Annotated in this window: 43 protein-coding genes and 1 tRNA gene (1 of these 44 cut by a window edge); 12 read left to right on the forward strand and 32 right to left on the reverse strand. The window is 42.1% G+C overall.

Annotated features, from left to right (window positions below; all coding sequences use genetic code 11):
- Positions 1 to 1,124: the 3' portion of an Rne/Rng family ribonuclease gene (locus EL210_RS08445; RefSeq protein WP_018919133.1), read on the forward strand. Its footprint begins 451 nt before the window's first position; 1,124 of the gene's 1,575 nt are visible here — the last part of the coding sequence; its start codon lies off the left edge, out of view; it ends in the stop codon at positions 1,122 to 1,124.
- A 101-nt stretch (positions 1,125 to 1,225) separates the two neighbouring features.
- Here the strand turns inward: EL210_RS08445 and EL210_RS08450 are convergent, their stop codons facing one another.
- The 8 genes from EL210_RS08450 to EL210_RS08490 form a co-directional block, all read right to left on the reverse strand.
- Positions 1,226 to 2,470 (reverse strand): HU family DNA-binding protein, encoded by a 1,245-nt coding sequence (locus EL210_RS08450; protein WP_018919134.1) that lies wholly within the window; start codon positions 2,468 to 2,470, stop codon positions 1,226 to 1,228.
- Positions 2,448 to 2,741: an HU family DNA-binding protein gene (locus EL210_RS08455; RefSeq protein WP_004374875.1), complete on the reverse strand. Its 294-nt coding sequence runs from the start codon at positions 2,739 to 2,741 to the stop codon at positions 2,448 to 2,450. Before EL210_RS08455 ends, EL210_RS08450 begins: the two co-directional genes overlap by 23 nt.
- A gap of 11 nt (positions 2,742 to 2,752) precedes the next feature.
- Entirely contained in the window at positions 2,753 to 4,054 is a 1,302-nt protein-coding gene (rimO, locus tag EL210_RS08460) for a 30S ribosomal protein S12 methylthiotransferase RimO (protein WP_018919135.1), read from the reverse strand.
- A gap of 21 nt (positions 4,055 to 4,075) precedes the next feature.
- Positions 4,076 to 5,026, reverse strand: coding sequence for a signal recognition particle-docking protein FtsY (ftsY, locus tag EL210_RS08465; protein ID WP_004374871.1), 951 nt, complete (start codon positions 5,024 to 5,026; stop codon positions 4,076 to 4,078).
- A 776-nt stretch (positions 5,027 to 5,802) separates the two neighbouring features.
- Complete coding sequence (locus EL210_RS08475; RefSeq protein ID WP_018919136.1) at positions 5,803 to 7,944, reverse strand: peptidylprolyl isomerase; 2,142 nt, start codon at positions 7,942 to 7,944, stop codon at positions 5,803 to 5,805.
- A gap of 228 nt (positions 7,945 to 8,172) precedes the next feature.
- Positions 8,173 to 9,444, reverse strand: a complete 1,272-nt coding sequence (locus tag EL210_RS08480) for a hemolysin family protein (protein WP_025879655.1) — start codon at positions 9,442 to 9,444, stop codon at positions 8,173 to 8,175.
- Between the two features lie 15 nt (positions 9,445 to 9,459).
- On the reverse strand, positions 9,460 to 10,110 hold the full coding sequence (locus tag EL210_RS08485; RefSeq protein WP_036889400.1) for an LptA/OstA family protein: 651 nt from the start codon (positions 10,108 to 10,110) through the stop codon (positions 9,460 to 9,462).
- A 66-nt stretch (positions 10,111 to 10,176) separates the two neighbouring features.
- On the reverse strand, positions 10,177 to 11,481 hold the full coding sequence (locus tag EL210_RS08490) for a hypothetical protein (RefSeq protein ID WP_025879654.1): 1,305 nt from the start codon (positions 11,479 to 11,481) through the stop codon (positions 10,177 to 10,179).
- Between the two features lie 85 nt (positions 11,482 to 11,566).
- Between EL210_RS08490 and EL210_RS08495 the strand changes: the two genes are divergently transcribed.
- From EL210_RS08495 to secA, 3 genes are all read left to right on the forward strand, one after another.
- Complete coding sequence (locus EL210_RS08495; RefSeq protein WP_026285850.1) at positions 11,567 to 12,772, forward strand: Lnb N-terminal periplasmic domain-containing protein; 1,206 nt, start codon at positions 11,567 to 11,569, stop codon at positions 12,770 to 12,772.
- Positions 12,773 to 12,781: 9 nt separating this feature from the next.
- Positions 12,782 to 14,167, forward strand: a complete 1,386-nt coding sequence (locus tag EL210_RS08500; RefSeq protein ID WP_025879653.1) for an alkaline phosphatase family protein — start codon at positions 12,782 to 12,784, stop codon at positions 14,165 to 14,167.
- 157 nt (positions 14,168 to 14,324) lie between these two features.
- Positions 14,325 to 17,651: a preprotein translocase subunit SecA gene (gene secA / locus EL210_RS08505; protein ID WP_018919142.1), complete on the forward strand. Its 3,327-nt coding sequence runs from the start codon at positions 14,325 to 14,327 to the stop codon at positions 17,649 to 17,651.
- Positions 17,652 to 18,446: 795 nt separating this feature from the next.
- On the opposite strand, the gene EL210_RS08510 is transcribed toward secA, so the two are convergent.
- The 14 genes from EL210_RS08510 to EL210_RS08575 form a co-directional block, all read right to left on the reverse strand.
- Positions 18,447 to 18,791, reverse strand: a complete 345-nt coding sequence (locus EL210_RS08510) for a hypothetical protein (RefSeq protein ID WP_018919143.1) — start codon at positions 18,789 to 18,791, stop codon at positions 18,447 to 18,449.
- Positions 18,792 to 18,870: 79 nt separating this feature from the next.
- Positions 18,871 to 19,167 (reverse strand): winged helix-turn-helix domain-containing protein, encoded by a 297-nt coding sequence (locus EL210_RS08515; protein WP_018919144.1) that lies wholly within the window; start codon positions 19,165 to 19,167, stop codon positions 18,871 to 18,873.
- Positions 19,168 to 19,331: 164 nt separating this feature from the next.
- Positions 19,332 to 21,089, reverse strand: coding sequence for an aspartate--tRNA ligase (aspS, locus tag EL210_RS08520; RefSeq protein WP_025879652.1), 1,758 nt, complete (start codon positions 21,087 to 21,089; stop codon positions 19,332 to 19,334).
- Between the two features lie 158 nt (positions 21,090 to 21,247).
- Positions 21,248 to 21,817, reverse strand: coding sequence for a pyridoxal 5'-phosphate synthase glutaminase subunit PdxT (gene pdxT / locus EL210_RS08525; RefSeq protein ID WP_025879651.1), 570 nt, complete (start codon positions 21,815 to 21,817; stop codon positions 21,248 to 21,250).
- Complete coding sequence (gene pdxS, locus EL210_RS08530) at positions 21,814 to 22,695, reverse strand: pyridoxal 5'-phosphate synthase lyase subunit PdxS (protein ID WP_018919147.1); 882 nt, start codon at positions 22,693 to 22,695, stop codon at positions 21,814 to 21,816. The genes pdxT and pdxS overlap by 4 nt, the downstream gene beginning before the upstream one ends.
- A 15-nt stretch (positions 22,696 to 22,710) precedes the next feature.
- A complete protein-coding gene (locus tag EL210_RS08535; protein ID WP_018919148.1) occupies positions 22,711 to 23,664 on the reverse strand; it encodes a hydroxymethylpyrimidine/phosphomethylpyrimidine kinase in 954 nt (317 codons plus the stop codon).
- A 527-nt stretch (positions 23,665 to 24,191) separates the two neighbouring features.
- Complete coding sequence (locus EL210_RS08540) at positions 24,192 to 26,336, reverse strand: alpha-amylase family glycosyl hydrolase (RefSeq protein ID WP_018919149.1); 2,145 nt, start codon at positions 26,334 to 26,336, stop codon at positions 24,192 to 24,194.
- Positions 26,336 to 27,223, reverse strand: coding sequence for an ACP S-malonyltransferase (gene fabD, locus EL210_RS08545; RefSeq protein WP_018919150.1), 888 nt, complete (start codon positions 27,221 to 27,223; stop codon positions 26,336 to 26,338). Before fabD ends, EL210_RS08540 begins: the two co-directional genes overlap by 1 nt.
- Positions 27,224 to 27,376: 153 nt before the next feature.
- The gene (rplI, locus tag EL210_RS08550) at positions 27,377 to 27,895 is read right to left on the reverse strand and encodes a 50S ribosomal protein L9 (protein ID WP_018919151.1); all 519 of its coding nucleotides are present in this window, start codon (positions 27,893 to 27,895) and stop codon (positions 27,377 to 27,379) included.
- 19 nt (positions 27,896 to 27,914) lie between these two features.
- A complete protein-coding gene (rpsR, locus tag EL210_RS08555; RefSeq protein WP_004372676.1) occupies positions 27,915 to 28,187 on the reverse strand; it encodes a 30S ribosomal protein S18 in 273 nt (90 codons plus the stop codon).
- Between the two features lie 2 nt (positions 28,188 to 28,189).
- A complete protein-coding gene (rpsF, locus tag EL210_RS08560; RefSeq protein ID WP_004372675.1) occupies positions 28,190 to 28,534 on the reverse strand; it encodes a 30S ribosomal protein S6 in 345 nt (114 codons plus the stop codon).
- Positions 28,535 to 28,902: 368 nt separating this feature from the next.
- Positions 28,903 to 29,601: a response regulator transcription factor RprY gene (gene rprY, locus EL210_RS08565; RefSeq protein WP_004376499.1), complete on the reverse strand. Its 699-nt coding sequence runs from the start codon at positions 29,599 to 29,601 to the stop codon at positions 28,903 to 28,905.
- 44 nt (positions 29,602 to 29,645) lie between these two features.
- On the reverse strand, positions 29,646 to 31,208 hold the full coding sequence (locus tag EL210_RS08570) for a sensor histidine kinase (protein ID WP_004372673.1): 1,563 nt from the start codon (positions 31,206 to 31,208) through the stop codon (positions 29,646 to 29,648).
- 166 nt (positions 31,209 to 31,374) lie between these two features.
- Positions 31,375 to 33,537: an elongation factor G gene (locus EL210_RS08575; protein ID WP_018919153.1), complete on the reverse strand. Its 2,163-nt coding sequence runs from the start codon at positions 33,535 to 33,537 to the stop codon at positions 31,375 to 31,377.
- A 139-nt stretch (positions 33,538 to 33,676) separates the two neighbouring features.
- On the opposite strand from EL210_RS08575, the gene hemW reads away from it, so the two are divergent.
- A complete protein-coding gene (gene hemW / locus EL210_RS08580) occupies positions 33,677 to 34,831 on the forward strand; it encodes a radical SAM family heme chaperone HemW (RefSeq protein ID WP_018919154.1) in 1,155 nt (384 codons plus the stop codon).
- A 652-nt stretch (positions 34,832 to 35,483) separates the two neighbouring features.
- On the opposite strand, the gene EL210_RS13590 is transcribed toward hemW, so the two are convergent.
- The 7 genes from EL210_RS13590 to EL210_RS08610 form a co-directional block, all read right to left on the reverse strand.
- A complete protein-coding gene (locus EL210_RS13590) occupies positions 35,484 to 35,651 on the reverse strand; it encodes a PG1828 family lipoprotein (RefSeq protein WP_004372669.1) in 168 nt (55 codons plus the stop codon).
- Between the two features lie 271 nt (positions 35,652 to 35,922).
- On the reverse strand, positions 35,923 to 39,147 hold the full coding sequence (carB, locus tag EL210_RS08585; RefSeq protein ID WP_018919156.1) for a carbamoyl-phosphate synthase (glutamine-hydrolyzing) large subunit: 3,225 nt from the start codon (positions 39,145 to 39,147) through the stop codon (positions 35,923 to 35,925).
- A gap of 7 nt (positions 39,148 to 39,154) precedes the next feature.
- Positions 39,155 to 40,231, reverse strand: coding sequence for a glutamine-hydrolyzing carbamoyl-phosphate synthase small subunit (gene carA / locus EL210_RS08590; protein ID WP_018919157.1), 1,077 nt, complete (start codon positions 40,229 to 40,231; stop codon positions 39,155 to 39,157).
- Positions 40,232 to 40,289: 58 nt separating this feature from the next.
- A complete protein-coding gene (locus EL210_RS08595) occupies positions 40,290 to 42,176 on the reverse strand; it encodes an amidophosphoribosyltransferase (RefSeq protein WP_018919158.1) in 1,887 nt (628 codons plus the stop codon).
- 13 nt (positions 42,177 to 42,189) lie between these two features.
- On the reverse strand, positions 42,190 to 44,034 hold the full coding sequence (glmS, locus tag EL210_RS08600; protein ID WP_018919159.1) for a glutamine--fructose-6-phosphate transaminase (isomerizing): 1,845 nt from the start codon (positions 44,032 to 44,034) through the stop codon (positions 42,190 to 42,192).
- Between the two features lie 94 nt (positions 44,035 to 44,128).
- Positions 44,129 to 44,905: a polysaccharide biosynthesis/export family protein gene (locus EL210_RS08605; RefSeq protein WP_004372664.1), complete on the reverse strand. Its 777-nt coding sequence runs from the start codon at positions 44,903 to 44,905 to the stop codon at positions 44,129 to 44,131.
- A gap of 668 nt (positions 44,906 to 45,573) precedes the next feature.
- Positions 45,574 to 45,661, reverse strand: a tRNA-Ser gene (locus tag EL210_RS08610).
- A gap of 156 nt (positions 45,662 to 45,817) precedes the next feature.
- Here EL210_RS08610 and uvrA point away from each other — a divergent pair.
- Together uvrA and EL210_RS08620 are read left to right on the forward strand one after the other, a co-directional pair.
- Entirely contained in the window at positions 45,818 to 48,637 is a 2,820-nt protein-coding gene (gene uvrA, locus EL210_RS08615) for an excinuclease ABC subunit UvrA (protein WP_018919160.1), read from the forward strand.
- A gap of 35 nt (positions 48,638 to 48,672) precedes the next feature.
- A complete protein-coding gene (locus tag EL210_RS08620; protein ID WP_026285851.1) occupies positions 48,673 to 49,530 on the forward strand; it encodes a glycosyltransferase family 2 protein in 858 nt (285 codons plus the stop codon).
- Here EL210_RS08620 and EL210_RS08625 read toward each other — a convergent pair.
- Positions 49,514 to 49,984, reverse strand: a complete 471-nt coding sequence (locus EL210_RS08625; protein ID WP_025879649.1) for a hypothetical protein — start codon at positions 49,982 to 49,984, stop codon at positions 49,514 to 49,516. The genes EL210_RS08620 and EL210_RS08625 overlap by 17 nt on opposite strands.
- 159 nt (positions 49,985 to 50,143) lie before the next feature.
- On the opposite strand from EL210_RS08625, the gene EL210_RS08630 reads away from it, so the two are divergent.
- Positions 50,144 to 50,947: an MBL fold metallo-hydrolase gene (locus EL210_RS08630; RefSeq protein ID WP_018919163.1), complete on the forward strand. Its 804-nt coding sequence runs from the start codon at positions 50,144 to 50,146 to the stop codon at positions 50,945 to 50,947.
- Between the two features lie 29 nt (positions 50,948 to 50,976).
- Here EL210_RS08630 and tamL read toward each other — a convergent pair whose 3' ends face one another.
- Positions 50,977 to 53,190, reverse strand: coding sequence for a translocation and assembly module lipoprotein TamL (tamL, locus tag EL210_RS08635; protein WP_018919164.1), 2,214 nt, complete (start codon positions 53,188 to 53,190; stop codon positions 50,977 to 50,979).
- A gap of 150 nt (positions 53,191 to 53,340) precedes the next feature.
- Between tamL and EL210_RS08640 the strand changes: the two genes are divergently transcribed.
- From EL210_RS08640 to rpmA, 4 genes are all read left to right on the forward strand, one after another.
- Entirely contained in the window at positions 53,341 to 54,093 is a 753-nt protein-coding gene (locus EL210_RS08640) for an RNA methyltransferase (RefSeq protein ID WP_018919165.1), read from the forward strand.
- Positions 54,094 to 54,141: 48 nt separating this feature from the next.
- Positions 54,142 to 55,014 carry a hypothetical protein gene (locus EL210_RS08645; protein ID WP_018919166.1) on the forward strand — a complete coding sequence of 291 codons (873 nt, stop codon included), beginning with the start codon at positions 54,142 to 54,144 and terminating at the stop codon, positions 55,012 to 55,014.
- Between the two features lie 207 nt (positions 55,015 to 55,221).
- Positions 55,222 to 55,539 (forward strand): 50S ribosomal protein L21, encoded by a 318-nt coding sequence (gene rplU, locus EL210_RS08650; protein WP_004372655.1) that lies wholly within the window; start codon positions 55,222 to 55,224, stop codon positions 55,537 to 55,539.
- Positions 55,540 to 55,556: 17 nt separating this feature from the next.
- The gene (rpmA, locus tag EL210_RS08655; RefSeq protein WP_004372654.1) at positions 55,557 to 55,844 is read left to right on the forward strand and encodes a 50S ribosomal protein L27; all 288 of its coding nucleotides are present in this window, start codon (positions 55,557 to 55,559) and stop codon (positions 55,842 to 55,844) included.
- A 255-nt stretch (positions 55,845 to 56,099) separates the two neighbouring features.
- Here rpmA and uxaC read toward each other — a convergent pair whose 3' ends face one another.
- On the reverse strand, positions 56,100 to 57,503 hold the full coding sequence (uxaC, locus tag EL210_RS08660; RefSeq protein WP_026285852.1) for a glucuronate isomerase: 1,404 nt from the start codon (positions 57,501 to 57,503) through the stop codon (positions 56,100 to 56,102).
- Positions 57,504 to 57,671: the final 168 nt, after the last annotated feature.

Consider the following 57,671-nt stretch of genomic DNA (forward strand, 5'->3'; position numbering starts at 1 on the left):
TTATTCCTTTTGGAGATAAAGTCTCAGTATCTTCTAAAATCAAAAGTGGTGAAGAGCGTGCACGACTGAAGCAGCTCATCTACAGCATTAAACCTAAAAACTGCGGTGTCATTGTAAGGACTGTTGCAGAAGGAAAGCGGGTCGCAGAACTCGACACAGAAATGAAAGTGTTGACAAAGCGATGGGAGGACGCAATCCTCAAGACACAGAAACAACAGAAAAGACCGCAGTTGGTATTTGAAGAAACAGGCAGGGCTATCGCTATGTTGAGAGACCTGTTCAATCCAAGTTTCGAAAATATTTATGTCAATAACGAAGAAGTTTACAACGAAGTAAAACACTACTTGACACTCATTGCGCCAGAAAAAGCAAATATTGTCAAGCAGTATACGGGCAAAGTGCCTATCTTCGACAACTTCAACGTTACCAAACAGATTAAATCAAGCTTCGGTAAAACCATAAACTATAAGCATGGGGCTTATCTGATTATCGAACATACCGAGGCACTTCATGTCGTAGATGTAAACAGTGGAAACCGCTCGAAATCTGAAAACGGACAGGAAGCCAATGCTCTTGACGTGAATTTAGGGGCAGCCGATGAGCTGGCAAGACAGCTAAGACTACGCGATATGGGAGGAATCATCGTTGTAGACTTCATCGACATGAACCTTGCGGAAGACCGACAGATGCTCTATGAACGCATGTGTAAGAACATGCAGAAAGACAGGGCAAGACACAATATCCTGCCCCTGAGTAAATTTGGACTGATGCAAATTACGCGTCAACGCGTGCGTCCGGCAATGGATGTCAATGTAGAGGAGACATGTCCCACCTGCAATGGCACCGGAAAAATCAGATCAAGCATCCTCTTCACCGACCAATTGGAAAGAAAGATTGACCGCCTTGTCAACAAGATTGGCATCGCAAAGTTCTATTTACACGTTCATCCATATGTGGCTGCCTACATCAACAAAGGGTTTATTTCCCTTCGTTGCAAGTGGCAACTCAAATATGGGTTCGGCGTACATATCATTCCATCGCAGAAACTTGCATTCCTACAATACGAGTTTTATGACAGTCAAGGCGAATTCATTGATATGAAAGAGGAAATAGAAACAAAATAAACCATCCTGCAAGTTCAAACTTGTATTAAGAAAAAGCTGCATACATCATATCTTCAGATGATTGTATGCAGCTTATGTTTTTATAAAAACTAAAGTTACTGTCAATGCTTCTTATGGCGCTTAAGCTCCAATTCGGGGATTTTTACCCTGTCTCCTTTTTTCAGCACTTTCTCCTTATTCATCACTTCCAAATAGCATTCCATGCCTGGCCCTAAGTGCTGGCGACTGATAGAAGCAAGCGTCTGCCCGGCTTGCACCTTGACAACCTGCTTGACACCGACAATGCGGTAAGCACCCGTACGAACACGCGCATCACTGTTATTCAACTCATCATAAGGATTTTCTTCCTTTGAAGGAACTGGCTTTTCAACAACAGGAGCAGGCTTTTCCGCTACAGCAATAGGCTTCATAACCTTTGAAGGCCCCTTCAATGTGGAGTAATCTTTCTTTAGAAGTTCAATCTGAAGTGTTCCCACCTCTGTCATCAAACTCTCAATTCGATCATTCCGTTGATATAATTCCATGAACAAATAGCATATTGTTCCAACAAGAACTACAAATAATGCCACAAGAGAAGCCACCAATAACTTCATATAAGGAGACTTATGAGGAGTATTAACTGTGGCAACATCTTCGGCATCTTGAACTGTATCTTCCTGTACTTCAGTTCTTCCTATCACAGGCTCAACCTCTTTTTCTGATGACGTTTCCGGCGTTTCCACCTTATCCTCTACTACACTATCAGTAGCAGTTTCAACGGTTCCCTGTACAAATTCCACTTTTTCTACTTCCGAAACGACTGGTTCTGAAACAGCATCTCGCACATTGTTTTCCTGTATATCCTCCTCCACAGACACAGTTTCTGCCGGCAACTCTGACACAACAGCAACAGCTTCGACTGGCTCTTCATGGGGATTATCAACCTTTTCAACCGTCTTTTCCTCTACACTTTCTGTTTTTTCTTCAACCGGAGTAGACTCTTCCAACTGCTCTTCAAACTCGTCTTCCAGTTCAACACCCTCGTTAATTACAACTGTTTCAAACTGCGAGAAAGGCCTGTTGACCAGTTCTTTCATAGCATTATCCGGCGTAAAGGATATCTTGTCACGCCCTTCAATCACAATACGTTCCCCCGTGTTCACATCGACACTCTCGCGGGAACTGACACTTGTCAACTTAAATGTACCCAATCCCTTTATCTTAACTTGCCGTTCACGCTGCACTCCTTCATTAATGACATCTATCATCAACGCAATGAAATGCTCGGCATCAGCCACCTTAAGCCCGTGCTTATCAACCAAACAGCGTGCTATATCTTTCATATTAGTCATTGCCATCTCCTCCATTTTTAAGTTTCTCTTTAATGGATGCATTCGGCTTAAAGCCCAACACCAACTTGGGTGGCACTAACATTCGCATGCCTGTAGAGGGGTTGACAACAACACGTTCCATACGTTTTTTCACTTCAAACGTACCAAAACCCGTCAAAGAAACATTCTCCCCAGCTTCAAAACTGTCACCCATTCCTTCAATAAGCGTATTGACGAGTTTCTGTGCATCGGCCTGAGTGTAGCCACTTCTCAAAGCCAATTCAGCGATAAATTCCTTATTATTCATACCAAGAACTGTTATTTAACAACATGTCCATAAAGATCAAACTCCTCACTATCCGTTATTTTCACATCGTAGAAGTTGCCAACACGGAGCCGAACACCCGCTGCAGGAATAAGCACTTCAGGGTCAACTTCAGGCGAACAGAACTCCGTACGTCCGATATAATAATCACCTTCTTTACGGTCAATGATAACTTTCATCACCTTACCAACCTTTTCAGCCTCCACATCAGCACTGATTTCCTGCTGTATTGCCATTAAAGTGTCAAGGCGATGTTGCTTGACTTCTGGCGTAACATCATCTTCATAATGATTTGCACTGTATGTTCCTTCCTCTTCAGAATAGGCAAAAGCACCCATTCTTTCAAACTTTGCCCACTTGACAAACTCAACGAGTTCGTTAAAATCTTCTTCTGTTTCACCCGGAAACCCAACCAACAATGTCGTGCGAATATGTATGCCAGGGACAGCTTCGCGTATCTTCTTAATCAGTTCTATGGTTTCCTCCTTACTCACATGACGGTGCATTGCATTGAGCATATGGTTGGAAATATGCTGCAAAGCAATATCAAGATACTTACAGACATTCGGCTTTTCACGAATAACATCAAGCAGTTCCAATGGGAATTGATTGGGATATGCGTAATGCAATCGTATCCACTTGACTCCCTTGATATCGGCCATATCACTGATAAGGTCAGCAATATGCCGCTGCCCGTCAATATCAACTCCATAGTAAGTAAGTTCTTGTGCAATGATCTGAAACTCCTTAACACCATCATTAACAAGTTCTCTTACTTCCTGTAAGATATCTTCTTTTGGGCGACTCACATGCTTTCCCGTAATCAAAGGGATAGCACAATAGGCACAATGGCGGTCACACCCTTCGGCAATCTTCACGTAAGCATAATGCCGGGGCGTAGTCAAATGACGCCGACCATTGCAGGATGGCACCTCCGCCTTACCGAGATCAGTCAGCAACTGCTTGTAGTTGAACTTCCCATAGAACTTATCCACCTCTGGAATCTCTTTCTCAAGCTCGTCCTTATAGCGCTGCGACAGGCACCCCATCACATAAAGACGCTTCAAACGCCCTTCATTCTTTGCATGAACAAACTCAAGAATGGTATTGATGCTCTCTTCTTTGGCAGATTCTATAAAGCCACATGTATTGATAACAGCAATCTCCCCGTCAGGTCGTTTGCTGTCATGGACACAATGATATCCGTTAGCTTCGAATTGCTTCATCAGATGTTCGCTGTCAACGAGGTTCTTTGAGCAACCCATGGTTATGATATCTATCTGATTTCTCTTCATCTGAAACACTTCTATGCGATATCAGGCAAACAAAGAGTCAACAAACTCTTTACGATTGAACAGCTGAAGGTCTTCCATCTGCTCGCCCAAACCGATATACTTTACAGGCACTTTCAGCTGATCGCTGATGCCAATAACTACGCCACCTTTAGCTGTTCCGTCTAATTTAGTGATAGCCAAACTCGTGATATTCGTAACTGCAGAGAACTGCTTAGCCTGCTCGAAAGCATTCTGTCCGGTACTCCCGTCAAGCACAAGCATCACTTCATCAGGGGCTTCGGGCAGCACTTTCTTCATCACTTCCTTGATTTTCTTCAACTCGTTCATCAGCCCCACCTTGTTATGTAGACGTCCGGCAGTGTCTATCAACACAACATCCGCTCCATTAGCCTTGGCACTTTGCAGCGTATCGAAAGCTACACTGGCCGGATCAGAGCCCATTTGCTGTTTGATGACAGGCACTCCCACGCGCTCACCCCAAATGGAAATCTGCTCTACAGCAGCTGCACGGAATGTGTCGGCAGCACCTAAAAAGACCTTCTTGCCTGCATTCTTAAACTGATAAGCAAGTTTACCAATTGTCGTAGTCTTCCCTACTCCATTCACACCCACTACCAAAATCACATAAGGTTTATGGTCGCTTGGGAGTTCCCAACTATCATTATCATCCGTATTATTCTCTGCCAACAGCGATGCTATCTCTTCTCTGAGGATGCCATTCAGCTCTGAAGTAGAGACATATTTATCTCTGGCAACGCGTTCCTCTATGCGTTCTATGACCTTCAATGTCGTATCTACTCCCACATCACTGGTTATCAATACTTCTTCAAGGTTATCAAGCACCTCGTCATCAACCTTAGACTTACCGGCAACAGCACGCGTCAGCTTACTGAACACGCTCTCCTTGGTCTTCTCAAGTCCCTTGTCGAGCGTCTCTTTCTTTTTCTTGTTAAATAGTCCGAAAATTCCCATAATTACGTAATTTGATGATAAGCAGCAAACAAAGAAAGTCTTTCAAGCAGACATACCCTTGTGCAAGAACATCGCATATGAAACATAAACGAATTTCATCCTCCCCATAACCGCATGCCGCTTATCTTCTGCAAAGATAATAAAAAAGTAAGGAAGAAAAAAGGTATGAATGTAAAATAATGAAGAGATGCATTCGGCAAGACACAAACCGAAGCTATCTTTAGTGTAAAATAAATTCACCTTAGATTTGCATTCGCCTGCAAAATTCATTATCTTTGCCAAAGGGAAAGTAGCAACATGCTTTCCCTTTTTTCATCTCCACTTATCAACAGGCATGCTTAAAGCTTCATGATACCAACTCAAATGACACGAATCAGCTTGCAATCTGCGTCACTTCACGCGCTGACTCGGCACAGATTACAAGCTAAAGTGACTCATTTCAGACCGCATCATGAAACAAAATGAAAGATGAAAAGAAGCTAAGGAAAAAACAAGACAAAACAGATTGTCAGGTATTTTGAGTTTTTTCATAAAAAAACTTAATGAGAAAAGGAAAGCCCTTACTGTATTTTCAGCATTTATTACTCATTCATTACAGACCTATAGATACGCTCTTATAGAATTCAGAGCAGGTTATTTCGGCTCGCTGAAAATATCATCCAATGTAGTTTCATAAGCCACAAAAGGGAATGCTATAAGACAACATTTTATGCAAAATTACGAAAAAAGGCAGCCCGCATGATACAGACTGCCTTTTCTTTTTATATACTTCTCGTTCAGAAGAAGAGATATCTGTTATCAACAACCTTAGCGTTGATGTAGAGTTCATTCATGAAGTTGCCGGCATACTGCATAGTCTTCTGGCGTAACTTCTGCTCCATGGTCTTGTCGTCAAACTTACCCGGACGCATGGTCTTATTGGTAACCTGGAACATATAGACACCGGCGTTGCCCTTCACAGCTTTTGTTGAGAACTTACCTTTAGCTGTTGCATAGACTGCACCGCTCAAAGCTGGCTCGCTTGCACCCGTAAGCGTAACGAACACGGGAGCAGCAAAAGTGACTTGATTTACATCGGCAACCTTTGCTCCCTTTGCCTTGGCAGCAGCAAGTGTGCTCACACCGTTCAACTTACTCATAAGCATTTCAGCCTTCTTGTCTTTCATTACTTCGGCTTTCACCATTTCCTTTACTTGAGAATCATCCAAAGAACGATAGCCTACAGGGTGGATTTTGGTGAGAACAGCAACGAGAAGATGATCATTATCACCACAGGTGTACATTTGAGAAACCGCGCCCTGCTTTGCCTCAAAGAGCCACTTCAATGCATCACGAGTGCCGTGGATATTGGCCAAATAATGCTGAGCTGTTGTAATATCATTGGCTTCCTGCACCCTATAACCATTCTTAGCTGCATTCTTGATGATATCATCTCCCGTCTGATTGGCGCTCACGAATGAAGAGAATTTGTTATAAGCCTTGCTGTAAGTTTCATTAGAGAAGACAATATTCTTCTTGATAACAGCAGCAATATACTTGTCGGTCATGGCCTTACGGCTGAGCACCTGAACAATGATATTGCCCTGTGGCAAGACGATATTCTTGGTCTCATTGACAGCCATCATATTCAGACTTGTGATATAGTTCTTGGTGTCATTGTCCATAGAAGGCGCGCTCTGATACTGCTGTGTGGTCATCCATGCCTTCTGACCAGTCTGCCCATACTTCTTAGCTACAGCCTCAAAATCAGCTCCGGCCTTTAATGCTGCATAGATAGAATCGGCAGATTTGTGAGCAACATCCGCACTTGCACCACCGACTTGTATCTGGCGATACTCAATGGAATCAGGCAACTGCTGCTTAGCAATCAGTCGGATAACATTCAAAGTGTTGTCCATTGTATTCTCTATAATACCAGACGTATGACCAACAGCCATAGAGTCAAGTTTTGCTGCAATATCCGAGGGGAAAGCAGTCTTACCGACAGGAATACCCAGATAGTTCACAAGTGAGGAGCTCTTGCGCACAACCGCGGAAGGATCTTCTGCTGAAGCAAGGTCCTTGGCATATCCGGCAAACTCCTTTTGAAGCGCATTCTTATCAGCTGCAGAAGGTGTAACCTGAAAATCAACATACTTGATGTCGCGACTCTCTACATACTGCTGGAAACGTGGTTTCAGTTCATCATACTTGGCCTTAAGGTCAGACTCTGTAATCTGAACCTTGTCATCCTGGATTGAACTGTAAGGGAATGCAGCAAGTTGGATATTGCTTTCATTGTTCTCCTCCTTGAATGCCATCTTTGCCTCTACTGGGTTTGACAGGAGACAATGTGCAAGCAAGCTCTGGTATTTCTGTGCCAGAAGCTGCTGACGAAGTGTCTTTTCAATGAATGTCCAATACTTATAGATGGTTTCATACTGCTGAGCCATTTGCGGATTAGCCGAACGTTGTGTGTCATATTCAGCCAAGAACTTCTGCAATGCATTTGCATCGAAGCGGCCGGTCTGCTGATTAACGAAAGGTGTCTGAAGCAACATTGGGTTGGTACCTGCTTTCAGCACATTCTGCAATTCAGCATCTGTGACACGGAGACCAAGCTGCTTAGCCTCGTGCTCTACAATCTTCGTCTGCACGAAGGTGTTCCATACCATGTCCTTTACCTGGTTGAGTTGCTCGTCATTCAAAGCCTCAGCACCCTGCTGCATCTTGATAACTTCAGTGTACTCATCAACAAGTTTTTGGAATTCATTCACATTAATCTTCTCTCCCAAAACCTCTCCTACCTGCTGACGCGCATTGTTACGAGTCGACTCACAAGAGCGAAAGGCCTCTTCAGCAATGAATGCAAAAAGACCCAATCCAATGATACCCATCAGAAAGGCGCCTTTGCTTCTAATTTTTCCTAATGCTGCCATTACTTTAATTTGTTTTTTATTTTTTTAGTTATTTCTTTCTCTGTATCAACTAAATTGCCCACAAAAATACGAATAAAAAAGCATATAGCGCAATTTTTCACGTAAAAAATACTTATTATAGGCCCCGCATGGGTATTAAAAGCAGATAAAAGTCAATAACATTGACGACTTGTTTCTGCTGTCATGCAGATAGAGGCAGGGGGGCAACGACAAAAGAAAGCTGCCATATCACAAGACTGTAAGCTTCACCAACTCGATCTTTGTCATTGTGCTCTTGATAATCTTGAAACTGAAATGGCCGATTTTCACGACCTCATTAAGCTTGGGAAAACTCTGATAAAAGTTCAGGATAAAGCCACCGACCGTTTTATAATCATCATCTTCAGGCAAACCAAGATTGAACATATCATTCACCTTGTCAATCTCCAAGCGTGCAGACAGGAGATATTCATTGTCGCTCATCTTCTTGGCAACATATTTATTGCTGTCGTGTTCATCTTCGATATCGCCGAATATCTCTTCCACAATATCCTCTAAAGACACGATACCACTTGTTCCTCCAAACTCATCAACCACGACGCCAAGGCTTTTCTTACTCTGCAAAAAGGTCTTCATCAATTTCTGAGCTGCCATTGTTTCGGGCACAAAAGGCATTGTCCGAACAGACTCATGCCAATCTTTCCCTGCCGTCCGAAACATTTCCGATGAGTGAATATAGCCTTCTATATGGTCAATATCACCACGGTAAACGATGATTTTACTATTCCCACTTTCAATAAACTTCTGCATGAGGTCAGCTACAGTGCAATCATATTCGACAGCATTGATTTCTGTACGAGGAATCATACAGTCGCGCACCTTTGTTTCCGAAAACTCCAAAGCGTTCTGGAATATCTTCACTTCATCATCAATCTCATCATCAGACTTTGCATTATCAATACTGGACTGGACAAGATAATCAAGATCTATCTTAGAAAATTCTTCCTCGTTATCCTCCTTTTCCATTTTAATACCGACTAATCTCAACAGTAACTTCGCAAGAAAAGTCGCGAAACGACTGATTGGCCAAAGCACGATGTAAAAAAGGAATGCCATTGGAGAGAAGAGCGTCATCAGCCCGTTCGGATTGCTTTTGAAAAGTATTTTCGGCAAGAATTCCCCCGTAAAGAGCATAATCACCGTTGAAAGAACCGTATCGGCAGGGACCGTAAAAGCCGGAGTAAACCCATGGAAGATTGAATTGTCAAAGAAACGGGCTATCAGAATACCATAAATGACAAGCACGACATTGTTTCCAACAAGCATCGTACTCACGAAATCATTGGGATGACGATAAAAGAAATTAATGAGCCGCGTTGCCACACCATGTCTCTCTTTATCAACTTCAAAAAGCATACGATTACTGGAAACGAAAGCAATCTCCATTCCCGAGAAGAAAGCAGAAAATGCCATCGTGCCCAAAATGCCGATTACCAAAGGAATATCTATGGTTTCATTCATCATACAAAAACTTAATCAATGCATCAAAGGAATTGATGTGTTTCTACGTTGCGGTGTTGCAATAGGATGCTGATACTTTGCAATAGAGTCTTGCGCACGCCGCGCAGAATCCGTCATATTTGCATCATTGGCGCCATTGTCTCCTCCCTCGAAATCGTCTTTGGCAAAAGAGCCTTTCGTGTTGGATATGAAATATTTCGTCATCTGCTCATCACTGCGGAAATAACTCCCTTGAAGTGTGCGGTCAGGTGTAATCAATTTAGAGAAAACATTTGAATAGAGTTCATGTTTCCCTTCATCCCAGAACAACTGTTCACTGGCAAAACGTAAGCCGTCCTTGGTGAGAATGCGAACCCGAGAACGCAACTCCCACAACCTCATCTGATCGTAATAATAAGCCGTATCACACTGAATATAGGCCTGAACATGAAATTTTTCATCGAATTGTTCGAGGAACACTCCCTTGTTGAACAGCCAGCGAGACGGTTGTAAATTGGTATTGATCTCCCATTCTTCAGTGACAATCCGATATTTGGCAACGCCTGAATCTGAAATCAACGTATTGACACCATAGCTTGTCATAACAGCGACAGAATCACGAGCACGGATTGCAGGAGCAGTATGTTCATGCTGTTCTTCACAGGCAATGAAAAGCATTATGGACATCATAGCCAAACATATATTATACCTTATAGGTTTCAACATGGGAAAAACAGAGCCTAAGACTATTTTTTATTCAACCTTCCACTTGGCAAACCAACGTTCGTTGAACGTAAAACTAATATTAATCCGGAAAGTGTTCTCCTTGATTAGCCCTGGTGCCTCCTGCCGAACCCATGAACCACTGATATTGAGTATAGACCGATTATTCCACTCATTAATAACAGGAATACCCAAACCTACACTTACTCCATACTCTTTCGGCCCCTCCACACCATTCACTTTATAATATGGTGTAGCATAAGAAGCGCCTAAACGATAGCGAAGACGGTTAGAAAACTTACGCCCCTTTTCATTGGGACAAAACTCTGCCCCCAAGGTTAATTTGTGGCGATCTTTGTAGATACTGTTGGAAAGAACATATTTTGGCACACCATTCTCCAATGTATATTCTGGATAGCCTACTTTACCAAACTGCATCAATGAATAGTCAACGCCTACCTTCAATTTATTGTTGTGATTAAACATCAAGCCACCTCCAAATGTTGTTGGAAGTTCTAAACCATTCTTAATTTTCAAAGAAGTAGTATCAGACACGTTCGTTTGTGAGTTGTTTGAAATGATTCTGCATTCAGGATCTACATCTAACTTGTGTCCCAAACCATAGGTTGCACCAATGGTCAACTCATCTTTCTTTGACAGGCGAGCAGTATATTGCACACCGAAATCAAGTTTGTAGTTGTTCACAGTCGCCGTATAATACTTTGAGATGGTATTAACATAAGCATCACTGTAAGAGTTAACCACAGAACGTGTATAGTTTCCCCAAAGATAAGCAATATTTGCACCTATAGACAAACCTGTAAATGGTTGCCAGCCCACACCGAGATAAACTTGGTGCAGTCCCCCATTACCTTCAAATGTATTTGTGTAAGTCTGATAAGATGGCGACTGCTTGTTATTCAAATCTCCTGTTGTAGCATATTTGTATCCGATATTTGAATAAGGAATAACACCAAAGCTAACGCCAACATGTTTGGCTGCACGGAATCCCGCTACAACATAATCAAACACACCGTTCTTAGCATTCTTCTTAACACCATTCTCTTTAAAATTCGTCAATTGACCAGAGAAACCTGCATCAAATATAAATGACAAAGAGTCCAAAGAAGAATAAGATGCAGGGTTCATGTAGTTGATTTGGCCATGTTCATGAAAACCCAAGCCTAAGCCATTCATTCCCCGATTAAACCCTGTACCATAATCGGACAATAAACCTAAGCCATATTGACTATATGGTGAATTAGTGCCACTTTGAGCTAATGCTGTTGTTGATATTGCAGTCAACAAGGTAGCGCTTAATAATAGTTTATTCATAATTGCTATATAATTGCTTGCAAAATTATCAAAAAAATCAGAAACAAATGCATGATAACTCAGAAATATAAGCTATTTTTGCATTGTGAAACGTTTTCAATATATTTTCAGAAGTGTACTGCTTGTTTTTTCAATGTCTTTTACACATAATATCCAAGCAGCACAAACATCGTCTGACATTTATGGTGATTCCATGCAAATCAGCCTACTTACTTGTGGCCCAGGACATGAGATTTATTCTCTGTACGGACATACAGCAATAAGGTTTCAGGATTTGAGAAATCATCAAGATCTTGTCATTAATTACGGGATATTCTCATTTCGTCAGAAATATTTTATATTGAGATTTGTTTTTGGTTTGACAGACTATGAAATGGGTATTATACCCTATGAAGACTTCTACGAAGAGTATAAAAGCGAAGGGAGATGGGTGAAAGAACAAACTCTAAATCTTTCACCTCAAGACAAGCAAAATATCGCTTTGGCTATAGATAAAAACTACATGCCAGAAAACAGGACATATCGTTATAATTATTTCTACGATAACTGCACGACAAGAGCACGCGACATCTTAATCAATAATATGAATGGTTTTGTTGATTATCATGGTTACCAACATTTTACATCGTCATATAGGGAGGAAATCCATCAGTGGAACAAACAACATCAATGGGCTAAATGGGGCAACGATTTACTCCTTGGTCTTAAGGCTGACCGCCCACTTTCAATGGAGGAACGACAATTTCTTCCTGATTCCCTAAGTCATGATTTTCAACATGCGACTGTAAACTATGGACATGGAAAAACAAAAGAACTCGTCAGTAAAAGTTTTTACTTGCTCTCTCCCACACCAATAAACAACATGGAAGATAATGATTTCTTCAATAAATTTACACCCAACATTCTGATATTCTTTATCGTTGTGATAGCCATAACATCTACTGTACTACAAAGAAAAGCCAGATGCTACTATATCCTGACTTTCTCTGTTTTATGGTTAGTAACTGGACTTTGTGGTTTTATACTCACTGCAATGATCTTCAGTCAACATCCTACCGTAAGTCTTAATTTACAGATATTCATACTTAATCCGCTCAACCTATTACTACTTTTCCCAAAAATCCGCAATAAGAGAAACTACCAACTTCTCATAATCTCATGTTATACAATAGGATGTATCGGAAGTTTTTTCCAAACTTTTGCAGACGGAATACAACTCTTGGCATTCGTTTTGCTTATAACAAGCGTCATGTCATTCAGAGTCGCACAAAATCAACATCAATTATTATAAGAAAACAACGTGAACAGATATATTGCCATACTGATAGCCGCATTAACTTCTGCAGAGATGCAAGCATTCGAACTTGCACCGCGGTTAATCGTCAACATCACTATTGATCAGCTGAATGCAGACTATATTGATGCCTTTTCGCCTTTCTTTAAGGCTGCTGGCTTTCAGAAACTTATGCAAGAAGGGAAAACGTATGAGGTAGCCTCTTGTCCATTCACACCTGTTTCTGTTCCCTCATCCATTGCAACTATTGCAACAGGTACAACTCCTTTCCACCATGGTATTATTGGCAGTCAATGGATAGACCGCACCACGCTACACCCTGTTTACTGCGTTGATGAAAAACAATACATCTATGGTCCTTCTCAATTAAAGACATCAACTGTTGGTGACGAGATGAAGGTTTCGACGCATGGGAAAAGCATTATTTACAGCATTGCAGCAGACAAAAGTGCTGCCATTCTGTCAGCAGGTCATGCTGCTGATAATGCAATATGGTATGATGAGGTTTTCAGAAAATGGAAGACGACTGCTTTTTATGGAGCTTCACCACAATGGCTCAACACTCCACTTGCCCCACATAATGTTAACAATGAAGCAATTGGAGACAAAGCAATAGAAATTGTTTCAAGAAGTGGAATGGGGAAAGATGACATTCCTGACATGCTGACAGTCACCCTTTCCGCATCTATGGAGGACAACGAACAATTCCGCAATCGCGAAGATGCTCTGCAACAAATATATATTCAAATAGATAATGTCCTTGATAAACTTGTTAGTAATATTGAACATCAAGTAGGTAAAAGCCATGTCCTATTTGTCATTACGGGTACAGGCACAACGGATAATAAAGAGAATGACTATGGTCTTTACCGTATTCCAACAGGAAATTTCTATATTAATCGTACAACCAAGTTATTGAATGTTTACCTCTGTGCTATCTATGGACAAGGAACATATATCGATGCAACTTGGGGAAATCAGATTTATCTGAACCGCAAGACTATTGAACAGAAACGGCTTAGCATGCATGATGTGCTTACGCGCTGCCAAGAACTATTGCTTGAGAGCGTAGGTATCAGTGATGTTTATACCTGCAATCGTCTACTTACCGGTAACAATGATGTTTATAAACTGCTTCAAGGTTACAATCCTTCCATCTGTGGTGATATCATCGTCAATGTCGCTCCAGGGTGGAAACTTATCAATGAAGACACTCAAGAAAGCTATACCAGCCGTTACAATATTATTCTATTCCCTGTAATTTTCTATGGAACAAACATCAAAGGAGAACGTATATCAACCCCTATTACCATAGATCGTATTGCACCTACTATCAGTAAAAGCATTCATATCAGGGCTCCAAATGCTTGTTCTGCAGCTCCACTTTTTTAAGAGCTATGCCGACAAAGAAGGTCAAAGTATTCATATAAAAGGCTTTATCTGTCGGTTCCCCATGCAAACTTTTATATAATAATGTGGAAAATTAGGATTTTAATTCGTAATTTTGCACTGCACAGAATATTTAGACAATAATAATACATACATAGAAATGAATTTCAATAACTTTTTGAAATCGTTGTTCGGTGACAAATCAAGCCGTGATATGAAGCTTATCCAACCTCTTGTAGAGAAAGTAAAAGCGGTCTATCCGGAAATTCAGAAGCTGAGCAATGATGAGTTACGTGCGAAGACCAAAGAACTTCAGCACTATGTTCAGAGTTCTGCAGATGAGCAGAAAAAACAAATAGAAGAACTCAAAGCTAAGATTGAGGAAACACCAATAGATGAGCGCGAAGATATCTTCAATCAGATTGACAAACTTGAAAAAGAAGTTCTCGACCTCTATGAGAAAGCTTTGGATGAAGTTATGCCGACAGCTTTCAGCATCATCAAAGATACCGCTCGCCGCTTTGCTGAAAATGAAGAAACTATCGTTACCGCGACAGATTTTGACAAAGAGCTCGCTGCAAACCCAGCAAACGACTTTGTAACGATTGATGGTGACAAGGCTATTTATCACAACGAATGGACTGCCGGAGGTAATAAACTCAAATGGAATATGGTACACTATGATGTACAGCTATTCGGTGGTATTGCCTTACATCAAGGAAAGATTGCAGAGATGGCAACCGGTGAAGGTAAAACCCTTGTTGCTACACTACCCGTTTTTCTCAATGCTTTGACAGGAAATGGGGTTCATATGGTTACAGTCAATGACTATTTGGCCAAGCGTGACTCTGAATGGATGGGGCCTCTTTACATGTTCAATGGTCTCTCTGTTGATTGTATTGACAAACATCAGCCTAACTCTGAAGCACGTCGCAAAGCCTATCAAGCAGATATCACTTTTGGTACAAATAATGAGTTCGGCTTTGATTACCTACGTGACAACATGGCACTGAACCCCAGCGACCTTGTTCAGCGCAAACATAATTATGCCATTGTCGATGAGGTTGACTCAGTATTGATTGATGATGCCCGTACGCCTTTGATTATCTCTGGTCCTATTCCAAAGGGCGATGATCAAATGTTTGAAGAATATCAGCCTCTTGTTGAACACTTATATGAAGTGCAACGTAAACAAGCTACGGAGCTATTGGCTGAAGCCAAACAAAAGATCACTACCGGACAAGAGAAAAACGACAAGCAGCTACTTGAAGATGGTTTCTTGGCTCTTTATCGTTCTTACAAGGCACTTCCAAAGAATAAACCACTGATTAAGTATTTATCTGAGGATGGTATTAAAGCCGGAATGCTGGCTACAGAAGAATTCTACATGGCCAATAACAACCGTGAGATGCCTAAAGCTATTGAGCCTCTCTACTTTGTGGTTGATGAAAAGCTCAATAGTGCAGACCTTACAGATAAAGGAACAGCATGGCTGGCAAAACAAACCGGACAGGAAGACTTGTTTGTACTGCCAGACATCACGTCTCAACTGTCTGCTCTTGAAAGCCAAACGAACCTTTCTGACCAAGAGAGAATCGACAAAAAGGATGAACTGATGTCACACTACGGTGTGCAGAGTGAACGCGTTCATACACTGCAGCAGTTGCTGAAAGCCTACACCATGTTCAATAAAGACGACGAATATGTTGTCATGGATGGTGAGGTTAAGATTGTCGACGAACAGACAGGCCGTATCATGGAAGGCCGTCGTTGGAGCGATGGACTGCATCAGGCTATTGAAGCTAAGGAACATGTCAAGGTTGAAGCTGCAACACAGACATTTGCAACTATTACCCTGCAGAACTACTTCCGTATGTATCACAAGCTGGCCGGTATGACGGGTACAGCAAGTACAGAAGCAGGGGAATTCTGGGATATATACAAACTTGACGTTGTTGAAATTCCAACAAACCGCCCTATTGCCCGCCACGACCTTGACGATCGCGTATATAAGACTGCACGCGAAAAGTATGCTGCCGTTATTGATGAAATCGAAGCAATGCGTAATGCAGGTCGTCCGGTATTGGTTGGTACAACATCTGTTGAAATCAGCGAGCTTCTGAGCAAGATGTTGAAGATGCGACACATCCCTCATAATGTACTGAATGCCAAGCTTCATCAGAGAGAAGCACAGATCGTAGCCGAAGCCGGCCGTTCAGAGAATGGCTTAGGTGCTGTTACCATTGCTACCAACATGGCCGGTCGTGGTACCGATATCAAACTAACCGATGAGGTTAAAGCCGCAGGTGGTTTGGCCATCATCGGCACAGAACGCCATGAGAGCCGTCGTGTCGACCGCCAGTTACGTGGTCGTGCAGGTCGTCAGGGTGATCCTGGTTCATCTGTATTCTATGTTTCGCTCGAAGACAAGCTGATGCGTCTCTTTGCATCTGAGCGTATTGCCAAGATCATGGACCGTTTGGGCTTCGAAGATGGGGAACGCATTGAGAGTCCTATGATTTCAAAGAGTATAGAACGTGCACAGAAGAAAGTTGAAGAGAACAACTTCGGTATCCGTAAACATCTGCTCGAATACGATGACGTAATGAACAAACAACGTACCGTAATCTATGAGAAGCGTCGACATGCACTCATGGGTGAACGCGTAGGTATGGACATTACAAACGTCATTTGGGATCGCGTTGTCAGCATCATTGAGAAGAACGACTATGAAGGTGCAAAGGAAGAATTCATGAAAATATTAGCTATGGAGATTCCTTTCACACAAGAAGAATTCGAAAGTGGTGTAAGAACCGAACTCGAAGAGCGTGCTTTCCAAGATGCCATGGCTTCTTTCAAGCGTCACACTGACCGTATTCAAGCAGACGCCTACCCTGTCATCAAGAAAGTACAAGAGGAACAGGGAGCAATGTTCGAACGTATTCTTGTGCCTATTACCGATGGTCGGAACATCTACCAAATTCCTGCAAACCTGCAAGAAGCCTACAACAGTGAAGCAGCCAGCGTTGTTAAGGAATTCGAAAAGACCATCATGCTTCGAATTATCGACGACAACTGGAAAGAAAATCTACGTCAACTTGACGAGTTACGCCATAGTGTCCAGAATGCTTCCTACGAACAGAAAGACCCGCTATTGATTTTCAAATTAGAAAGTGTCAAACTGTGGGATAACATGATTGATGACATGAACAACCGCATTGCAAACGTATTGATGCGGTGTCAGATTCCCGTAGTTCAAGAAGTTCAAGAGGCAGCTCCTGAACAACATGCACAACGATATCATGAACAGAAAGAGGATATTGAAGCACGAGCAGCGCAACAGAGAGCAGCCCACCAAGACACCCGAGAAGGTGCAGACCAGGTTAATCACACGCCATATGTAGCTGACCGTCTGCCTCGTCCCAATGATCCTTGTCCATGCGGAAGTGGCAAGAAGTTCAAGAACTGTCATGGCAAGAATCTCTAAGCAAAGCTTATACACATACAAAAAAGCTCATTCATAATCATTGTGAATGGGCTTTTTATCTTCTCACTATATTCTCCCATAGAAGTCGGAACTTCTTTTTAAAATTTATTATTATCATCTGAAGGGGAATACTATCATCTTTGAAACGTTTTCAACCACTTTGAATTCTTTATCCATAAAAAGAGACAAAGTTTATCACTATACTGACCATGAATAGGAATAATCGGGAAGCCTATTCCCTGATCAGCCCAACAAGTCATGAAACGGCAAGTCTCTACGAGAAGAAAGCAGTATATATTTAGTTCTATATTGTAAAGATATATCGTTGAAATCCACTACTTCAAAAGTGCAGCAAATAGAAAAGAAAACCATATACTCAACGCATATGTGATGTCATTTCGCTGCTTCAGCATCCCCGTTTTTACCTTCTTTTCATGCAATCTCTATCATTTTAGCCTGTAATCTGCATGAGTTTAGCTCCTAAAATGAATGAAACTACTGTGCAATCTGGCGCAAATGAGAATGCTATTTGATACAAAACACAATGAAATCAAACAACAACAAGTGCATTAAAATGAATAAAGTTCTACAACTATCTGTATCTCAATATCTTACAAAACATCCTCAAAACTCGCGTATTTTGAATGGCGATAAAAGTATTTTTGAATACGCAAAACCTGCAAAGGCTTTTGTAAAATAAATTATAAAAGAATAAAAGATATTATCACTAAATAGATCTCTGGAAATATTCACCCGTTCACGGACATTCCTTTTACCTTAACCAACATGAAAAATCTACATATCTTCAAACAAAGATAAGGACTGGTCTACAGACGGTTTCGGAGTATCCTCCTTTTCATCGCATTCATCTTGAAAGCGCAACATTAGCTGTTGAGAATCCTCATTCCGCGGATTGATACGATAATTTCCCCGAACATCTGTACGCGCTATCATGGAATCGGCATTTTTCGAATTACGTATCAGATATTGGGAAACGTAAGTATAAACTTCGTCAAAACTGACTGACGAAAACAATGTGTTGCAGGCATTATGAACATGGCGTGCAATCTTCTTGACCGACAAACCTTCATTGCCGGCTTCAACCAATATTCTTAATATCTCACTGTTGTATTTCTGCATCACAAAGCTAAAAAAAGAGGGGAACTGAATGCTTACAGTCAGCTCCCCTCCCTTTAACAAATATCCTTACTACTGAATATTATGCAAGTGTAATCTGGTTGTTCTCGTCTTTAACCTTGCCCTCTTTGAAGAGCCAGCCAATACCAAGATAAACCTCTTCTGTGCTAATCTTTGCGGCCTTTGCAATCTCCGCTACAGACATTGCTTTACCTGCTGCTGCCAATGCTTGATAAACATCACCGGCACGGAAACCTACGCTTTCGGCATTGATAAACAATGCAGACTCTTTTGCTGTAGTCTTCTTAGGCGCAGCGGCCTTCTTCGTTGCTGCTTTCTTTACTGGTGCAGCCTTGGTTGTTGCTTTCTTTTCTGCCATAACTAACAAACTAATTAATCTTTATCAAAAACTTGAGTGAAAGATGTCGAACATTTAAGTTGACACTACAAAGTTAGTCATTATTTTCCAAAACAGACAGAACTATGTAATAAAACTTACAATTCAGTACTTTGTTCTATTATTTTCTTGATGTAAATCAACCGTCAAGACTTGAGATTAAGTTTAATCTGCAATTCGTCTAATTGTTTCTGATCAAGTTCGCCCGGAGCATCAAGCATCACGTCACGTCCGCTATTGTTCTTTGGGAAAGCAATGCAATCACGAATAGAATCAAGTCCGGCGAAGATACTTACAAAGCGGTCAAGACCAAAAGCAAGACCTGCATGAGGTGGTGCACCATATTTGAATGCATTCATCAAGAAACCAAACTGGGCTTCAGCACGCTCCTTGGTAAAACCGAGAACCTCGAACATTTTCTCCTGAAGTTGCGTGTCATGAATACGGAGAGAACCTCCACCAACTTCTATGCCATTGCAGACGAAGTCATAAGCCTTGGCACGAACCTGCTCCGGATGCTCGTCGAGCAAAGGAATATCGTCTGGATTGGGCATCGTAAACGGATGGTGGGTCGCCATAAGACGCTGTTCCTCGTCGCTCCACTCAAACAATGGGAAGTCGACAATCCAAAGACATTTGAAAACATTCTTATCACGCAAGCCAAGGCGGTTGCCCATTTCAAGGCGCAAAGCACAAAGCTGAACACGCGTTTTATTGGCATTGTCGCCACTAAGTATGAGTACCAAGTCGCCATCATTGGCACCCATAAGCTTCTTGATTTCTTTCAGTTCGTCTTCAGTATAGAACTTATCAATGGAACTCTTGATTGTACCATCTGTATTATACTTAATAAATACCAAGCCCTTGGCACCCACCTGGGGTTTCTTTACGAAGTCGGTCAGCTCATTAAGTTGCTTACGGCTGTAGTCAGCACAACCTGGAACACAGATACCACCAATATAGGTAGCCTCATCAAATACAGAGAAATTGCCCTTACCGGCAAAGGCCTCTTTGAGTTCTACGAACTCCATACCGAAGCGTAAATCAGGCTTATCGCTACCAAAACGCTTCATCGCCTCGTGCCAAGTCATCTGCTGTAGCTTCGGTAACTCTACACCTCGGATTTCCTTGAACAGATGACGGGCCATATCTTCGAACATGTTGATGACGTCATCCTGGTCGACAAAGCTCATTTCACAGTCAATCTGAGTGAATTCCGGCTGACGGTCTGCGCGCAAATCTTCATCACGGAAGCACTTTGCAATCTGGAAATAGCGGTCGAAACCGGCAACCATAAGCAACTGTTTCAGTGTCTGCGGACTCTGCGGCAAAGCATAGAACTGCCCGGGGTTCATGCGGCTTGGTACGACAAAATCACGTGCACCTTCAGGTGTACTGCCAATCAAAACCGGCGTTTCTACTTCCATGAAATCATGACTATCGAGGAAGTTGCGAATAAGAATTGTCATGCGATGACGCAGTTCTAAATTCTTACGAACAACATTACGACGAAGATCTAAATAACGATATTTCATGCGAATGTCATCTCCCCCATCGGATTCATCTTCAATTGTGAATGGAGGAGTCAGAGACGGAGACAAGACCTTTAATTCTTTCGCGAGGATTTCAATATCACCAGTTGCTATCTTTGAGTTCTTGCTCTGACGCTCGCTGACAATGCCCTTCACCTGAATACAATATTCACGACCTAATTTATTGGCATTATCACAGAGCATCCTGTCATCAGCTTCGTTGAAAACAAGCTGTGTAATACCATAACGATCGCGGAGATCGACAAAGGTCATACCTCCCATTTTCCTTGATCGCTGTACCCAACCGGCCAAAACAACTTCCTTACCGGCATCAGAGAGGCGAAGCTCCCCACAAGTATTCGTTCTATACATAGTATGTATGTGTTTATTATTCTGTCTTCTGATATGCAAAGTTACAAAATAATATTGAATACAACATCCATTTTATTACAAAATTGGACAATACAATTAGAGCGCCTTTCACTGATAGGCGAAAGGCGCTTTTCACTGATATTGTCATACAGAATAAATCAGAGCTTATGCTGTATCATCTGAAGAAAATAAGAATGGACAAACGGGTCATCCGTCAACTCGGGATGAAAAGCCGTCACAAGCTGATTGTCTTCACGGGCCGCTACGATTTTTCCATCAACTTCGGAAAGCACCTCTACGCCGTGATGTGCATGGCTGATATAGGGTGCTCTGATAAAAGACATCGGGACTGTCGTTCCAGAAAATGGAGCTTCAGTAATGAAACTACCCGACTGTCGACCATAGGCATTGCGCTTCACTTCAATATTCATGGTTGAAATACGCTCATGACTTTCGTTTTCAACTTGCTTTGCCAACAATATCAAGCCTGCGCAAGTGCCAAATACGGGGAGCCCATTCATGATGGCATCCCGGATTGGAAGTAAAAGTTCTAAATCGCGAAGCAGCTTCAACTGAGCCGTGCTCTCGCCTCCTGGGATAATCAAGGCATCCTTTGGCTGATGCCAATCTGAGAGCCGGCGCACTTCAAAAGTTTCGACGCCAAGGCGCCGGAGCATCTGCCGATGTTCAGCAAATGCCCCCTGTAATGCAAGGACCGAGATTCTCATTTTCCTCTCTCAGCCATAAGAAGCTGGATTTCATTTTCGTTGATACCCACCATGGCCTCTCCGAGATCTTCGCTAAGTTCTGCCAAACACTTGGGATCTTGATAGTTAGTAACAGCCTTTACAATAGCTGCAGCGCGTTTTGCAGGCTCACCACTCTTGAAGATTCCGCTGCCGACAAACACACCTTCTGCGCCTAACTGCATCATCAATGCCGCATCAGCAGGTGTGGCAACGCCGCCTGCGGCAAAGTTGACAACAGGCAAGCGACCGTTATCGTGAACATATTTCACCAGTTCATAAGGAGCCTGCAGCTGCTTGGCAGCCTCAAAGAGTTCATCTTCTGCCATTCCAACCAAGCGGCGTATCTCGCTTTGCATCATTCGCATGTGACTGACGGCCTGTATAACATCGCCTGTTCCCGGCTCACCTTTGGTGCGAATCATCGTTGCTCCCTCTGCAATTCGGCGTAAAGCTTCGCCTAAATTCTTAGCTCCACAGACAAAAGGCACATTAAATTGCGTCTTATCAATATGATAGATGTTGTCTGCCGGAGAAAGAACTTCACTCTCATCTATGTAATCAATATCAATAGCCTGAAGAATCTGGGCTTCTGCAATATGGCCAATCCTGCACTTCGCCATAACAGGAATGGTCACAGCCTCCTGTATTCCTTTGATCATCTTAGGGTCGCTCATTCTAGAAACTCCACCGGCTGCACGTATGTCAGCGGGAATTCTTTCCAATGCCATCACTGCACAGGCACCAGCAGCCTCTGCTATTTTCGCCTGCTCGGGAGTTGTTACATCCATAATAACGCCACCTTTCAACATCTGTGCAAGGTTGCGGTTCAATTCCTGTCGATTTTCTGTCTTTTCCATAATTATACTGTTTGTTTATTTTATCTGCTGTTGTTTTCTGAATTCCGACGGAGAAACACCTTTCAACTTCCGAAAGAACTTGGAGAAATGAGCCTGATTGGAGAAACCAAACACATAGGCTAATTGCTGTATGGTCTTTGTTGGTTCGCTGCCCAAGGCCATTGCTATCTGATTGACAATATAGTCATCGATTATCGCCTTGGGAGATTTTGCCGCTACGCGCTTACACACCTGAGCCAAATAACGGGTTGAAACATTCATGCAATTGGCATAGAAAAGCACATCGCTGTTAGAAGAATAGTTCTGGCGCACAAGCTGCATGAACTCATGATACAGCTCCTGGCTCCTGCCACTTAACGGGCTTGGAGCTATCATCAGATGTTCAACATATTCGCGAGCCTGCTGCACAGCTTCTTCATTCGGATATCCTCTTTGCAAAAAGACAGCCGCAGCACTCGCAAATACATTCCTGATTCCATGCCGCCCCCGGTCGTCAATAAAATAAATATTGGGAAAAGAACATCCCCCCAACAGACGATCAGCTTCCGAACGGCGAATAATAATCAGCGAACAAAGTGGCAAAAGACACGACCTGATCTGAGAAACAACATCACGACTCATCAGTTCTTCATTCAGGAATGAACTGATAACAGGGTCATATACCACATGAGACGGCTTGTATTTTACAATCGTACGAACCAACACATTCAGCGTTTCAACATTGCGGATCATTCCTATCTTCATCACGCTGGGCTGCACATCGTTGATAATAGCCTCCAACTGGGCGGCCACAACATTGCCGGGGATGTCATAAAAGCATTGTATTCCCAATGTATTCTGAACGGTGATTGACGTCAAGACAGATACAGCATGACTGCCTAATGCAGATATCGTCCTTACATCAGCCTGCACTCCGGATTCTCCCGTTCCGTCACTACCCGTGATTGTCAATATTGCAGATTTCTCCATTGATTTCACTTTACATTACGTGAATTTAGTTTAAGCATCCATCTTCCCGCTTCCAAGGGGTTGGAAAGCCGTTTTGAGGCGTTTTTTCAGTTTCGGCCGTGGCCGAAACGCTGTTTTTACTGTTTTTTACTCTTCGGCCACGACCGAAAGTCGATTTTCTCCGTTTTTTCGCTTTCGGCCGTGCCCGGAACGCTGTTTTTGTTGTTTCTTACTCTTCGGCCACGACCGAAAGTCGATTTTCTCCGTTTTTTTGCTTTCGGCCGTGCCCGAAACGCTGTTTTTATTATTTTTTACTCTTCGGGCACGACCGAGAATCGATTTTCTCCGTTTTTAAGCTTTCGGCCATGCCCGAAATGCTGTTTTCTCTGTTTTCTGCTCATCCGAGACCTCGGAAAGCTGTTTCTTTATCTCCGCCGCCCCAGCGGAACTCCGATTTTACGGATTACATTGCAAAGGAAAGAAAAATATCGCATATAAAAAAATGATGTTCTCTTTTTGACAAAGAAAACATCATTTTATATAAACTTCTACTGGACGACCTTGAAACGTATCCTGAAAGAATGTTTCAGTTCATCCCAATTTGTACCTAACAACTCGAACCGCCCTATTTGAGACGTTGATCTTACATGTTTCCCTAAACAAGGACAGACATCAAAATTGCCAATATGAACCAAACGAAGCATTTCTGATGCATCATCAGGGAGTCGATCAAGTTTCACATCCTCTGGGACATGGTCTCTGTCGACAAGTTCATAAGTGATAGGCATATCTTCTTGGATAAGTTCATTCATCCTTCTTTCAATCTCTTTCTCCTGCTGTCGGGTTGGTTTCTGCTCCAGAATAAAGCTCATTTTGCTCTTCTTTCGTTCAATATGCGCATTGTAGCTGCGCTCACAATGGAACATACGCATCATCAACTGATTGAGCAGATGTTCTGCCGTATGAGCTGGTGGGAACTCTTTCTTGTGATGCTCATTGAACAAATAATCACTGTCTTTCATATTCAAACTAAACTTAAAAATCCCACAACCATGGGCTGGAACCTTCACACGGACAGACGAATCGCGCATCAATTTCATTCCCACATACCTACCGGAAAACAACTCACGAGATAACACTTTCATTTCGGGCATTTGCCAAAAATCAAAGGCGTGTGCCGGAATAATAACATCAGAAAGCCTGTCGGAGGAAGAAAAATTGGCAACGACCAATATGATGATATCGCCTTTCTTCCTTAAAAAAGCATACTCACGACACGAATCAAATCCTTCTTGAGCCTGATTAGCATAGGTGAGATCAAAGAATTCACCCTCACGGACAGCTGCTTCACGATGTGCAATATTCAGCAAAGTGCGGTACGAGTCTGAAAGTTTTCTCTCCTCATCTGTCAACAGATTGCAATCGGTAAAAGCCCGACGCACAGTCGACAGTGACCAATAATCGAAGATTGTTGTTCTTCCATCTATACCGCTGAAACCCTCATGATCCATTCCCCTTTCGCCGAATTCCTGTCCACTATAAAGCATAAAAGGATTGGTCCGCATCAAGATTGCAACCGTGGCAGCAGGGATTGCCTTATCACCTTCTCCCGCAAAGAAATCACTTGCTATACGCTGTTCATCATGATTTTCGAGGAAGTAGAGCATATGTTCGTTGATATCATCCGTAGCCTGCCACCAATGGGTGATTTCATTTGCACTACGTGTACCCGTAATGACACCCCGCAAACAATCATACATGCCGACTTTATCATAAAGATAGTCGAAACCATTTGCGATATATGTGCGATATTGTGACCTGTCGTAAACTTCACCAATGAACAATAAAGAAGGACGTCGTTCCTTTACTTTAGAAATGGCATAATTCCAGAACTCGGTCGGCACCATCTCTGCCATGTCGCATCTGAATCCATCTATACCTTTTGAAGCCCAAAACAAAAGGATATCTGTCATTTTATCCCAGGTATCAGGACGCGGATCAAAATGATAGCTTTTCCCCCCTGCATCACAGTAGTCTATACCATAATTCAACTTAATGGTCTCATACCAGTCATTAACTCCCGGGCGTGCACCAAAATTGTCATTGCCTGTTGCCTTAGCAGGGATTTCACTATAACTTACATCTGATGTTATCAGACTAAGATCAAGCGGGGTTCCCCAACAATAATAGAAATTATTCCTTGTCGAAAAAGCTAACGAAGTGTCATCATCCTCACCCAAATCACGTACACCAACCGGTTTGCAGACAGACTTGTACTCACGAGCAACATGATTAGGCACAAAATCCATAATCACTTTCATGCCTGCATCATGGGTGCGCTTTATCAACTCCTCCCATTCTGTCATACGCTGTGAGACATCATCTGCAAGGTCCGGATCTACGTCATAATAATCTGCAATAGCATAAGGAGAGCCGGCTTTTCCCTTTACTACTTCTGCGTGTTGACGTGGAAGTCCAAAAGCAGAATAATCAGTTTGTGTAGCATGGCGCAAGATACCCGTAAACCAAATATGGGTAAATCCCATGTCATGAATTGTCTTCAGCGTTTCGTCATCAAACGAAGAGAACTTACCACAACCATTTTCGGCAATCGTGCCGGACTCCACAAGAGCCTCATTACGATTGCCGAAAAGTCTGGGTAATACTTGATATATTACGATTTTATCTTTCATTATGCAATGCCATGAGCATTAACATTCCTGTCTATCCTGCCAATCATCCCCTGTAAAGCCTTGCCTGGCCCACACTCTGTGAAATCATCTGCACCGGCACTAACCATAGCTTGAACACTTGAAGTCCAGCGAACAGGACTTGTAAGCTGAGCTATCAAGTTATTCTTTATCTCAGAAGCATCTGTATGCGCTTTTGCATCAACATTCTGATAAACAGGGCACTTTGGCGTATTGAATGTGGTTGCTTCAATAGCTGCCTGCAACTCATCCTTGGCCGGCTGCATCAATGGAGAATGGAATGCGCCACCGACTTTCAAAGGCAGAGCACGCTTTGCACCAGCCTCCTTTAGTTTTTCACAAGCAGAATTGACAGCATCTACATTTCCAGAAATAACCAACTGACCAGGACAATTGTAGTTTGCGGCTACAACTATGTTATCTTCTGAACTTACAGAAGCACAAATTTCTTCAACCTTCTCATCTGGAAGACCAATAATTGCAGCCATTGTTCCAGGATTTACTTCACACGCTTTCTGCATGGCATTGGCACGCGATGCAACTAACTTCAAGCCATCCTCAAAACTCAAAGCACCCGAAGCAACAAGCGCTGAGAATTCACCCAATGAATGCCCTGCAACCATATCAGGGTTAAACTCCTCCCCCAAACAAAGTGCTTGAATAACACTATGCAGGAAAACAGCAGGTTGTGTCACCTTGGTTTCTTTCAACTGTTCATCAGTCCCATTGAACATGATCTCTGTAATCTTGAAACCAAGAATTTCATCTGCTTTATCGAAAAGCTCTTTTGCAAGAGCATTATTCTCATATAGGTCCTTGCCCATACCAACAAACTGGGCACCCTGCCCCGGAAATACAAAAGCTTTCATTTTCTTTTAATTTTATGTTTTATGATGTATGCTGCAAAAATACAAAAAAAAAAGCAGAAACATGCATAGATAAAAGAAAATCCCGAAAACAAACAAGTTGTTCTCGGGATTTATATAGATTTGCTTTACAGTGTAATAATCGTTGCGCTAAAATTATTCTGCAGCAGGAGTTTCTTCAACTTCTTCCTCTGTCTTTGGAGCCTCCTCTACAGGAGCTGCTTCAACAGGTGCGTTCTCTGCAACAACAATTACAGGAACCTTAACCTCAACCTCTTTGTGGAAGTGAACAGTTGCCTCGAACTCACCAACCTTCTTAATATCATGCATGGTGATAATCTTACGGTCAACCTCAATACCCTTCTTAGCAAGTTCCTCTGCAACGATAGCAGCATTTACAGAACCATAGAGAGCACCAGTAGCACTAACCTTTGCTGCAATAGTAAGTGAAACGCCATCCAAAGCACTTCCCTTCTTCTCTGCTTCAGCCTTAATTGCAGCAAGTTTGTGAGCCTGCTGCTTCAAATTCTCAGCCAAGACCTTCTTTGCAGATTCAGAAGCAATAACGCCTTTACCTGTTGGAATCAGGTAGTTGCGTCCATAACCATTCTTTACATTTACAATATCATTCTTGTATCCAAGTCCGATAATATCTTCTTTCAGTATAATTTCCATATTGACAGTTCCTCCTTAATTATTTCATCAAATCGGTTACATATGGAAGCAGTGCTATCTGGCGAGCACGCTTTACAGCCTGTGCCACACGACGCTGATACTTCAAAGATGTACCTGTGATACGGCGAGGCAAAATCTTACCTTGCTCATTCAAGAACTTCTTCAAGAATTCAGGATCCTTGTAGTCAATATACTTAATTCCGCTTTTCTTAAAACGACAATACTTCTTCTTACGAGTGTCGATTGAAGGAGCTGTCAAATAACGGATTTCTGTCTTTTTCTGCTCTGCCATAATTAAGCCTCCTCTTTTTTACCAAGTTTGTTTCTACGCTTTTCAGCATACTGTGCAGCATACTTGTCAAGACGTACAGTCATGTAACGAATAACTTTCTCATCGCGGCGATAGCCTGTCTCGAGAGTGTTAACGATTGATGGCTCGCCCTTGAACTCAATCAGACAATAGAAGCCTGTTGATTTCTTGTCGATAGCGTAAGCCATCTTCTTCAGTCCCCAAGCCTCTTCATTCAGAATTTCAGCACCGTTATCGGTGAGAAGTTTCTTGAATTTAGCGACCGTTTCCTTCATCTGTTCATCAGACAAAACGGGAGTCAAAATGAAAACGGTTTCGTATTGATTCATACTAATAAAATTGAAAAAATTATTATTTAAATATTTAAATTACATCCCATAAAAACAAGCCTTAAAGGACCTATATTTCAGAAATGCGATGCAAAAGTACTGTTTTTTGATGACATAAACAAATTATTTCGTACTTTTGTACCAAACTTTTAATAATGAAGAAATTCTATTCAACAATGCTCAAGCATGCTATTCAATATATTGGGTTGCCACTTGTATATTTAGGAGTTGCGCTCTTATGTGCCCACCATTTCCTAAATCTACACCACCATAATTGGATACTTTTTACGAGTTTGGCGCTTGTCATTATTGGAATTATCGGTCACACAATAAATGACAAACACCAAACTAACTATTAGAATCTCATTTTAATCATCTTCTGGTGTAATCAGCTTATAGCCTTTACCATGAATATTGATGATTTCAATCTGTGGATCATCTTTCAAATGCTTACGCAACTTCGTAATATACACATCCATAGAACGCGCATTGAAATAGTTATCATCAATCCATATCGTCTTCAAGGCAAAGTCACGCTGAAGAATTTCATTTGCATGTGAACACAGCAACGCAAGCAGTTCATTCTCCTTGGTTGTCAACTTTGTCTGCTTTTCACCTATAACAAGCAACTGCTTCTGGGTATCAAATGTGAACTTACCAATATGATAAAGCGTACTTTCCTTATTCTTCTTACCACGTACGCGACGCAGGATGGCCTCAATACGGAACACGAGTTCTTCCATGGAGAAAGGCTTTGTAATGTAATCGTCAGCACCAATCTTAAAACCTTCAAGGATATCTTCCTTCAATGTCTTTGCTGTCAAGAAGATAATTGGAATTTCAGCATTGGCCTGACGGATTTCCTGTGCCAAAGTGAAACCATCTTTCTTTGGCATCATAACATCAAGCACACAGATATCAAATTTATTCTTCAAGAACTCTCTATAACCAACCTCACCATCAGGGCAAAGCGTAGCGGCAAAACCTTTTGCCTGTAAATATTCACGAAGAAGCATACCTAAGTTTTCGTCATCTTCGCACAAAAGAATTTTCAACTTGTCTTCCATAACTTCATTATTTTAAATGTTAGTAATCTATTATAACTTCAAAGTTAGTTTTCTACAAACGGCAATTTTATCGTAAAGGTAGTACCTTTTCCATATTCACTGTCAACATAAATCTCTCCATCTTGAAGATCAACCATCTTTTTGACATAGGCCAGGCCAAGTCCAAAGCCCTTGACATCATGAACATTACCGGTATGAACGCGATAAAACTTATCAAAAACCTTCTTCAAATTTTCTTTCTTAATGCCCAATCCCGTATCCCTTACCGACACGCAAACCTTCTTTCCTTCATTCCATGTCTTGAGATAGACATTCAATGGCTTATCTGGTTTCTTGTATTTCACCGCATTATCCAAAAGATTGAAAATCACATTTTGAAAATGCATCTCGTCTACATAAATCGTTGAGTCTACCGCTTCTATGTCCGTATAAACCTTTCCCCCCGTATGCTCTACACGCAATGTGAACGAATTTCCTATGCTCTCAATCATTTCGTTGATATCAACCTCACGATTTTTAAGCACCGCTTTCTTACGGTCATACATGCTCATCTGCAGCACTTTTTCTACCAAGAAACGCAAACGACGGCTTTCATCATTGATAACTCCTCCCAAATGTGCCATCATCGTCTCGTTCATGGTCACACTCTTGTCATTCAACATTTGTGCAGCTAAAGAGATACTGGCTATCGGAGTCTTTAACTCATGCGTCATATTGTTTATGAAATCATTCTTAATCTCGCTATAGCGCTTGGATCGGAAGATAACAACTATCGTGAAGACAAACGTTATCAAAAGTACCAATGTAAAGATTATACTCGGTATCATGAAACGGATACTGGAGAATATATAGTTATTCATATCCGGAAAATGTATCTTCACAACACCCATTTTCGCCTGGGGATCATTTCTGAACAACACCTGTGAATAGGTAAATTCTTCACCTTCATCAGAATAGTCGGGGCAACGATAAACCACTCTTCCGTCCTGTGTAGAGACCGTAAAATGATAGGGAATATTGATACCATTATTCATTAATTCCGCTTTCAAATCCTGATCCAACAGCTTGAAGTTAATGCGTTCTTTCAAAGGCTTATCCGAAGCAGAGTACAAAATGGAATAAACTACTTCATCCAACAAAGCTTTCTGATATACATAGCGGTTCTTAACAATTTCCTGTAAAGATTTGGATGCCTCCGAAAGCGAACTCTTATCTGTTTTTACAATCATCCCTTTCGGCATAGACGCTGGCTTGGTTGCGATGGTTTTCAATTCAAATGAGGAATAAACGGTTCCATCTTTTCCTATTGTTGAATACTGACGACTCTGCTGTATTGTCCCATCATTGGGCTGTCCTGAACGCGTTCCAATGGAGTCACGAATAAAAGAACGTCGCTCTGTCTCTTTCACATCTTTTTCCAGATACCTAAGCGTCTCATTCAATTCAAGATTGCGTGAAGCTTGATAAAGGGCACGATTGACAGACTCGTCAAACTGCTCTTTCTTCATCTCTGCCATCTCCTGTATATAGCTCAACTGCAGGAAAAGAAGCCCCATAAATGAAAGCCCCATAATGATAGCAATTGTCCATATCGTTCTTTTCTTCATAATCGCAAAGATAAACTAAATCTTAATTAGTTAACATCATTGTGTTAAATAAATCATCTATATTTATCAATTTTAACAAATAATCAGAATTGTAGTTTTATATATGCAAATAAAAGAGACAAGAATAATTAAATTCTTGCCTCTTCAATCTTCAATCAGTCACAGATTATTCCTCTTCTTCTGCCAGCTCTGCAGCATGTTCACTAATCAGTGAAGTTTGAAGTTCTGTTGGAACAAGCTCATAACTTGCAAACTTTGTTGTGAATGAAGCTCGTCCACCTGTCAGCGAACTCAATGAAATACTATAGTTGCTCAATTCTTTTAATGGAATCTTTGCCTGCAGTTTCTGATAACCCGCTTCTGTATCCATACCCATAATCAGAGCTCTTCGTCCCTGCAGATCGCTCATGACATCACCCATAAAGTCGGCTGGAACAAACACTTCCAAATCATAAATTGGCTCCAAAATCTTCGGACCTGCATTTCTGAAAGCATCTGCGAAGGCATGACGAGCTGCCAACATAAACGAAAGTTCGTTACTGTCAACCGGATGCATTTTACCGTCATAGACAACAACCCGCACATCTCGTGCATAACTTCCAGTCAACGGACCATGTTCCATACAATCCATCACACCTTTCAGAATGGCAGGCATGAAGCGGGCATCAATAGCACCACCGACAACAGAATTGATGAATACCAACTTACCACCCCATTCCAAGTCGACAACTTCCTTGCCTTTGATGTTCATTTTGAACTCTTGCCCATTGAAATTATAGTGAGTTGGATCAGGCATACCCTCTGCATATGGCTCTACTATCAGATGCACTTCACCGAACTGACCGGCACCGCCACTCTGTTTCTTATGCCTATACTCCGCCTTTGCTTTCTTGGTAATAGTCTCACGATATGGAATTCGAGGCTCACCAAACTTTACCTGCAGCTTCTCATTGTTTTCAAGACGCCACTTCAACGTTCTTAAATGGAATTCTCCCTGGCCGTGAACAATAATCTGTCGCAACTCTTTGCTTTGCTCAACCACCCACGTTGGGTCTTCCTGATGCATCTTTATCATAGCAGCCATCAGCTTCTCTGTGTCTTGCGAATTGACAGCCTTTATAGCTCTGCTGTATTTTGAATTTGGATATTTGATGAAATTATAACGCCAATCACAGTCTTTACCATTCAAGGCATTACCTGTCTTCACATCTTTCAATTTAACCGTACAACCGATATCACCGGCATTCAGAGAATCAACAGCGATACGATTTGCACCTGCACAAGCGTAAATCTGACCAATACGCTCACGACTTCCACGGTCGGCATTCGTCAAATCATCACCTGGTTTCACCTGTCCACTCATCACTTTAAAATAGCTGACCTCACCAATATGCGGTTCCATTCCAGTCTTGAAGAAATACAAACTGGTGGAACCTGCCGGATCAGGTGCAACTTCTTCTCCGCGTGTATTATGCAACTTTGGCATCTCACTAACGAAAGGAACCACGTTTCCGAGGAATTCCATCAGACGCTGAACGCCCATATCCTTGCCTGCACAAACACAGAAAACAGGGAATATACTACGCGTAACAAGACCTTTACGAATACCTTCGCGTAATTCATCTTCGGTCAAGGTTTCTTCTTCAAAGAACTTCTCCATCAAGGTTTCATCGTTCTCAGCTGCTGCTTCAACCAAGGCTTTATGAAGTTCCATGGCCCTGTCCATTTCCTCAGCAGGAATATCTTCAATGATAGGTGCACCGCCTTCGGGTTTCCATGAATACTTCTTCATCAACAGAACATCAATAAGTGCATTGAAACCTGGCCCTGTCTGCAAGGGGTATTGCACAAGAACACATTTCGAACCATAGATATCCTGCATCGAAGTTATGATGCTGTCAAAATCACATTTATCGCTATCCAACTGATTAATCAAGAAGATAACAGGCTTCTTAAGCTTCTCCGTATACCGGAAATTATTCTGTGTTCCAACCTCTGGGCCATACTGACCGTTAATCAAAATAACCGCCTCATCTGTTACATTCAATGAAGTTATAGCACCTCCTACGAAGTCATCACTTCCCGGACAATCAATAATATTCAGCTTCTTATTGTTCCACTCAACATGAAAAACAGTTGGAAATACTGAGTAACCATATTCCAACTCAACCGGAAAATAATCGCTTACAGTGTTCTTTGCCTCAACACTGCCACGGCGTTTAATGACTCCGGCTTCAAAAAGCATACTCTCGGCAAGTGTAGTCTTGCCGCTGCCCGCACTGCCAAGCAATGCAATGTTTTTGATTTCATTCGTTTGATAAACTCTCATATCAAAAGATTTAAAGCGTTAGTAATAATTCATGGTTTCTAAAGGCATTATACCTTTGTTGGCCTCTAAGTTAGAAAAAAAAGACATACTGACCAAGAATATTTTAGGAAAATTAGTAATTTTGTCATAAAAAAACAACATGGCAGGTCTATACATTCATATTCCCTTTTGTGCAAGTCGCTGCATCTACTGTGGTTTCTACAGCACAACCCAGCAGTCACTCCATCAGCAATATGTTGACATGCTCTGTCATGAAATGGACCTGCGCCAAACAGAAATCACAGGAGAACAGGCCGATACCGATAATACCATCACTACCATTTACTTGGGTGGAGGTACGCCAAGCATGCTCTCTGGAAATCAATTGGAACAGATTTTATTATATATATATAAGGTATGGGGCAAACATATCGACCTGCGCGAACTGACTATAGAATGCAATCCCGACGATGTGACCGAGGCTTTTGCTGCCCGCCTTGCCACGCTCAATGTCAACCGTGTCAGCATGGGTGCACAGACATTCAACAATAATCGCCTCCGGTTTCTTCACCGCCGCCACAACCGAGAAGAAATTATGCAAGCCGTGAACCATTTACGTCATGTAGGTATCAAGAATATCAGCATCGACCTCATGTTTGGCTTCCCTGAAGAAACCATGGAAGAATGGCAGACCGATCTGCAAGAAGCTATCAAACTTAATGTAGAACACATTTCAGCTTACAGTCTGATGTATGAAGAAGGTACACCGCTTTTCCACATGAAGCAGAAGAAGAAAATAAAAGATATTGACGAAGAAACAAGCCTTGCCATGTATGAGATGCTTATAAACCAGCTCACCAAAACAGGCTATGAGCACTATGAAATCAGCAACTTTGCCAGGCCAGGCTACCGAAGTCTGCACAACAGCAGCTATTGGCATGAGGTTCCCTACATAGGCCTTGGTGCTTCTGCTCATAGTTACGGCCATGGAACCCGCAAATGGAATATCAGCAACATCAAGACTTATATGGACAGTGTCGCATGCAACCGGCTTCCCTATGAAATCGAAATCCTTAATCAAAACATGCAATACAACGACTTGATAACCACGGCACTCCGCACACGTGAAGGCATTAACCTGACAAATTTCAAAAGAAAATACGGTGAAGAACGTCTAAACTACCTGCTCCACGAGGCAAAACCGCATCTTGATTTAGGCAATATGGAACTTTCAAAACATCATCTCTCACTCACAAGGAAAGGACTTTTCACGTCTGACGACATCATGAGCGACCTCATATACATTGAAGATTAGGTATCAACAATCATCTAAATACCTCTTCGCCTGCATAAACCTATACATTCAATATACCTCACCCAATCATTAATTTATCCTATCTTGCAAGCAATAACTTCAAAGAGCGGATTATATGTTAATTCTTATCAAATGATTTAACAAATCTCGTTACAATGTTCATACTTTCGAAACAAAATAAATTCCTCTTCCAAATACACGTGTTTTTCTAATATTTCATAATCCATTGACATTCAAAACATTACAAAAGTAAAGCCAAAAAGTGATACAATATCATGCGAAAAAGTACTGCAATTTGCATCAAAATACCACGCAATATGCATCAAATCATCACGCGTTTTGAGTCAAAAAGCAATGCAATTAGACTCAAATTGCAATGTATAACGAGGCAGATTACACCCTAACCTTCACAAAATTACAGAACAACATGCTCTTTTTTGCACCATCTATCAGCTTTATTTCTCCAGAATAAACTACTCGGAAGTGTTAAAAAGTGACAGTAATCTTTACAAAAGAAAGAAGGCATGGAAACACAGTCACTGCTAAATTAGAATATCAACAGGCGACATTCAAAGAATAACTACAAACAAAAAAACCGCTGAACCTTAATGGTTCAGCGGCAATCTCTCATTTTTTCAGTTCGAGTGCAAAATTATTTTGCAGTGTCAGCAGCAGCTGTGTCAACAGCAGCAGTATCAGCAGTATCAACCTGAGCAATAGAGTCAGAGTCGTTATTACCAGCATTTGCTGCAGTTTTGTTACCACAAGATGCGAAAGAGATAGCTGCTACAGCTACGAACATTAAAACTAATTTCTTCATTTTCTTTGCTTTTTTAAATCTGTAAAACAATCATTTGTTTATTAAAACGATGCAAAGATAAGTATTTTTTTTATATGACATTCAACTTTTAACGACTTTTTTTTGTTCTCTCTGTAACTTTTTATTAAACAGCTGATACACAGCGACTTATAAATATTAAAATAATGTTAACAAAATGATTGACTGTTGAGGATAATACTTATCACTGAAGATAAGAGATGTCTCCGACAGGTAAAAATCAGCCGGAAACATCTCTATGAAACCTCTATCCTTAGTATTCATTCCAGGATTTAATATCAATATCATCAAGTGTCATCGTGCAGAAAGCATTGATGAAAGCACTTGCCAAGCGGCTATTCGTAATCAGTGGCACATTAAGGTCAATCGCAGCACGCCGAATTTTATAACCATTAGTCAGTTCATGCACCGTCAGGTTCTTCTGAATATTAACGACCAGATCAATCTTTCGCTCGTGCAACAGATCCAAAGCCTGTGGTTGTTGTCCCGCTTCCGATGGCCAGTAAACCCGCGTATTGGCTATACCATTCTCTTCGAGAAACTTACTGGTGCCACCAGTGGCATAGAGTTCATAGCCATGTGCAACCAATTGTTTGGCAGCATCAAGCATATCAACTTTCTGTTTTGCACCACCTGTAGAAAGCAGTACTGTCTTCTTAGGAATTCGCTGCCCTACAGACAGCATGCTTTTCAACAGCGCGGCATTCGTATCATCAGCCAAACAGCCAACTTCTCCCGTAGAGCTCATATCAACACCCAGCACAGGATCGGCCTTCTGCAAACGGTTGAAAGAGAATTGACTGGCCTTGATGCCCACATAATCAAGGTCGAAAAGGTTCTTACTTGGCTTCTCAACAGGCAGTCCAAGCATCACTCGCGTGGCCAATTCTATAAGATTAATCTTCAATACCTTACTTACAAATGGGAATGAACGACTGGCACGCAGATTACACTCGATAACCAGTATGTCATTATCTCGGGCCATAAACTGAATATTGAAAGGGCCGTTGATATGAAGTTGCTTGGCAATCTGCCGACTTATACGTTTAATACGACGCACCGTCTCTACGTAGAGCTTTTGCGGGGGGAACTGAATGGTGGCATCTCCAGAGTGAACTCCGGCAAACTCTATATGCTCACTGATAGCATAAGCAAGTATCTCTCCATTCTTAGCTACGGCATCCATCTCGATTTCCTTAGCATGCTCAATGAACTTTGAGACTACAACTGGATGGTCTTCACTGACATTTGCCGCCAATTGGAGGAAGCGTTTCAGTTCTTCTTCGTTGGAACAGACATTCATAGCTGCACCGGAAAGTACATAAGAAGGACGCACAAGCACGGGGAAACCGACTCTACTGATAAACTCATCTATATCTTCCATACTCGTCAAGGCACTCCACTCTGGTTGATTGATGCCATTTTCGGTCAGCATAGATGAGAACTTTGCACGGTCTTCTGCACCGTCAATATCCTGCGCTTTAGTGCCTAAGATAGGCACATTCTGCTCATCAAGCTTCATCGCCAGATTGTTTGGAATCTGTCCGCCAGTACTAACTATCACGCCATGTGGATTCTCCATTTCGATGATATCCATGACACGCTCGAATGTCAGCTCATCAAAATAAAGACGGTCACACATATCATAATCTGTTGAAACGGTCTCTGGATTATAGTTTATCATTACAGAACGCCAGCCTTCCTTGCGGATAGTATTCAACGCCTGCACACCACACCAGTCGAATTCAACGGAACTTCCAATACGATAAGCACCCGAACCAAGTACGATAACAGAGCGTTTGTCATTTTCAAACGTAATATCACTCTTCACACCACCATAGGTAACATAAAGGTAATTCGTCTGTGCAGGATACTCAGCAGCAAGGGTATCAATCTGCTTCACCACAGGAAGGATACCATAAAACTTACGCTTATTTCGAACCAACATGGCTGCCTTATGCATATTTCCTATTTCCTTTTCCAACCCAATAGCACGTGCTATCTGAAAGTCGGTGAAACCATAAACCTTTGCCGTACGCAGCAATTCCTTATCCAACGTGTTGATATTGTTCTTCTTCAACGCCTCATCAATATCGATGATGTGTTTCAGTTTTTCCAAGAACCATTTATCAATCTTGGTGAGTTCGTGTATCTGATCTACCGTATAATCCTTATGCATGGCCTTCGATATGACGAAAACACGCTTGTCGGTAGGTTCACGAAGAGCTGCATCAAGGTCTTCTATCTTGAGCTCCTTGTTCTCAACAAAGCCATGCATTCCCTGACCAATCATGCGAAGTCCTTTCTGAATAGCTTCTTCAAAGTTACGACCAATAGCCATAACTTCACCGACAGACTTCATACTTGACCCCAATTCCTTGTCTACACCGTGGAATTTGGAAAGGTCCCAACGAGGAATTTTGCAGACCACATAATCGAGAGCAGGCTCAAAGAAAGCACTGGTCGTTCTGGTAACAGAGTTCTTCAACTCAAAAAGTCCATAGCCCATACCCAGCTTGGCAGCGACAAAAGCCAAAGGATAGCCCGTAGCTTTCGAGGCAAGTGCAGACGAACGAGACAATCGGGCATTAACTTCAATAACACGATAGTCCTCACTCTTGGGGTCGAAAGCATACTGCACGTTACACTCTCCTACAATACCTATATGGCGAACAATCTTGATTGACAGTGCGCGAAGCTTGTGGTATTCACTGTTAGTCAATGTCTGAGAAGGTGCAATAACAATACTTTCACCGGTATGAATGCCCAAAGGGTCGAAGTTTTCCATGTTACAAACCGTCACACAGTTGTCATAACGGTCACGCACCACCTCATATTCTATCTCTTTCCAACCTTTCAAACTCTTTTCAACAAGCACTTGAGGGGAAAAAGAAAAGGCCTTTTCACAAAGTTTGTTCAGTTCAGTTTCATCATCAGCAAAACCTGAACCCAGTCCACCTAATGCATAAGCAGCACGCACGATGACAGGATAACCAAGAGAAGACGCAGCTTTTCGGGCTTCTTCAACATTTTCACAAGCCTCACTCTTAATGGTCTTTACATGAATTTCATTCAGCTGTTCAACAAAGAGTTCACGATCTTCAGTATTCATAATGGCAGCAACTGGTGTACCCAACACCTTGACACCGTACTTTGCAAACACACCCATTTGTTCTAATTCCACACCACAATTGAGCGCTGTCTGTCCACCGAAAGAGAGCAAAACGCCATCAGGATGTTCCTTTTGAATAACCCGTTCTACGAAATAAGGCTGCACAGGAAGAAAGTAAATCCGGTCAGCAACGCCTTCAGAAGTCTGGACTGTAGCAATATTCGGATTGATAAGAACGGTCTCAATACCCTCCTCATGCAATGCTTTAAGCGCCTGTGAACCCGAATAGTCAAACTCTCCGGCTTCGCCAATCTTTAAGGCTCCCGAACCAAGGAGTAACACTTTCTTTATATTTTCGTCTTTCATCGTCTTTCTACTTTAATGTTTCTACAAATTTATCAAACATAAACTCAGTGTCAACAGGCCCCGAGCAAGCCTCTGGATGGAACTGACTTGAGAACCAAGGATTCGTTTTATGACGTATTCCTTCATTGGAACCATCATTCATGTTGACGAATAACTCCTCCCAGTCCTTGCCTAAAGTTTTTGCATTCACAGCATAACCATGGTTCTGACTTGTAATAAAACATTTCTCGGTACCCACGAGGCGCACTGGTTGATTATGCCCACGATGACCATATTTCAGTTTATAAATCTCACCACCTGCAGCTTTTGAAAGCAGTTGGTTACCCATACAGATACCACATATAGGCTTTGTGGTCTGGCTCATCTGCTTTTTGATAATATCAACTGCATCAGAACACATATCAGGATCACCCGGGCCATTGGCAAGGAAAAGGCCATCATACTCCATATTGGTGTAATCATGGTTCCAAGGAACTCTGATAACCTCCACACCTCGATTGATTAGACAACGAATAATATTAGCCTTCACACCGCAATCAACCAAGACCACTTTCTTCCCTGCACCTTCATTATATCTGATAATCTCCTTGCAAGAAACCCTATCTACAAAGTTCACTCCTTCATAATCGGCTTCGGGTATGTTTTCTGGTTCGTCATCAAAGATAATCTTTCCCATCATGACGCCATGTTCACGCAAGACTTTAGTCAACTCACGCGTATCAATTCCAGTTATACCTGGCACATGTTCACGCTTCAACCAATCGGCAAGACTCTCTGTTGCATTCCAATGACTATATTCCTCACTATAGTCATTTACGATGATGGCAGAGGCATAGATCCGATCGCTTTCCATGAAAGTAGGGAGTCCGTTGGCTTCAAAAGTGAAAGGAGGCACACCATAGTTTCCCACAAGTGGATAAGTCAAAGTCATCAACTGCCCTGCATAAGAGGGATCGGTGAGACTTTCCGGATAGCCCATCATTGCCGTATTGAAAACTACCTCACCGGCAACAGGCGCGTCATAGCCAAAACTTTTGCCATGGAATTTAGTTCCATCACTCAAGACTAAAGTTACGTTCTTCATTATATACCTTTATATAAAGTTTAAACAAATCATTTTATCCTTCTGCTATTATCTGTCATCAACAACCTTTTTCTATTCGTTCATAGTAGTTAATGAAAGCTTGATTACACAGTTTTGTCCCCCCCGGAGTCGGGTAATGCCCCGTGAAATACCAATCACCCTTTTGCGAAGGGATCGCTTTATGAAGTCCTTCAATGCTCTGATAAACCAGTTCTATTGGTGTAGAAACACTTTCCGGACAAAGCATCTCCACTATCTTTGCATTGATTTCGTCTACAGTAAACGGCGCATATATAGCGCGAACCCGGTTAATCATCTGTTCCTTAGGCTTTCGAAGCTCTTCCAAGCAAGCCTTATAAGTATCGTAAATGACACTCTCCATGCATCGCTCTTTCAGCAAGGCAATAGTTGCACGGAACACACAGAACTCTTCCAAGCAAGGCATATCAATGCCATAATAGTCAGGGTAACGTATCTGTGGTGCACTACTTACTATCACCATCTTCTTCGGATGCAAACGATCAAGTATCCGAAGAATACTCTTCTTCAGCGTTGTTCCTCTTACAATACTGTCATCTATAATCACAAGATTATCTTGATTGGCCTCTATGCTCCCATAAGTTATATCATAAACATGGCTCGCCAAATCATTACGACTGTTTCCTTCCGTGATAAATGTGCGGAGTTTAATATCTTTCCAAGCCACCTTTTCAGAGCGAACGCCTTCATGCATGATAGCCATAAGCTCCTCATGCGTAGGCACGTGTCCCAACGCTTCAATCTTCTTTATCTTTTCGTTGTTCTGATAACGCATGAAACCGTCTAACATTCCATAATATGCAACCTCGGCAGTATTAGGAATATAAGAGAATACTGTATGCTCCGTATCATAGTTTACAGCCTTCAAAATCTGTTCTGTCAACTGCTCTCCTAACTTCTTCCGCTCATTATAAATATCACGGTCAGAACCTCGACTGAAGTAAATACGCTCAAAAGAACAAGCGGCATCACCACGTGGTTCAAGAATTCTTTCAATTGAACATTCCCCGTTTTTCTTCACCATCAACGCCTTTCCTGGTTCCAACTCCTTCACATCTTCGTACTCAAGTTCAAAGGTTGTCTGCAAAACAGGACGTTCACTTGCCAACACTACCATTTCATCATTCTTGTAATAGAATGCCGGACGAATTCCCCAAGGGTCACGCATAGAGAACATCTCCCCACTTCCGGTTACACCACACACCACATAACCGCCATCAAAATCAGGCATTGTAGTTTTCAAGACATTCTCCATCTTGACATGATCTTCAATATAACGGGTAATATCAGTATTCGTAAGGTTCTGCTTTCTGGCTTCGACAAAATTCCTTTCGACCTCACGGTCAAGTCTATGTCCCATGAGTTCAAGCATGATGTACGTATCACTGTAAATGCGGGGACACTGCCCCTGCAAGGTCAACTTCTCAAAGATTTCATCAACATTAGTCATGTTGAAGTTTCCACAGAAGCAGAGATTTTTTGCCCGCCAATTGTTTCTTCTCAAGAAAGGATGCACATACGTAATGCCACTCTTACCCGTTGTACTATACCGAAGATGTCCCATATAAAGCTCTCCGGCAAAAGGAAGGTGTGCCTTTGCATAGTCTACATCCGCCAACTGTTGAGGACTTACATCTGCATAATTCTTATGTACATTACCAAATATCTCTGTAATGGCATTCGAACCCTCGGCCCTTTCACGGAACATATACTCATGTCCGGGTCTCGAATTCAGCTTTACACAAGCCAATCCTGCACCTTCCTGCCCTCGATTATGCTGTTTCTCCATCATGAGATAGAGTTTATTGAGGCCATACATCCAAGTGCCATACTTCTGCTGATAGTATTCAAGTGGCTTCAACAAGCGTATCAACGCAACGCCACAATCTTCCTTTATCTCTTCCATCTCTTTGATTTGATTATTCTACGGTAACAGACTTCGCCAAATTTCGAGGCTGATCAACATTCTTATTCTTACAAACTGCAATATGATATGCAAGAAGTTGAAGAGGAATTGTTGCCAACAAAGGTTCAAGACATTCCAATGTCTCGGGCAGTTCGATAACTTTGTCTGCAATTCGGCTAATCGTTTCATCCCCTTTGGTTATCAAGGCAATCACTCTCCCTTTGCGTGCTTTGATCTCTTGAATATTACTCAGCACCTTCTCATACATGGCATTGTGCGTTGCTATAACGACAACGGGCATGTCAGAATCAATCAAAGCGATTGGTCCATGCTTCATTTCTGCAGCCGGATAACCTTCAGCGTGAATGTAACTGATTTCTTTCAACTTCAATGCACCTTCCATTGCAACCGGATAACTATAGCCGCGTCCCAGATAAATAAAGTTATGAGCATAGGTGAAAACCTGGCTCAGATTAGCTATTTTATCATTTAGCTTCAACACTTCCTGCATCTTATGAGGAATCAAAGAAAGTTCTTTAACAACCCTTTCGTAATCCTCTTTGCTCACTGTTCCTTTCTCTTTTGCCAGTGCCAAAGCCAACATTGTCAATACAATCACTTGCCCTGTGAAGGCTTTTGTTGATGCAACGCCGATTTCCGGCCCTACATGAATATAGCTTCCAGTATCAGTTGCACGAGGTATACTTGACCCCACAGCATTACAAATGCCGTAAATAAAAGCACCGGCTGCCTTTGCAAGTTCTACAGCAGCCAACGTATCAGCCGTTTCTCCGCTTTGCGACATGGCAATAACAACGTCATCACTCGAAACCACCGGATTGCGGTATCTGAACTCACTCGCATATTCTACGTTTACAGGTATACGGCAATAGGTTTCTATGAGTTGCTTGCCAATCAGTGCAGCATGCCAACTTGTACCGCAAGCTACAATGATAATTCGTTTCGCCAGAAGCAAACGGTCTTTATTGTCTATGACAGCACTCAAGGTCACATTTGTAGCCTCAGCATTTATACGCCCACACATACACGTTTTCAAGCAATCGGGTTGCTCAAAGATTTCTTTCAGCATAAAATGTGGATAGCCACCTTTTTCTATCTGACCGAGGTTGATATCAATGGTTTGAACCGAAGGATTCTGCTCCCGATTGAGCAGATTAACAACCTTCAACTCTTCACCCAAGCGCATCACGGCTATATTTCCATCTTCCAAGTAAACCACTTTATCAGTGAATTCAACTATCGGACTGGCATCCGAACCCAAGAAGAATTCATCTTTTCCGATGCCTACAACCAAAGGACTCTGCTTGCGTGCCGCTATAATCTGATTGGGTTCACGCCTGTCAAGCAAGGCTATAGCGTAGGCACCAATCACCTGATGAAGCGCCACTTGCACGGCAGTCAGCGTATCAAGGTTCTTCTTCACCTGCACATATTCTATCAACTGAACAAGCACTTCCGTATCCGTTTCTGATTGAAACACAACCCCTTTGGCTATCAGGTTACGCTTTATCTCTGCATAATTCTCAATAATTCCATTGTGGATGATAGCTAAATTCTTAGACGAAGAATAATGCGGATGGGCATTAACGGATGAAGGCTCACCATGGGTAGCCCAACGTGTATGTGCTATTCCAACTGATCCAGACGTATTCTTATCTGCACAAAATGCCTCCAAATCAGCAACTTTCCCTTTCGTTTTATAGACGTTAAGATTGTCTTCACAATCTATCAATGCAACTCCTGCACTGTCATATCCTCTATATTCCAATCTCTTAAGCCCCTTTATCAAAATGGGATAAGCCTCACGCTTACCTATATATCCTACAATTCCACACATGTTTTCGTCTGATTATTTTATATCTATGATATTAAAAAAAGAAGAATGAAACCGATTAGAAATCAATCATCATTCTTCATTTTCCTTTTTCATTCTATTTTAACACCGTTACTAAGAGAGAAGTCAAACTGGTAACTATCCCAACAAAGGAGAACCAAAGCGACGTCGAAGTGCCGATTATCGAGTTACGAGCCTTCACCTTGTTCGGTTCAACATAGATTACATCGTTTTGCTGCAAATAGTAATAAGGAGAGTTCACGATGTTCGCATCATTCAAGTTCAAGCGATGATACTCCTTTCCACCGTCAGCATTCTCGCGCAAGAGTATGATATTATCACGCTTTCCATAAACCGTAAGGTCACCAGCCTGCGCCAAAGCCTCAATAATGCTCATCTTCTCCGTTGACACAGGAATGACTCCCGGAGAGCCAACTTCACCTATCACCGTGATGCGATAGCTTGATGTCCGCACTGTAACGATAGGCTTCTCTTCATCTGAAAGATAAGGGGCCAACTTGCGTTTTATCAAGTCTTCGCACTGTTCTTTCGTGAGACCTGTCACATGTATCTTGCCGATTACGGGAAAATTTATATCCCCCTTGTTGTCAACTAAATAACCTTGGGAAGCACTACTGGTGCTCTGCCCGTTGGTTCCCGTCAGATTAAATGGGGCTGAAACCGCCGGATCAACTGTATTAACAGTAATCGTCAACAAGTCTTTTGGCATGATATGCGCATCATAAAGACCTTTAGATGCCGCGAAATCTACCTGATCAATATTTTGAAAATAGGGCACTTTCTTTACCGAAGCACAACTGCTCAGAAATAAAACTATCGCTAAAACAAACAGCGAAGACAATGTTTTCTTCATATCCTTATTTGGGTAAATTAAACCTTTGCAAATTTAATTCTATTTTTTCAGAATGGCAAATTTTTCACTCATTAAATAAATCTTATCCACCAATTTGCAGGTAATAACAAACTCGTTCCCTACATGGGAATTCTTCATCTACACATAAACGCGATATCAAGTAAGGTTGATTTGCACACAACTCAGATATGCAAATTATCTTACAAAACCCCTCTCAAGAAGGCCTCTGTTTCAAAATAAAACCAAGGAGGATGCAAATACGCGAGTTATGAGCCACATAAATAAACCCCTGATAACCAGCAATATAACTCCAAAGCAAGGAGAACAGCTTAAATTATCAGGCAAAATATCAACTCAGTCTATGCCAAACAACATTGAAAAGCATTGGAAACAGCTTGCAACAAGCCTCACTTTAGCCTGCAAAATGACACAGATCAGAGGCTGAAGTGACGCTAAATACCGTGTAATGTGACACAAATCACGACACAGAATAACCGAAAAGGCAATACAAGAGTATATTTTCCACTAAGTCCTTTTCTATTTCATGGAAAATCAGATGCACTTTTTTAGTGAATAAAATCTTACATAACGATGTGTTTCTCAAATCTTGTCAACCCGTTTTATACAAAAAGTGAGACACTCAAACAAAGCATCTCACTTTCATTTCGCGGAAAGGATAGGATTCGAACCTACGAACCGCTTTAGGCGGTTACACGCTTTCCAGGCGTGCCTCTTCAACCACTCGAGCACCTTTCCTTTTTCTAAATGCGGTGCAAAACTAATACTTTTATTTTAATTTCTACCATTAAAAAGCAAAAAAAATACGGTATAAGACAATTAAAATGAATGTTTGCCTGTTTTGTCATAGAAAACAAGTACCTTTGCTACTCTCTGAAACATTGCATTTCATTTATGGACGAATATATAGAAATAAAAGGAGCACGCGTCAACAATCTCAAAAACATTTCGCTCAACATTCCCCGCAATCAATTCATCACTGTAACGGGGGTATCAGGTTCAGGCAAGTCTTCTTTAGCCTTTGACACGCTCTATGCCGAAGGACAACGCCGTTATGTTGAGAGTCTTTCGGCCTATGCCCGACAGTTTTTAGGGCGTATGAGCAAGCCCGAATGCGACTTTATCAAAGGGCTTCCACCAGCCATTGCCATCGAACAGAAAGTGATTTCGCGCAATCCCCGCTCTACAGTGGGCACCAATACAGAGATTTACGAATACATGCGCCTGCTCTTTGCACGTATAGGACATACCTTCTCGCCCATAAGCGGAGAGGAGGTAAAGCGTCATACGCCTGAAGATGTCATTCATTGCATCATGGAATATGCCAAAGGAACGAAGTTCATGATGCTCTCACCACTGCATATCATCGAAGGCAGAACGTTGGAGAAACAACTCGAAATGTATATGCAGGAGGGCTATTCCCGCCTTTACAAAGGGGGCGAAGTCGTACGTATTGAAGACATGTTGAATGAAGGTGATATTGAGAAAACAGACATTTCAACCCTCTTTTTGGTCATAGCCCGCATGAGTGTTGACGACACCAAGGATGCCATTTCGCGTATGACCGACTCTGCTGAAACGGCATTCTACGAGGGCGATGGCCTGCTGAAACTGGTATTTCTGCCCAGTAATATCACCTATGAATTCTCTACACGCTTTGAAGCCGACGGCATCAAGTTTGAAGAACCCAACGACAACATGTTCTCATTCAACTCACCTTTGGGTGCCTGTCCAACGTGCGAAGGCTTTGGAAACGTTATTGGAATTGATGAAAAACTTGTCATTCCCAACTCTACACTCAGTGTCTATGACGGCTGTGTACAATGCTGGCATGGTGATAAAATGGGGGGATGGCTGACGGAATTCATACGACGTGCGGCTACAGATAACTTCCCTATATTTGAACCTTACTATCAACTCGACCGCAAACACAAAGACATGCTTTGGCATGGACTGCCCAGTGAAAAGGGAAAAGACATACATGATAAAGTCTGCATTGATGCCTTTTTCCAAATGGTGAAAGAGAACCAGTATAAGATTCAATATCGTGTAATGATGAGTCGGTACAGGGGAAAGACTGTATGTCCTGACTGTCATGGAACCAAACTGAAGAAAGAAGCCACATGGGTAAAGGTGGGCGGAAGAAGCATTACCGAGCTTGTTGAGATGCCAATCAGTAAACTTAAAGATTGGTTTGATAAGCTTCAACTCGAAGAACATGAGGCAGACATCGCCAAGCGCTTGCTTACTGAAATTAAGAACCGATTAGGATTTCTGGTTGAAGTGGGGCTGGGCTACCTCACACTCAACCGCCAATCGAGCACACTCAGCGGTGGAGAGAGTCAGCGCATCAATCTCACGACATCGTTAGGCTCTTCATTAGTGGGTTCACTCTATATTCTCGACGAACCGAGTATCGGTCTCCATAGTAGGGATACCGAACGATTAATCCATGTACTGAAAGACCTTCAGAAACTTGGAAACACGGTCATGGTGGTTGAACATGACGAAGAAATCATGCGTGCTGCCGACTATCTGATTGACGTCGGCCCCGATGCCGGAAGCCATGGAGGTGAGATTGTCTTCCAAGGAAGTACCGAAGAACTGAACAACACAGCAGAGAAGCTGCTCAAGAAATACCCACGCTCCTACACTATTAAATATCTCACCGGGAACGAAAGCATTGAACCTCCCAAGTCAAGGCGCAAATGGAACAGAGCCATTGAACTGAAAGGAGCACGCATGAATAACCTCCGTGGCATTGATGTCAAGTTTCCTCTCAATGTCTTTAACTGTGTAACAGGTGTGTCAGGATCAGGCAAATCAAGCCTCATCAAAGGCATACTCTATCCTGCCATGAAGCGTCATTTAGACGAAGTGGCCGATGCCCCCGGCGAATATACGGCTCTTGAAGGTGACTGGGAGGCCGTTAAACACGTGGAATTCGTTGACCAAAACCCCATCGGAAAGAGCACTCGGTCTAATCCTGCCACCTATGTCAAGGCCTATGAAACCATCCGACAACTTTTTGCCGACCAGCCATTGGCCAAGCAAATGGGCTTCACGCCCCAATATTTCTCATTCAATACAGAAGGCGGACGATGTGAAGAATGCAAGGGAGCTGGCGTTATCAATGTTGAGATGCAGTTCATGGCTGACCTCATTTTGGAATGTGAAGCCTGCCATGGCAAACGCTTTAAGCATGACATTCTGGAGGTACGGTTCCATGACAAGAACATCAATGACGTGCTTAACATGACGGTATCTGAAGCCATTGAATTCTTTGGAGAATACAAACAACAGACTATCGTAAACCGTCTGAAACCTTTAGAGGATGTAGGACTCGGCTATATCAAACTTGGTCAGAACTCAAGTACGCTGTCCGGTGGTGAGAACCAGCGCGTGAAATTAGCTTACTTCATCGGTCAGGAGAAGCAAGAGCCCACATTGTTCATTTTCGATGAGCCTACAACAGGACTTCACTTCCATGACATACAACGATTGCTAAATGCTTTCAATGCACTGATAGAACGAGGCCACACCATTCTTGTCATAGAGCATAACATGGATGTTATCAAGTGTGCCGACTATGTGACAGACCTTGGTCCTGAAGGTGGTGACAAAGGTGGAAATCTCGTTTTCGAAGGTACTCCGGAAGAACTTGTAAAGTGCAAGGAAAGTATAACGGCAAAATTCTTAAAGGATAAACTTTAAAATCTGAACTTATCAAAACAGAACTAAGCATACTCATTCCCTGCTACAACTGTCAATGTGTAGAATTGGTAAAGGCGCTTGACGTGCAATGTGAAGACATTGAAGGCTTGCGTTATGAGATTATCGTGGCTGATGATGGCAGTACTGATAAACATACATGCCATATCAACAAAGAGATACTTGAACTTGAAAATGCCCGTTATATTCTGCGTAAAGAGAACGTAGGACGTGCCGCCATTCGCAATTTCCTTGCTGATGAAGCCGCCTATGAATGGCTTCTGTTTATTGACAGTGACATGACAGTGCTCCTTGACGACTTCATTCTGCACTATATAGAACTTGCCAACAGCTTCAAAGTTGCATACGGAGGTTATCAATTGGGCAATGGAGCAATATCCAATTTAAGGTATCTTTATGAGAAAAATGCAGTCAGCAAGGGTCTTCCAAAATCCAGGAAGCAGAACGCTTACAGCAATCTGCACACGGCAAATCTGTTGATAAACCGAATGACAGCCCTTGCCCACCCTTTCGATGAACGCTTCAAACACTATGGATATGAAGATGTGCTCTTAGGGAAAAGACTGTCAGAAGATGATATATCCTTTGCCCAAATAAACAATCCCCTGCTGTTTGACAAATTTGAAAGCAACAGTAGGTTCGTGGAAAAGACAGAAGAAGCCATGCGGACACTCTACACTTTCCAAGCAGACCTAAAAGGCTTTTCGCCATTATTAGACACGGTTCATGAAATGAAACGTTTTCATCTGCAAGGTCTTTTCTTGTTTTTTTGGAAAACAAGAAAGGAGAGTTGGCGTGCAAAACTCTGTGGCACACATCCTAACTTAAAACTTTACAAACTATATAAATTGGGATATTTTATTTCACTCTTTTAGGGAGTCCCTCAAGATCAACCAACCATTTCCCATTTTGAAAACGGAGTTTGAGTTCATAGGTAGCTTTATCCACAAGATGAGCAGCCTTTCCAACCGTATCCATACACAAGAAACCATTTACTTCAACATGCGAAATCGCCGTTGAATCTTCGGGATTTTCTTCGACATCTACAATCTGGCATTCTGCTCCCCGCACCATGCTGCGCAGTCGGTCAACGTCAGCCTGTTCCACTTGACTGGCCGCATAATATAACCATTGGTGAGAAGAATGTGTAACATAAGGCATGGCCTGTTGGAACTTCCAATTGAAATAGTTCTGCGAAAAGGAATCTACGCTCATTTTGACAGCATCGCCTTCTTCCTGATGACTACACGAACCGAAACCAAACCAAAACAGACTCAGCAAACCTATCGTCATTACTTTCCTGACAAATGGATACAGAATAAAACTCATATACTAATTTATTTTAAGACAAAGATAGATAAATTCTTTGGCTTTTTCATCTTTTCTTAATAATTTTGTAAAGCAAAAGCCGACACCCTCATCTATAACAGACCATATTTCTATTGGGTGTTGACTAAGCTATATTATATAGAAAGAATTAAGAAGATAATGCTAAAATTCATATCATTCGGCAGTGGTAGTAGTGGAAACTGCTATTATCTTTACACTGAAACCGATGGACTTATCATAGATGCCGGCGTGGGAATACGCACCTTGAAGAAGCACTTTAAGAACTACGGACTGCACTTGGATAATGTCCACCACATGCTTATCACACATGATCACGCTGACCACGTGAAATCGGTAGGCAGTCTGAGCAAGGACTATGGACTTGACGTTTATACAACTCACAGTGTACATGTAGGTATCGAACACAATTACTTCGTTAAGAAGAAGATTGAGCCCACACACGTGAAAATAGTAGAAAAGGGTGTAACTTTCAAGTTAGGAGAATTCAAAGTGACTCCTTTCGGCGTTCCTCACGACAGTTCCGACAATGTGGGATATAAAGTTTGCTATGGTGATGTGGTCTTTGTACTGATGACAGATATCGGACATATCACACCCGAAATGCAGCCCTATATCAACGAAGCCAATTATCTTGTGATTGAAGCTAACCACGATGTAGAGATGTTGTCACAAGGTCCTTACCCTCAACATCTGAAAATGAGGATACTTGGCCCCAATGGTCATCTAAGTAATGCAGACTGTGCGCAGGCTATTGCAGATGATGCCACCCCACAACTAAAGAAAGTATGGCTGTGTCATCTAAGTGAAGAAAACAACCATCCTATTTTAGCCCAGAAGACCATTGAAGACATTTTGCGCAGTCATGGCATTATTGCAGGGGTTGACTTTACCGTTGAAGTGCTTAAACGCAAAGTGCCAACAGGGGTATACGAGCTGCTCTAAAGAACCACTTTCCTAACAGGAAGTCGTCTTTAGAACGGCAGGCCGACAGCAAAATGGAAAGCTATATCACGCCCAAAGTCAGGATGGAAGATTGCATAATGCTCATTACGGGTTCTATAACCTGGATTAATGGCTTTCATACCCACATCAAAACGAAGGATAAAATAGTCAAAGTTCAGTCGTAAGCCCAAGCCATAGGCCACAGCGATTTGCTTATAGAACGTAACAATATTGAACTGACCACCCGGCTGTTCGGCATAGTTGCGTAGCGTCCAGATATTACCTGCATCGATAAAGGCTGCTCCATTCAGTTTCCAGAAAAGGTAAGAGCGGTATTCAAGATTAAGGTTTAACTTCACATCTCCTGTCTGGTTGATGAAGTCTATACGTCCATCACTACCGCGATATTTACCTGGTCCGAGTCCTCTTACAGTCCAACCACGCACACTGTTGGCTCCACCCGAGAAATAACGCTTTTCAAAAGGTAATACAGTACTGTTGCCATAAGGCCACGCTATACCCAAATCCACATGGGCGGCCAATGAGTTTCGACTGTCAAAATGAAACAGATGCGTGTAGTCTATATCGAATTTTACATACTGGGCATAGGCTATATTAAATAAGGTATATTGTCCATTCTTATTCTGTTTGAACCGAAAAGCATTAGATAATCCACGAAGAATATTGCCTGCAGTCTCTATATTTGCACGCACAGCATTCTCTCCATCGCTATAAGACAAGCCCGCACCAATCTTCATGATAAACAAGTCCTCATAGTTATAGCGCAAGATAGCATTACGATTGGTAACGTCATCAAGATAATCACGCTTGAAAGTAGAACTAATCCAAGGCATATAGATATAGTTGAGATCAAGCATGTCTACACGATAACTGATATGGTGATGAGGCTCAGACCAGCGGTAACGCCATGCAGAAGAGAACACCCGACGATGAAACTCAGGCCGGTTCTGCAGGTTATAACTTAAAGAGAGTTCTGAAGTTGCAAGACTTCTGTGTTTGAATGTACTTGAAAGGAAAGGAGCAAGAAACCTTGGAAACTGAAGCTTTGACTCCAATCCATACTCCACATAATTCTGATTTTGATAGCCTTCCAACCCTGTAATAGCCTCATAAGCACCACGAAGCTGGACACTCAACAACTCTGACCCACGGAAAAGATTACGGTTTTCCCATGTTAAGCTGGCCGCAGCACCGAAGTCGCCTGCCGTATTCGTTCCTTCCGGCTGAAAAGAAATCGTGTTAGGTTTATTAGTGCTTATTTGAATATCACAATCAAGCAGAGTTGTATCAGGATGTTCACGAAAACTGATATTCGTATATCTCACAGCCTGAAGACGGGCAAACTTGTTATAAGTCTGCTGTAAACCATCAGCGCTATAGGGTGTATGTGCATCGAGCATCGTTGCATTACGAAGCACACTTTTTCTCAAATGAAGCCTTTCATCATCGTCTCCGCTCAAATAACGTATAGAGTCTATGGTGTAACAGGGATGCAATGTATCAGATGAAAGATTGGTTGTACGGTAAGGAAGCAACTGAAGTGTGATATTGATATCCCGACTATTACGTGCCGAGTCGGCACTATATTGAATGAAATCCTTATGGAATTTATAGTAACCATGATTTAGAAGGAAAGACGTCAGCTTAGTGCGTTCCGCATTGAGCGCATCAACTGTAAATCTACTTCCACTCTTTAATGAGGGCTTAAAGGCATTCCTGCCCCTATATGTGGCTATCAACTTCTTGATCAGACTATCCTGAATATCATAATGTACTATGGCAATCCGATAAGGTTCACCTGGAAGAAGCCGATAGACAACCTTGACCTTACGCCCTTTTCGCGTGACTTTCATCTCGGTTCGACCATGCATATATCCCATATTGTGCATGGCTGTCGTGAGGTCATCCATGGAAAGTTGAGCCTGCAGGGAGTCGAAAACAACAGGCTCTTCACCGATATGCCTGAGCATACGGTTAAGCCATTTCGTTGAATCCCGGCCTGCAAGTGCATAGGTTCCCATAGGTATCTTGAACAAAGAAAACCATTTAGAATTTCCTTTTTGGCGCACATAGTCCTGAAGTGTTGAAGCATCAAGTTCTTTGTCGGCCGACTCCACCTTGACACCATCAAGCAAATAACTTCCCTCGGGAACGAACTTCGTTGCATTGCAAGACACCAATAGCAATGAAACCACTAATATGTAAATCCACTTATACTTCATAAACTGCACAAAGATAATATCTTTTTCTGATATATGCAAGTTATAAAATTCTGTGAAAAGCAAGCCTTAAAACCGTAATATTACGCCTCTTAACATTCACTAACATGGCAAATGCTCGTGTTTTTACAAAAATATATGTAAGTTTGCAGTATGATCAGTAAGACAAAAACCAAATTCATCAAATCCCTTCAGCTGAAGAAGAACCGAGAACAGACACGTCTTTTTATTGCTGAAGGACATAAACTTGTCGAAGAATTGCTTGCCATGAGCCGAGCACATACCCTTGTTGCCACTCAAGAATGGCTTGACAGTCACTCTGCCCCACCTGCAGATGAGGTAATAGAAGTGACTTCTGATGAACTTAGAAAAGTCAGTTTGCTGCAACATCCACAACAAGTGCTGGGACTATTCCCTTTCTTTGCTTCTGACACTCATGCTATCAACACATCAACTCTATCGTTGATGCTTGACGGCATCCAAGACCCGGGAAACCTTGGAACGATTATTCGTATTGCTGATTGGTTTGGTATCAACGACATCTATTGCTCGCAAGAGACAGCTGATATGTATAATCCCAAGGTCATACAGGCTACTATGGGAAGTATCACACGCGTAAGACTCCATTATGGAGCACTTGAACCTATGCTCAAACAACTCCCAGCAGACTTTCCCATTTATGGCACCCTGCTTGAGGGGAACGATATCTATAGCGAGCAACTTTCTGCTCATGGTCTCATCATCATGGGCAATGAGGGCAATGGAATATCTGCCCAAGTCAGGCAAATGGTCAACTGTCCACTGCTTATTCCCAACTATCCACCCAATACTCCCACGGCAGAATCACTCAATGTAGCAATAGCAACAGCTATCACCTGTGCGGAATTCAGACGAAGAATAAAATAAATCATCAGAAAGATAAAACCATAAGAAGAATGAAAGGAAATCATTAATATGGAAAACGACATCTATAAAAACAGAAGCATATCGGCCTGTATCAAAGCTTCCTTTGATGTGCTGACTATCAATTTTGCAACTATTTTCAAGAAAACATGGCTTGGAAGCCTTGCATGGGCCATTTGCCTGACTGCTTTAGTCTTTTTCTTTGGCAAGTTCGCCCTCACTGTTACAGCCAATGAACCTTCAGTATGGGCAACAGCTATCCCTACACTTTGTGTCCTTCTGCTCAGCTTGACAGCCTCATCCTACATGACAGCCAATATCGTCACCCTGTTCTTCAAGCACGCTCTCAAACCTGTTTTCCTAAGAGCATTTATTACGATTATCTTATTGACAGTTCTCTCTTTGGCTGCTCTTATCCTTGTCCCGGAAGTTTCTAAAGGCTTTGCACAATTACTGTCCACAGGCAAACTGCTATCCCCTATCCAAGCTGTTATCGCAGGGTTCGTGTTATTTGGCCTGATTATTTTAGCCATCCTCGCATTCATGTTACCGCTTGGATATAGCCTGACACACTATATCTGTACACCAAAAGCAAAGTTAATCCAAGCGTTCGGTAAAGACTATAAGGTAGGTTTGCACCACTGGGGATTCCTTTTCATCGGGCAAATCCTGACAATATTCTGTGCTATCATACCACTTACAATCCTTGCTTTGCCCCTATCCATTCTGTTTATGGCCTATGGTTACAACCTTTGGGGCATGCTGACACTTGCTGATCCAGATGGTCTCCCTGCATATTTTATTCCTATGATGATTGCATTTGTTGGCATCATCTGTTTCATTGCAAGCTATATTTTCACTTTCGGCGTTTTCACCAATATCTACGTATACGGCTCTATAAACCAACAGATAAACAGCAAATAACAATCCTTCAGAAACAGAAAGCACGCAAGTTGAAACATACGAAGTCAAATAGTTAACGAGTATTAAAAGGCAAAGATTTATCTTCTGTCACCCTTTTGATTTCGACAAAATTGCGTAACTTTGCACCGATTTAGTCCGTTTTCAGGCTCAAAGAAGTGCTGACAAGGGTCAGACGCCTGGCGGAAAAACCCGTTTAATAAATAAACAATGTACGCAATCGTAGAAATTAACGGTCAACAGTTCAAGGTTGAAGAGGGCAAAAAGCTCTTCGTGCATCACATCAAAGATGCTGAAGCCGGAAAGACTGTTGAATTCGACAAGGTGCTGCTCGTTGACAACAACGGTACAGTAAAAGTCGGTGCACCAACTGTAGACGGTGCAAAAGTAACAGTAGAAGTTGTGAACCCACTCGTGAAAGGCGACAAAGTAATCGTGTTCAAGATGAAACGTCGTAAGGACTATCGCGTAAAGAATGGTCATCGTGCACAGTTCACAGAAGTAACAGTTAAATCAATCAACGCTTAAAATCAGGAGGACAAACAATGGCACATAAGAAAGGTGTAGGTAGTTCTAAGAACGGACGTGAATCTGCTTCACAGAGATTAGGCGTAAAGATTTGGGGTGGTCAGAAGATCATTGCCGGCAACATCATTGTTCGTCAGCGCGGCAACAAGCACTTTGCTGGTGAGAATGTTGCTCAAGGTAAGGACGATACGCTCTATGCACTTGCTGACGGCGTGGTATACTTCCACAAGGGCAAGTTCAACAAGAGCACAGTATCTGTACTCTCTCCAGAAGCCTACGCAGAAAAAACAAAGGCTGAAGCTTAAATAAACAAAGCACTTATTCCAAACAAACAATAGAATGCCAATCTCGCTGAGATTGGCATTTCTTCTTTAAAAGCTATAGCATTCAGTTTGCAACATGAGGCACTTTGCATTGTAATATGAGCCATATTACAACATGAAATGAGGCATATTGCACGCTATTCTGACGCAAATTAAAACAGCAGAAGAAACAAGTGAACCACAAAAAAGCAATCCCTTTGATAATCAAGGGGATTGCTCTATAATCAGAAAAGCTTTTTAATAGAATTTGAAATACTGACGGGCGTTGTTATAGGAAATATCTTCCACCATACGCGCCAGACTTTCTTTATCATTCGGCAGAAGGCCTTTCTCCACGTCATTACCCAACAGATTGCAAAGCAAACGACGGAAATATTCATGGCGTGGATAGCTCAAGAACGAGCGACTGTCTGTCAACATACCAACGAAACGAGTCAACAAGCCCAATACAGAAAGGGCTTTCAGCTGTTTAGTCATACCGTCAAGCTGATCATTGAACCACCAACCTGAGCCGAATTGCATCTTCCCCGGACATGAACCATCCTGAAAATTACCAATCATAGTGGCAAGAACTTCATTGGCACATGGGTTCAGACAATAGAGTATTGTACGCGTAAGCTTACCTTCCTTGCTCAATTCGTCCAGGAAATGACTCATGGCACGCGCCGTATTAAACTCTCCGATAGAGTCAAAACCCGTGTCAGGGCCAAGCTTGTCGAACATCAAACTATTGTTGTCGCGGATAGCTCCATAGTGGTATTGCTGGGTCCAATCGGCCTCAGCATCCATTTCTCCACACAGCTTAAGGAAAGCATGCTTATATTGACGGATTTCAAGTGTACTCAATTGCTGACCTCGAAGTGCTTTCTCAAAGATAATCTCTATCTGACTGTCGGTATAAGGTTCATCATAGAACTCCTCCACTCCGTGATCTGAAAGACGGCATCCATTTTCTGCAAAGAAGTCATGACGCTTCTTCAAAGCATCTACCATATCAGCGAAATGATTGATTTCTACACCGCTCACTTCGCCTAATTGAGACATATATTCGGCATAGCCCGGCTTTTCAATATTCATAGCCTTATCGGGACGCCAAGCGGGTATCATCTTGATTTCAAAGCCACTTTCACGTGTCTTCTTATGATAACGCAGATCATCAATAGGGTCATCGGTGGTACAGACACACTCCACATGATAATGCCTCATCAGCCCACGTGCACTGAATTCAGGCTGTTGGAGCTTCTCATTACACTCATCATAGATTTCACGGGCAGTCTTTGGACTGAGCTGTTTAGTGATTCCGAAAGCCGTTTTCAACTCAAGATGACTCCAATGATACAATGGGTTACAGAAAGTATAAGGCATCGTCTCGGCCCATTTCTCAAACTTTTCCCAATCATTAGTATCCTCTCCTGTGCAGTATTTCTCATCAACTCCATTCGTGCGCATGGCACGCCATTTGTAATGATCACCTCCCAACCATAACTCCGTGATGCTACGGAACTTATGATCATTGGCAACCATCTCCGGAACCAAATGACAATGATAGTCGATAATAGGCATTTTAGCCGCATGATTGTGATAGAGTTCCTGCGAGGTAGCCGTTTCCAAGAGGAAATTCTCATCCATAAATTGTTTCATAAATGATTTGATATTTTGATTGTCTTCGATTAAATAGATTAAGTTGTTCATTAAAACATTGACGGAAAGTGCAAAGAGAAATCTATTCAAGCCTTGCACCAAGCCTGCCTATGCTTTATGCAAATGTAATGCTATTTTTTGGAACTACGAGAAAATTAAACTATATTT

It is taken from the genome of Segatella oris, assembly GCF_900637655.1.
Taxonomy (GTDB): domain Bacteria; phylum Bacteroidota; class Bacteroidia; order Bacteroidales; family Bacteroidaceae; genus Prevotella; species Prevotella oris.

Coding starts and splice junctions, on each gene's coding strand:
- EL210_RS08450 (WP_018919134.1), bottom strand. CDS start 2,470: ATGGAGGAGATGGCAATGACTAATATGAAAGATATAGCACGCTGTTTG.
- EL210_RS08455 (WP_004374875.1), bottom strand. CDS start 2,741: ATGAATAATAAGGAATTTATCGCTGAATTGGCTTTGAGAAGTGGCTAC.
- rimO (WP_018919135.1), bottom strand. CDS start 4,054: ATGAAGAGAAATCAGATAGATATCATAACCATGGGTTGCTCAAAGAAC.
- ftsY (WP_004374871.1), bottom strand. CDS start 5,026: ATGGGAATTTTCGGACTATTTAACAAGAAAAAGAAAGAGACGCTCGAC.
- EL210_RS08475 (WP_018919136.1), bottom strand. CDS start 7,944: ATGGCAGCATTAGGAAAAATTAGAAGCAAAGGCGCCTTTCTGATGGGT.
- EL210_RS08480 (WP_025879655.1), bottom strand. CDS start 9,444: ATGAATGAAACCATAGATATTCCTTTGGTAATCGGCATTTTGGGCACG.
- EL210_RS08485 (WP_036889400.1), bottom strand. CDS start 10,110: ATGTCCATAATGCTTTTCATTGCCTGTGAAGAACAGCATGAACATACT.
- EL210_RS08490 (WP_025879654.1), bottom strand. CDS start 11,481: ATGAATAAACTATTATTAAGCGCTACCTTGTTGACTGCAATATCAACA.
- secA (WP_018919142.1), top strand. CDS start 14,325: ATGAATTTCAATAACTTTTTGAAATCGTTGTTCGGTGACAAATCAAGC.
- EL210_RS08510 (WP_018919143.1), bottom strand. CDS start 18,791: ATGCAGAAATACAACAGTGAGATATTAAGAATATTGGTTGAAGCCGGC.
- EL210_RS08515 (WP_018919144.1), bottom strand. CDS start 19,167: ATGGCAGAAAAGAAAGCAACAACCAAGGCTGCACCAGTAAAGAAAGCA.
- aspS (WP_025879652.1), bottom strand. CDS start 21,089: ATGTATAGAACGAATACTTGTGGGGAGCTTCGCCTCTCTGATGCCGGT.
- pdxT (WP_025879651.1), bottom strand. CDS start 21,817: ATGAGAATCTCGGTCCTTGCATTACAGGGGGCATTTGCTGAACATCGG.
- pdxS (WP_018919147.1), bottom strand. CDS start 22,695: ATGGAAAAGACAGAAAATCGACAGGAATTGAACCGCAACCTTGCACAG.
- EL210_RS08535 (WP_018919148.1), bottom strand. CDS start 23,664: ATGGAGAAATCTGCAATATTGACAATCACGGGTAGTGACGGAACGGGA.
- EL210_RS08540 (WP_018919149.1), bottom strand. CDS start 26,336: ATGAAAGATAAAATCGTAATATATCAAGTATTACCCAGACTTTTCGGC.
- fabD (WP_018919150.1), bottom strand. CDS start 27,223: ATGAAAGCTTTTGTATTTCCGGGGCAGGGTGCCCAGTTTGTTGGTATG.
- rplI (WP_018919151.1), bottom strand. CDS start 27,895: ATGGAAATTATACTGAAAGAAGATATTATCGGACTTGGATACAAGAAT.
- rpsR (WP_004372676.1), bottom strand. CDS start 28,187: ATGGCAGAGCAGAAAAAGACAGAAATCCGTTATTTGACAGCTCCTTCA.
- rpsF (WP_004372675.1), bottom strand. CDS start 28,534: ATGAATCAATACGAAACCGTTTTCATTTTGACTCCCGTTTTGTCTGAT.
- rprY (WP_004376499.1), bottom strand. CDS start 29,601: ATGGAAGACAAGTTGAAAATTCTTTTGTGCGAAGATGACGAAAACTTA.
- EL210_RS08570 (WP_004372673.1), bottom strand. CDS start 31,208: ATGAAGAAAAGAACGATATGGACAATTGCTATCATTATGGGGCTTTCA.
- EL210_RS08575 (WP_018919153.1), bottom strand. CDS start 33,537: ATGAGAGTTTATCAAACGAATGAAATCAAAAACATTGCATTGCTTGGC.
- hemW (WP_018919154.1), top strand. CDS start 33,677: ATGGCAGGTCTATACATTCATATTCCCTTTTGTGCAAGTCGCTGCATC.
- EL210_RS13590 (WP_004372669.1), bottom strand. CDS start 35,651: ATGAAGAAATTAGTTTTAATGTTCGTAGCTGTAGCAGCTATCTCTTTC.
- carB (WP_018919156.1), bottom strand. CDS start 39,147: ATGAAAGACGAAAATATAAAGAAAGTGTTACTCCTTGGTTCGGGAGCC.
- carA (WP_018919157.1), bottom strand. CDS start 40,231: ATGAAGAACGTAACTTTAGTCTTGAGTGATGGAACTAAATTCCATGGC.
- EL210_RS08595 (WP_018919158.1), bottom strand. CDS start 42,176: ATGGAAGAGATAAAGGAAGATTGTGGCGTTGCGTTGATACGCTTGTTG.
- glmS (WP_018919159.1), bottom strand. CDS start 44,034: ATGTGTGGAATTGTAGGATATATAGGTAAGCGTGAGGCTTATCCCATT.
- EL210_RS08605 (WP_004372664.1), bottom strand. CDS start 44,905: ATGAAGAAAACATTGTCTTCGCTGTTTGTTTTAGCGATAGTTTTATTT.
- uvrA (WP_018919160.1), top strand. CDS start 45,818: ATGGACGAATATATAGAAATAAAAGGAGCACGCGTCAACAATCTCAAA.
- EL210_RS08625 (WP_025879649.1), bottom strand. CDS start 49,984: ATGAGTTTTATTCTGTATCCATTTGTCAGGAAAGTAATGACGATAGGT.
- EL210_RS08630 (WP_018919163.1), top strand. CDS start 50,144: ATGCTAAAATTCATATCATTCGGCAGTGGTAGTAGTGGAAACTGCTAT.
- tamL (WP_018919164.1), bottom strand. CDS start 53,190: ATGAAGTATAAGTGGATTTACATATTAGTGGTTTCATTGCTATTGGTG.
- EL210_RS08640 (WP_018919165.1), top strand. CDS start 53,341: ATGATCAGTAAGACAAAAACCAAATTCATCAAATCCCTTCAGCTGAAG.
- EL210_RS08645 (WP_018919166.1), top strand. CDS start 54,142: ATGGAAAACGACATCTATAAAAACAGAAGCATATCGGCCTGTATCAAA.
- rplU (WP_004372655.1), top strand. CDS start 55,222: ATGTACGCAATCGTAGAAATTAACGGTCAACAGTTCAAGGTTGAAGAG.
- rpmA (WP_004372654.1), top strand. CDS start 55,557: ATGGCACATAAGAAAGGTGTAGGTAGTTCTAAGAACGGACGTGAATCT.
- uxaC (WP_026285852.1), bottom strand. CDS start 57,503: ATGAAACAATTTATGGATGAGAATTTCCTCTTGGAAACGGCTACCTCG.